Raw genomic sequence first — 57,135 nt, 5'->3', positions numbered from 1 at the left:
TGGCAAACGGAGTACGCGCGATGGCTCCAGGTGCGCGACGCGGTACTTCACTCTCTGTTGCAACCGTTTCCACCCGTGCGCGGTGGTCTTTCCCTGCTGCTTTCGGCGGGAGTCGGCGACGCCCTGCGGCTGGCGCGTCTGTTGACGTTGCCGGTGCGCCGGCTGGGCGAGGAGCTCTTCGAGGGCGAGGGCGCCCGTGTGTTGCTGGCGGGCAACACGATGCACACGGACCTCGGCCCGGACCAGGCCGGCGGCGCGGGATTCGGCTGGTTGCTGGCGATGCTCGCGCAGGAGGTCGGCAACCCGGTCCCCCGCGGCGGGGCGGGTGAGCTGACGGCCTCGCTGGTGCGCCGGTTCGGCGGCCGCATCGAAACGAACGCCCAGGTGACGGGGGTGCTGCACGCGCGCGGTGTCGCCGTTGGGGTGCGTCTGGCCGATGGCTCGGTCGTGCGCGCACGCCGCGCGGTGCTGGCGGACGTGCCCGCGCCGTCGCTGTACCTGGACCTGATCGGCGCCGACGCGTTGCCGTCGAAGCTCGCCGACGACCTGAAGCGGTTCCAGTGGGACACCGACACGATCAAGGTCGACTGGGCGCTGTCCGGCCCGATCCCGTGGACCAACCCGGAGGCGGCGCGGGCGGGCACGATCCACCTCGGCGGCGACGTCAACGGCATGGCCACCGTGGCCCACGAACTGGCCTGCGGCAAGGTGCCGCGCAACCCGTTCATGCTCATCGGCCAGATGACGACGACCGACCCGACCCGCTCCCCCGCGGGCACCGAGGCCGCCTGGGCGTACACGCACGTGCCGCTGGGCGGGAACTGGACGCCGGAACGGCTGAAGCGCCGGGCCGACCGCCTGGAACTGATGATCGAGGAACGCGCGCCCGGCTTCCGGTCCCGCGTCCTCGGGCGCTCGGTGCTCGGACCGGCCGAGATCGGCTCGGTCAACGGCGGCACCGGGGGCATCCACCAGCAACTGGTCTTCCGGCCGGTGCCGGGACTCGGCCGCGCGGACACCCCGTTCGACCGGCTCTACCTGGCGGGTTCGTCGGCGTGGCCGGGCGGAGGCGTGCACGGCGCGGCGGGGGCGAACGCGGCACGGGCGGCACTGGCCCGGTGGGGTGCGGCGGGCGGTCTCTACAAAACGCTGATCCAGGGCGTGAACAAAGCCCTCTACTGAGCCTTCTACCGAGTGCGGGCGAGTTTGCGGGTGCGCGATGCCCGCAGATAGCCCATGACCAGCGCTTCCAGGTCGGGGTGCGTGGTCTCGAAGCCCTCGGGCACAACACCGCCACGCACCAGCGCCGTCGTCTGGCGGGGCGTGTGCGAGGTGTCGACCACGACGCCGTCCGTCTCCAGGTCGAGCCCGGCGGGCCCGACGACGACCCGGTGCTCGTCCAGGATCCCGTCGATGTCACCCGTCACCTGCACGCGGCCCTCGTCCAGCAACAGCAGGTGGTCGCAGACGTCGCCGATGTCGGTGAGCAGGTGCGACGACAGCAGGACCGTCGTGCCCCGTTCCGCGACCTCGGTCATGACGATCCGCAACGTCTCGTCGCGCGCCAACGGGTCGAGGTCGGACAGCGGTTCGTCCAGCAACAGCACCTTCGGCAGCCGGCCGACCGCCAGTGCGATCGCGACCTGTGTGCGCGCACCGGCGGACAACGTGCGCACCTTCGCGTCCTTGTCCACGCCCGCAAGGAGATCCAGCACCTCGGCCGCCCTGGCGGACGACCAGCGTTCGTTCATCGCCGCGCCCGCCCGCATCATCTCGCTGACGGTGAACTGGTCGTAGAGCGGCCTTTTCTGGGTCAGCAGCGACACGTCGGGGTGCATCCGGCCGTGCACCGCGGTGCCGTGCACGGAGATCTCACCGCTGGTGGGCTTCGCGAGCCCGGCGATCAGCGACAGCAACGTGCTCTTGCCCGCGCCGTTCGGTCCCACCAGCCCGGTCACGCTGCCTTCCGGCAGTGCGAACGAGCACCCGTCGAGCGCTCTGGTGCGCCCGAAGTGCTTCGCGACGTTCTCCGCCTGCACAGGACTGGCGTTCATCGTGCTCCCAAGTCCACAGTGGACATCAGTAGTGCGTGCCCCGCACGTCGGTGTAGATCGCGTCGACCTCGTCGGCCGACAGCCCGTCGTCCACGGCGCGGTCCATCCACTGCTCCAGGTCCTGCCGCAGCGGCGCGTCCGCCTTCGCCGCGTCGGTGGCGAGCGAGGCGGTGACGAACGTGCCCATGCCCCGGCGGCCTTCGACGAGCCCCTCGTGTTCGAGCTCGCGGTACGCCTTGAGCACGGTGTTGGGGTTGACCCTGGTGGACTCGACCACCTCGCGTGCCGTCGGCAGCTTGTCGCCGGGGCCGAGCAGCCCCATCCTCATGGCCTGCTTGACCTGCGCGGCGATCTGGAGATAGGTGGACACCCCGGAGTGCCGATCGATGCGGAACTCGATCACGCCGCCCAGCATAGGTGTCCACCCGTCCCGCGACCGCCGTCCGTCACACCTGCCTGCGCACGGCCCACACCGAGCCGAGCACGAACAGCACCGCGAGCCCCGTGAAGATCGACGCTTCGACCAGGTGCAGCGTGGTCGCCTGGTCGACGGGGATGACGTCCCAGAACCGCTTCGCGAGCCCGTTCTCCCGGTAGCAGACCTCGAAGTCGACGACCCCCTGCACGTTCCCCTTGGCGGCGCAGTTCATCATCGGCCCCGGATTGACGACCACCGCGCCCTGGGCGTCCAGGAAGCCGGACTCCACCACCAGCGGACCGCGCACGACCTCGGTGGTGTCCAGGTCGTCGGAGAGCATCCTGGTCGGGGTGACCAGGGACTCGCGCACCCCGATGAGCACCGCGCGCACCGCGATGAACAACCCGAGCGTCAGCGTCATCGCCACCAGCGTCCGCTTGAACACCGCGCCCGCGACCATGCCGAGCGTGTAGGCGAAGAGCGTGTACGCGACCGGCGAGACACCGTGGGCGTCGAAGGTCGTGAAGTAGAACGGCCCCATGCTCAGCGGCCCGAGCTTCCCGGCCGCGTCCAGCCAGCTGTGCACGACCAGCTGGTAGGCGACCACCACCACGAGCGCGGGCAGCGCGGCGACGACGAACTTGGTCACCATCCACCGCGTCCTGCTGACCGACTGCGTGAACGCCAGCGCGTGCGTGCCCTGCTCGAACTCCCGCGCGAACAACGGCGCCCCGACGAAAACGCCGATCAGCACGGGCGCCGCGAGCACCGTGACCTCAGCGAGGTGCAGCCTGTCGAACCACGTGGTCTGGAACTCGTTGGCCGCCGAACCCCGGCACGCCTCCACCCCTTTGCCCACGCAGTCGAGGAGGTCGCGCGCGGTGAGATCGGCGACCATTCCGGCCCGCAGCAACAGGATGGCCGCCACCGCCACGACCAGCCCCGCGACGAGCGTGATGACCACGGGCCGCTGCTGACGCCACACGATCCACGTCATGCCGCGACCTCCATCCGCATGTAGGCGAGCGCGAGCTGGCTGAGCGTCCGGTGCTCCGCGTGCGCCGCCAGCAGTTCGCTGACGTCACCCGCGAGCCGCACGCGCCCGTCGGCCAGCAGCACGAGGTGATCGCACACGTCTTCCAGCTCCGCCAGCACGTGCGACGACAACAGCACCGTGATCTTTTGCGTCCGGCACTCCTCCACCAGCGTCTGCAGGACGTTCTCGCGCGCCAGCGGGTCGAGGTCGGCGAGCGGCTCGTCCAGCATCAGGAGTTTCGGCCGCTTCCCGAGCGCCAGCGCGAGCGCGACCCGCGTCCGCTGCCCACCCGAGAGCGTGCCCACCTTGGCCGCGAACGGCACCTGCGCCTTCTCGACCAGCTCCTCGGCGTACGCCTGATCCCACCCGGGATTGGCGTTGCGGCCGTAGTGGAGCGTCTCGGTGACCGTGAACTGCGGGTACAACGGCTTGGCCTGCGTCAGGAACGCCACCGCCGGATGCATCCCACGCCCGTTCGGCGCGTCCCCGAACACCGAGATCCGGCCCGTAGTCGGCCGCAGCAGTCCGGTGATCATGCCCATCAGCGTGCTCTTGCCGGCCCCGTTCGGCCCGACGAGCGCGACGATCCGACCAGCCGGGATCTCGAGCGTGCAGTCGCGCAACGCCCAGCCCCGCGAGTACTTCTTCCCCAGCTCCTCCGCCAGGACCGGCGGGTGCTCCCTCTGTCCCATGCACACCACCGTAGCACCCTTTCACTAGTTACCTAGTGAAAGGGTGCTGAAGTGTGGTTTCAGCTGGTCAGGAAGCGATTCGGCGGGTGCGGCGGCTTTCCGCCTTGCGCTGCAGGTGGTCGGCGGTGAGTTCGAGCTCGTACGTGCGCAAGGCCTGGTAACGCGGCGAGACGCGGAGCGCGAACGTCCCGCTGAGGCGTTCGATCGCCGACGCCGAGCGATCGAGCCGCCTTCTCGCCGCGTCCAGGCCACCGGCTCGCAGCATGCGCAGGCAGTTCTCGGCCTCGCAGTTGTACGAGCGGAGCATCAGCGCTGACCAGTCCTCGACGAGCCTGCGGCCGGTCGCGTCCGATCCGTTGTAGGTGACCTGCCCGCCACCTTCGATCGCCGCGCCGGTCTTGATCAGGGTCTTCATCTCGTCGTGGATGAGGTCGAGCTGCGCCTGGTGGTCCGCGGCGGCGTCGGCGCGGAACACACCTGCCCGCTGGAAGGTCAGTTCTTCCTTCAGCGGCTGGAGTTCGGCGCGCGCGTTCTTGATCCGGTGCCGCAGCGCTACTAGTTCGGCACCGGCTCTGTCGACCTCGTCCAGCACGTCGGTCTGCGCTGACCGGGCGTCACCGATTCGGGCGAGGAGTTCCTGCAGGCTCTCCACGGCCCGCTGCAGCTCTGCGATCCGGCGGTTCTTGCGCCCGAGCATGCTTACCTCCCCGAACAGCGACGAAAGGCCCATGACCGTTCCATCGCACGGAGGTATCCGCCGTTATCTACGACGCTATGCGCTCACACCATCGAGTGATCCCACGAAACGAACGAACCCTTCGGGGTCCTCGCTCGTGGCGGACTGCTGCAAGATCACGCTGGTAGCGCCCGCTTCGGCCACCTGCGCGACCAGGTCCGTGACGAACGCGCGGTCACGTGAGTCCGTCTCGACGTAGACGACCAACGGGTGCTCGCGGGTCGCCCTGATGGCCCGGACCCGGTCGAGATCGGCCGACGCGTCGAGGATCGTGCCGTCGCCGACCTCGCCCGCCAGGTCCAGCGTCTTCAGGCCGAGCCCGCCCACGTAGATCGGCATCGGCGCGGCCGGCGGCCAGTCCAGCGCGACGCCGGTCAGCTTGACGTACCGGCCCTCCACGGTGACCCGTTCGCCTGCCAGCAGCGCCTTCAACGCGTCCGTGTACTCGCGCAGCAACGTCAACGGCGACGAGACCCGTGCGCCGACCTGGCCCATCCAGTCCTGCACGCCGTGCCCGACGCCGATCGTGACGCGGCCCGGGAACAACCGGTCCAGCGTCGCGGCCTCCATCGCGGCGATCGCGACGTTGCGCAACGGCACCGGCAGCAGCCCGACGCCGACCTTCAGCCGGGAAGTCCAGGCCAGGGCGGCGGAAGCGCAGGCGATGCCGCTCTCCAGGAAGCAGTCCTCCCACAGCCACAACGAGTCCACACCGGACTCCTCCGCGGCCAGGACGACGGATCGCAGGTTCTCGGGCGGAAGCTGAGGCCGGTAGACGGCGCCGAGTGTGGTCACCCGACCAACCTACTACCGGCCTCGGCGCTAAATCAGCAACCGCAGTTGTGGTACGTGACGTCCCAGTGGTTCGACTCGAGGTAGTAGATGTTGCCCGCGTTCGACTTCCACTTGTTGCCACCGATGGACGAGAAGCTGCCCTTGATGTAGTTCGTGACGCAGGTGGTCAGCCGGTAGTCCACCTTGTAGCCGTTCCAGTGCGAGTACGTGCCCGACGCGTGGCCGGTCTCCGTGCCGCCGGTGATGGTCAGCGCACAGCCCGACGCGCTCTTGAACGTCTTGGCACCCGCGATGGTCGTCTGGTTGATCTGCTCGAACGAGGTGCAGTTCGACTGGTTGCGGTTGCTGCAACCACCACTGGACGTCCAGCTGATGCCGGCGGCGCTGAGCTGCGCGGTCGCCTGCGAGTGGGTGTACTTGGCCGGGGCCGCCGACGCGACGGACGCGCCCATGATCAGAGCGGCGAACATCGCGATCACGGCTGCGATCGTGCGAACGAACATGTGCTCTCTCCTTATGCCCAAGGTGCCGCGAAAGCTAGGAAGCAGCGGTAAAGGAACGCCTAAATCGGCTTTAGGCCGTTCTTTGGCGCCACGGTGGACAGTTCCGGTCATCACCAACAGCAAGTCGATCGGAGCTACAACCATGCGCATTCGCCACGCCCTCGCGGCGACCGCGATCTCGCTGGGACTGCTGGGCGGCATGAGCGGCATCGCCCAGGCCGCACCGGAGGGTCCTGCCGAGCAGGAGACGTCCCTCTCGCAGGTGCAGGCGGCGGCCGGGTACGGCGGCTCGATCACCCGCACCGAGGTCATCAGCCGGGCCAAGAACTGGTGGGACCGCAAGGTTCCGTACAGCCAGACCGCCTACGCGTGGGACGTCAACCACGGCAAGCAGTACCGCACCGACTGCTCCGGCTTCGTCTCCATGGCGTGGAAGCTGACGACCAGCCGCAACACGTCCACTTTGGACGAGGTCGCCACGAAGATCTCCTGGGCGAACCTCAAGCCGGGCGACATGATCCTGCGCAACGGCCACGTGAAGCTGTTCGAGAAGTGGACGAGCTCCGCGAAGACGTCAGCGTGGATCTACGAAGAGGGCAGCACCGCCACCGACATGGACCACGAGACCGTCACGATCTCGTCGCTCAAGAGCGGTGGCTACCTGCCCTGGAAGTACAACAAGATCACCGGCTGAGTGCACGCGGGGCCCATTGAGCAGGCCACTGGTGCACCTCCCCCATCTCTCTGGTGCCCAGTCGCGTGAAGAGCTCTGCGGCCTCGGCCCAGGAGCGGTCCGCGCCTTCGACGTCCCCCAGACAGGCGTGGACCGCTCCCAGGTCCCGGAGCGTCCGAGCCCGCCACAGCGGCAGGCTCAGGTCGTTCCACACCGGCAGCAGGTCGGTCAGCGCCACCCGCGCGCCGGCGTGGTCGCCCGCCGCGAGCCGCCACTCCCCCACCGTGCGGCGGACGAGTGCCTCGCCGAACCGGTCGCCGACGTCACGGCAGCCGTCCAGCGCCTGCCGCAGCAGTTCTTCGGCGGGATCGAGCAAACCCCTGCGCAGCAACACCTTTCCCCACGCCTGGGCGGTGTAGCAGCCGAGCAGTTCGTCGCCGGTGCCCGCGACCATCTCGTGGGCGCGCCGGATGTGGTCCTCCGCGAGGTCCAGTTCGCCGCGGGCGCGGTGGACGAGCCCGATCCCGCGGGCCGCCAGCGCCTCACCCCTGCGGCTGCGCGCCTTCTGGTAGATGGACTCGGCGAGGCGGAGAGTCTCGAACGAACCGTCGTCGTCGCCGAGTTCCCGTTTGATGGAGCCGATTCCGTACAGCGCGTGCGCTTCGCCCTCGAGGTCCTGGGACTCCATCAGTTCACGTGCCCGGCCGAGCGCCTCCAGTGCGCACGGGTACTGGCCGAGATCGCGGCACACCATGCCGATGCCGTTCATCGCCACGGCCTCGCCGCGCCGGTCGCCCATGTCCACGAACAACGTCTGCGCGGTGTCGAACCACGACCGCGCCTCGACCAGGTTGTCGCGCTTGTAGTGCATCTGCCCGAGGCTGCACCGCAGCACCGCCTCCAGGCGCAGATCTCCCGTCCTCCACACGGCCTCCAGCGCCGCCGTGTGTGTTCGTTCCCAGGCCTCGTACCGGTTTCTGAGCCCGAACCAGGCGAACACCAGCACCTCGGCCAGCTGGGACGCGATCTCCGCGAGACCGAGTTCCGCCGCGCGTTCCACGAGCTTGGTCAGCAACGACTCCTCGCGCGCGAACCAGGCGTCCTTGTCGGTCGGGCGGACCGCCGTCGCGACGATGCCCAGCGAGTCCTGCATGCGCGGCACGGCGAGGAAGAGCTGCTCGGTCAGTCCATCCACGGTGGACAGAGCGGCGACCACGGCCCTTCTGACGACGTCTTCTCGTTCCTGCTGACGGTCTTCCGCCTCGGCGAGCTCGCGGGCGTGCAGCCGCACCAGCTCGTGCATCCGGTACCGCGCGCTGCCGATGACGTCGAGCAGCCGCGCGTCCACGAGCTGGTCGAGCACGTCCTCGTCCAGCAGGTGCACCCACAGGAAGCTCGGCACCTCGGGCAGCCCGAGGAACCCGAAGATCCGGTACGCGCGGCGGACGTTCTCGTCGAGCGCCCGGTAGGTCAGCTCCAGGCTCGACCGCACCGCGAGGTCGTCCGCGACGAGCTCGTCGAGCCTGCTGCGTTCGTCGGAGAGCCTCCTGACCAGCTTCGACACCGGCCAGTGCCCGCGACCGGCCAGCCGCGCGCCGGTGATCCGCACCGCGAGCGGCAGGTACCCGCACAGCCGCGCGACCTCCTGGGCCTGGTCGGGTTCGGCGGAGACCCGGTCGTCACCGAGGATGCGCTGGAGCAGGGTGACGGCCTCGTCGCTGCTCAGCACGTCCAACGGGATGCGCCGCACGCCTTCGAGCCCGCACAGCCTGCTGCGGCTGGTGATCAGCGTCAGGCAGCCGGGGCTGCCCGGTAACAGCGGCCGGACCTGCGAGACGCTCGTGACGCCGTCCAGCACGATCACCACGCGCCGCCCGCCGACCGTGGCCCGCCACAGCGCCGCGCGTTCCTCGGCGGACTCCGGAATCCGTTCGCTCGGCACGTCCATCGCGCGCAGCAACGCGTCCAGCGCCCCGGACGGCGAGTGCAGGTCCACGAACAGCTGCCCGTCCGGATACCGGTCGGCGAGCCGATGCGCCGCGTGCACCGCGAGCGCCGACTTGCCGACGCCGGCCGGTCCCTCGATCCACCACACACCGCCGTCGCTGTCGAGGAGCCTGCTCAGCTCCCGGTCGCGCCCGGTGAAGTCGCCCGCGTCGCGCGGCAGGTAGTTGCGGCGGCTGTCCCGCGAGCCCTCCAGCACGTCCCGGTAGAGCTGCTGGAGCTGCTCGCCGGGCTCGACCCCGAGCTCGTCGACGAGCACCTTGCGCGTCTCGCGGAACACCCGCATGGCGTCCGCGCGCCGCCCGGCCCGCGCGAGTGCCGTCATGAGCTGCCCGCGCAGCCGTTCGGCCAGCGGGTACTCGGCGACGAACGCGCCGAGCCGGTCGATCAGCTCGGCGTGCCGTCCCAGCGCCAGTTCGGCGTCGACCCACGCCTCGGCGGCCGCGAGCCGTTGCACGTCGAGCGTCTGCGCGAACACCACCGGCGTGCCGCGCCAGAGCTGCAGAGCCTCGTTGAGGACCTCGGCCTTGACCTTGAGGTCGGCCTCGTCGCCCGCCCTGGCCACGAGCCTGCGGAACGCGTGCAGGTCAACGCTCTCGGGATCGGCGTTGAGCACGTAGCCCGCCGCCCGGTGCTCGACCGGCAGCCCGGAGCGGCGCAGGCTGGAGATGTGCACCTGCAGCGACTTGCGCGCCTGCGGCGGCGGCTCCTCGCCCCAGATGAGATCGATGAGCCGTTCGACGGGCACGATCCTGCCGCACTCGACCGCCAGGACGGCTAAGATCTGCGCGGGCTTCGGCGGCACAGACGGCTCGACCGGCCCGAGAATCCTGACCTCCACTGCGCCCCCACCAGTGTTGAACATTCACCAAGTTCTGCACGGCATTGCCAAATTTTGACGCATTCCGATGCGCGGGGGTTCCACTTCAGAGTGAATGCACTCGAACGGACGCAGATCTGGATGCAACCAGACCAGAGCACACTACGTCCAGCCCACTTTCAGTGGGCATGAATGTGAACTTTTGTTCTGTTTCTAGAGACTGGCTTTGAGTCGCCCGAACTCTTCCGCCAACGCCGGCAACTGCCAGTGCGCGTTCAGCCCGCTCGGATTCGGCAGCACCCACACCCGAGCACCGCCCACGGTGTCCTGCTGCGCCCCGACCTGCGCCTTCTTGCGGTCGAAGGCGGCACGATAGACGGTCACACCGAGTACCGCGAGAACCTTCGGTGAATACTGCTCGACCTTTTCAGCGAGCGCGATCCCACCTTGACGCATTTCGTCAATTGTTAATTCGTCGGCTTTGGCACTGGGCCGCGCGACGACGTTCGTGATGCCCAACCCGAGGTCGAGCAGCTTCTCCTGCTCGCCGGGCGCGAACTGAGACGGCGTGAAACCGGACAAATGAAGGGCGGGCCAGAACCGGTTTCCCGGCCGCGCGAAGTGGTGCCCGGTCGCCTCCGACACGAGGCCGGGGTTGATGCCGCAGAAGAGCACGTCGAGCCCGGGCTTGATCACGTCGGCAATCACGTGGCGAGCTTACGAGGTGCCGCCTACCCTGCCCGCCATGGCCGCGCTCCCGATCCTGTTCCTCGACGTCGACGGCCCGCTGCTCCCCTTCGGCGACGGCGTCCCGGGCACTCCAGGCCTCGCACGGCTCGACGCCGCACACGGCCCGTGGCTCGCCGCCCTGCCGTGCGACCTGATGTGGGCCACGACCTGGATGGACGACGCCAACGCGCACATCGCGCCCCTGCTCGGCCTGCCGACGCTGCCGGTCGCGACCTGGCCGGACGACCCGGCCGCCGAAGCCACCGACGCGCGCCAGGGCCTGCACTGGAAGACCCGCGGCCTGGTCGCGCTGGCGGGCACCAGGCCGTTCGTCTGGGTGGACGACGAGATCGGCGAGAAGGACCGCGCCTGGGTCGCCCAGCACCACGGCAAAGCACTGCTGCACAAGGTGAACCCGCGGCACGGCCTGACCGACGCCGACTACCTCGAACTCGACGCCTGGCTGCGCGCGAACTAAGCGCTGACGGCCGGCACGCGCGGGCGGGGCGTCCACATCGTGTAGCCGGCGCGGCGGGCGTCCTCCGGCGAGTGGAAGAACGCGTCGCCCTTCATGCGCTTGTAGTAGGGCGATTCGGGGGTGTGGAACATCATCGTGCGCGAGTTCGCCTTGATCGCGGGCGCGACGGCGGCGGGCTCCTCCATGATCGACAGAGGTGCGGCCTCCACCACCGCGGAGGAGTCGCGGGCGCGCATGGTGAGCCAGGTCAGCAGAACGCCGGCGAGGAAGGCGCCCGCGCACAGCAGGAACATCTGGAAGAAGAACCCGAACACCGAACAGCTCCTAGCCCGTAGTCGTGAAGTCCTCGTCGACGCGCAGTCCGGGAGCGGCCGAGCGCAGGGCGTCGCTCAGCGCGCCCGCGTGCTCCGGGGTCGCGACGCGTGCCGACGCGGTCAGGTGTCCGGCGCGCACGACGCCGGTGAAGTCGGTGACGTCCCGGTCCAGCACGGCGCCCAGCAGCGCGGCGGCCTGCGCCGCGGAGACGGGCAGGCGTTCGCCGGCGTCCGGGGTGATCACGTCGGTGACCCGGAACGTGGTCAGCGCGCGCACGGCGTCCACGACCTCCTGACGTTCCTGTGCGGACGCGGCGGTGCCCGCCAGCACGATCTCCGACGACCGCACCGCGAGCACCAGGTGGCCAGGGGACACGCGTGGAGCGGGGTGCGCGGCGAGGCCCACCGCGGCGAGCAACGCCGGCACGACCAGAGCGCCGACGAAGACGCGGAGCGGCAACTGCACGGGGCTGGCCTATCTCATTCGGCCGACCGGGTGCCACCACCTGGACCGGAACACCCAGGACACCGCGCCCGAATTCACTCGTTCGTGGAGACCACGACAGGCTCGCCGCCCGCCACCAGACGCCAGTCGGAGCCCGCGAAGCCGGCGGGATCGAGCACGCCCGCGGCCTTCACCCAGTCGATCAGCAGCTGCCGGATCTCCTGCTGCTGGTTGTGCAGCACGGGCGCCGAGGCGATGTGCGGGAAGTCGCCGCCGCCCGCCTGCCGGTAGTTGTTCACGGCCACGGCGAACTCGAACGAGTCCGAGACCGGCTCACCACCGAACCGAAGATCCACGATCCGCGACCCGACCGGCTGCGAGATGTCGACGTCGTAGGTCAGCGGCGCGGTCAGCCCGTAGGCGATGTCGAAGTTGTAGTCCGGCACGTCGGCGGACAGCTCGGCCGCCGAGAACGGGCCGGGACCGGACACCTGCAGGAAGTACCGCGCCGACTCCTCCAGGAAGTCGCGCAGCTGCCCACCGGTCATCCGCACGCCCACCAGCGTGTTGTCGAAGATGTAGAGCCCGGCGACGTCCCGCAGCGACACCTCCCCCGCCGGAATCGCGGCGGCCCGGTTGAACGGCGCGCACAACGACACCACCGGCAGCGAGGTGGACTTCGCGACCTCCAGCGCCTGCACGTGGTTGATGAACCGCAACGCGGGCGTGTCCTCGAACCGCGACCGCGCGGCCGACATCGCCGACGCACAGGTGCCGACCCGCCCGTTGACGTACGACACGACCCGCTCGTGGTCGTGCCGCAGCAGCCGCACGATCCGCGGGTCCTCCGCCACCGTGGCCGAGGACAGCACGGACGACCGCGAGTCCGCCAGCTCCCAGCGCCCGTCGTAGCGCAGGTCGAACTCCATCACCGACAACCGCTTGCCCGAGTACAACGGCTCGGTCAGCAGCACCGGCCGCCCCGTCACCTTGTTCGTCACGAACCGCGACGGGATCTCCACGTGCGCGTGCCCGACCAGCACCGCGTCGATCCCCGGCACCGTCTCCGCCAGCAGCTCGGAACAGTTCTCCGGGAACGGCACCTGGTCGCCCAGCGACGACGACAGGTCGGCACCGGAGTGCGCCACCACGATCATCAGGTCGGACTTGTGCCGGACCTCCGGCACCCAGTGCAGCGCCTGCTCCACCAGACCGGGGAACGTCAGCACGCCGTCGACGTGGGCGCGGTCCCACACCGCGATCCCGGGGTTCGTCAGCCCGAGGATCCCGACCCGCAGCGGCGCCCCGCCCGTCAGCCACACCGTCTTCACCACGTACGGCTGGAACGCGGGCAGGCCCGTGGCCACGTCCAGCGCGTTGGCCGCCAGCAGCGGGAACTCCAGCTGGCGCTCGAAGGTCCGCAGCACCGGCAGCCCGTAGTTGAACTCGTGGTTGCCCAGCGCGGCGGCCGTGTAGCCGATGGCGTTCATCGCGGCGGCCATCGGATGGACGTGCGCACCGCGCGTGATCGGCTCGACCTTCGCGTAGTAGTACGCGAGCGGTGTGCCCTGGATGGTGTCACCGGCGTCGAGCAGCAACGTCCGTTGGCGTCCCACGGCGGCACGCACGTCGTTCACGAGTGTCGAGATCTTCGCGAGCCCGACGTCGTTGTGCGCGAAGTCGTCGAACTCGCGGTTGAGGTAGTAGTCCCAGTTGAAGAGATTGCCGTGCAGGTCTGTCGACCCCATCACAGTCAGTGTGAACGTGCGCACGCCGCTCACCTCCGGTTGTGGTCGGGCTGATCACCCGACCATAACCGCTCACACTTGACCCCAAATCACCTCGTGGGAGGGGCCTGCCCGTCCCGCTGACCGCGCTGACCAGGTTCGACCACGCTGGACGCGACGGACTTGCCGTCCTCTGTGGTGGCGATCACGGTCACCGTGTCCCCCTTCTCGACACCTTCGGCCACGGTCTCGGCGTCGATCACGTACGTCTTCGTGTAGCCGTCGGTGGACTTCACCTCGATGGACGAGTCGCTGAGCGCGGTGACCTCGCCGGACTGGAACTCGCCGTGCGTCGCCGTGCCGAACCCGAGACCGCCGCGCATGCCGCCGCCACCGTCCGGCGGCGCTCCGCCCATGCCGCCGGGGCCCATGCCGCCGGCTCCGGTCTGCTGGTTCGTGCCGCTGGCGGCGTAGATCGCGACGCCACCGGCACCGGCGATCGCGACGGCGATGGCCACGGCCGCCACCGTCTTCTTCGCGGTCCACGCCGGGCGCGCCGCAGGTTCGGCGGACTGCTGGGGTGCGCCCCACTCCGGGGGCTGTTGTTCGGTCATGACAGCCACCGTGGTGGTCCCGGCTGTGCCGAACCTGTGCCTGACGTAGGCACGACCTGTGCGCATCGCTCACAGCTGGTACACAGGATCGGCATTCACGATGGGAGCCATGCGCGCGATGAAGACCGAACTCCGCAGGCCGGACGGACAGCCCGTCCGGGTGCTCGTGGTCGACGACGAGTCCACTCTGGCCGAGCTGATGTCGATGGCGCTGCGCATGGAGAAGTGGGACGTGCGCACGGCGCTCGACGGGACTTCGGCGGTGCGGACCGCCCGCGAGTTCCGCCCGGACGTGGTGGTGCTCGACGTGATGCTGCCGGACTTCGACGGCTTCGAGGTGCTGCGCCGGATGCGCGCCGAGGCGCCGATCCTGCCGGTGTTGTTCCTGACCGCGAAGGACGCCGTGGAGGACCGCATCGCCGGGCTCACCGCGGGCGGCGACGACTACGTCACCAAGCCGTTCTCGTTGGAGGAGGTCGTGCTGCGGCTGCGCGCACTGCTGCGGCGCACCGGCGTGACCGACGCGGACGCGGGCACCCGGCTGATCGTCGGCGACCTGTCGCTGAACGAGGAGACGCGCGAGGTCGAACGCGCCGGCGCCTCGATCGACCTGACGGCGACGGAGTTCGAGCTGTTGCGTTATCTGATGCGAAACCCGAAACGCGTGCTGAGCAAGGCCCAGATCCTGGATCGCGTGTGGAGCTACGACTTCGGCGGCCAGGCGAACATCGTCGAGCTCTACATCTCCTACCTGCGCAAGAAGATCGACGCCGGGCGCACCCCGATGATCCACACGATGCGAGGCGCCGGTTATGTCCTCAAGCCTGCGTCCTAGAACGCTGCGAGCCCAGCTCGTCTCCGGCCAGATCGTCCTGCTCACCGCGCTGTGCCTGGTGATCGGCGGCGTCTCGGTGCTCGCGCTGCACGCGTTCCTGATGAGCAACCTCGACCACGAGGTCACGACCATGCGGCCGCCGCCGCCCGGTTCGCCGTACAGCCCTCCCGGTATCAACGCGATCATCAGAGGGGACGGCAAGATCCTCGGCACGATCGAGCTGCCGGGCTGGCAGTCAGCGCGCATGCTCACCGACGACGAGATCCAGGTTCTGGCGACCGCCCCGTCGGGCCTGCACACGGTCGACCTCGGTGAGGCCGGCGAGTTCCGCGTGGTCACCGACCAGCGCGGAATCCGGGGGATGTCCCTGGAGAACGTCACGGACATCGTGTGGCAGATGGTCTGGATCCTCGCCGGGCTCATCGTCGCGGGAGCGGCGGCGGTCGCCTTGGCGGGCCGGGTGATCGTGCGGCGCGCCCTCGTGCCGCTCGACCGGGTCGCCGACACCGCGACCCGCGTCTCCGAACTCCCGTTGCACGAGGGCGAGGTCGCGCTCGCCGAACGCGTGCCGGAGGAGGACACCGACCCTGCCACCGAGGTCGGCAAGGTCGGCCTCGCGCTGAACAAGCTGCTCGGCCACGTCGGCGAGGCGCTGAAAGCCAGGCACGACAGCGAGACCAGGGTCCGGCAGTTCGTCGCCGACGCCTCGCACGAGCTGCGAACGCCGCTGGCCGCCATCAGGGGTTACGCCGAACTGACCCTCCGCACCGACGCCGACCTGCCGCCCGAGGTCACCCACGCGATGGGCCGGGTCGAGTCCGAGGCGGTGCGGATGACGTCGCTGGTCGAGGACCTGCTGCTGCTCGCGCGCCTGGACGCCGGAAGGCCGTTGGAGAGCAAGGACGTCGACCTCTCCAGGCTGGTGCTGGACGTGGTCGGCGACGCCAGGATCGCGGGCCCCGAGCACAGCTGGAGACTCGCGCTGCCGGACGAGCCCGTCACGGTTCCCGGTGACGTGCAACGACTGCACCAGGTCATCGGCAACCTGCTGTCCAACGCCCGCGCGCACACCCCGCCGGGCACCACCGTCACGACCGGCCTGTCCGTCCACAACGGACAGGTGGACCTGACAGTCACCGACGACGGCCCCGGCATCCCCGAGGGCCTGGAGGTCTTCGAACGGTTCGCGCGCGGCGACTCCTCGCGCTCGCGGGCGGCGGGCAGCACCGGACTGGGGCTGTCGATCGTGTCGGCCGTGGTCGGCGCGCACGACGGCGACGTGTCCGTGACCAGCGAGCCCGGCCACACCACGTTCACCGTCTCGCTGAAAACATTTCTGGACACAGGTCGTTCACAGCGGAAGCACACGACCGACCCAGGCTAGGCCGCGACTCTCGTCCCCATGAGACGAGAACGCCTGGCGCTGGCGGTCCTGCTGATCGCGACCGGCGCGCTGTACCTGTGGCGGCTGGGGGACTCGGGCTGGGCCAACGCCTACTACTCGGCCGCCGCGCAGGCCGGTGCGACGAGCTGGAAGGCGTGGTTCTTCGGCTCGTCGGACGCCTCCAACGCGATCACCGTCGACAAGACGCCCGCCTCGCTGTGGGTGATGGGCCTGTCCGCGCGGCTGTTCGGCGTCAACGCGTGGAGCATCCTGGTACCGCAGGCGTTGATGGGCGTGGGCAGCGTCTGGCTGCTGTACGCGACGGTGCGGCGCTGGTTCTCCCCCGCGGCCGCGCTGATCTCGGGCGCGGTGCTCGCGCTGACCCCGGTCGCGGTGCTGATGTTCCGCTTCAACAACCCGGACGCGTTGCTGGTCCTGCTGATGGTCGCGGGCGCCTACTGCGTGACCCGCGCGGTCGAGAACGCCAGTCCGTTCTGGCTCGCGCTCGCCGGGGTGGCGGTCGGGTTCGGCTTCCTCACCAAGATGCTCCAGGCGTTCCTGGTGCTACCCGCGTTCGCGCTGGTCTACCTGCTCGCCGCACCCGTTTCGACCGGCAGGAAGATCCTGCACCTGGCAGGCGCTCTCGGCGCCATGATCGTCGCGGGCGGCTGGTGGATCGTCGCCGTCGAGCTGACGCCGGACCGGCCCTACATCGGCGGGTCGCAGACGAACAGCGTGCTCGAACTGACGCTGGGCTACAACGGTTTCGGCCGCCTGACCGGTGACGAGGTCGGCAGCGTCGGCGGCGGCCGCGGCTGGGGATCCGCGGGGTGGAGCCGCCTGCTGGGCGCGGAGATGGGCAGCCAGATCGCGTGGCTGCTGCCGGCCGCGGTGGTGCTGCTGGTCGCCGGGCTGTGGCTGACGAAGGGCCGTGCCCGCACCGCACTGGCGTTGTGGGGTGGCTGGCTGGTCGTCACCGCCGGGGTGTTCAGCTTCATGAACGGGATCATCCACTCCTACTACACCGTGGCCCTGGCGCCCGCGATCGCCGCCGTCGTCGGCATCGCGGCCACCGAGCTCTGGGATCGCCGGAGCGAACCCGTTGCGGCAGCGGTGCTTTCGGGCTCCGTCGCGCTGAGCGCGCTCCAGTGCTACGTGCTGATCAACGAGTTCTCCACACCCGTCGCGGTGCTGGTGCTGATGACGGGACTGATCGCGGCGGTCGGCCTGGTGCTGTCGATGCGCTGGGCCATCCCGGTCGCGCTCATCGCCGCGCTGCTCGGCCCCACCACGTACTCCTTCGCCACCGTCACCACCCCGCACACCGGCGCGCTGCCCGTCGCGGGCCCGTCGAACGGCCGGATGGGCGGCATGGGTGGCGGCCTGCTCGACGCCACGACGCCGGACGCCGAGGTCGTGACCCTGTTGCAGGACAACGCCGGCAGCTACAAGTGGGCCGCCGCGACCATCGGCTCCAACAACGCGGCCGGACTCCAGCTCGCGAGCGGGCAGCCGGTCATGGCGCTCGGCGGCTTCAACGGCACCGATCCCGCGCCGACCCTGGAGCAGTTCCAGGAGATGGTCCGAAGTGGACAGATCCACTACTACGTCGCGGCCGGCCGGATGATGCAGGGCGAGAGCGGCAGCGACGCCGCCCACGACATCGCCGCGTGGGTCGCCGAGAACTACACCGCGACCACCGTCGCCGGTGCCACCCTCTACCAACTGGACGCGTCATGACGACTCTCGACGTGGTGATCCCGGTCTACAACGAGGAACGCGACCTGCCGAGGTGCGTCGACCGGCTGCTCACCGAACTGCCGAAGCTCTTCCCGCACGACTTCCGCATCACCATCGCCGACAACGCGAGCACCGACCACACGCTCCAAATCGCCGAGAACCTGACGCGCGCCCACGACCAGGTGCGCAGCGTCCACCTCCCGCGCAAGGGCCGCGGCGGCGCGCTCAAAGAGGTCTGGTCGGTCTCGGACGCGGAAGTGCTGGCGTACATGGACGTCGACCTCTCGACCGACCTGCGCGCGCTGGCGCCGCTGGTCGCACCGCTGCTGTCCGGGCACTCCGACCTCGCGATCGGCAGCAGGCTCGCCCACGGCGCACGGGTCGTCCGCAGCGCCAAGCGCGAGGTGATCTCCCGCTGTTACAACGTGTTGCTGCGCGCCAGCCTCGGCACGCACATCACCGACGCGCAGTGCGGGTTCAAGGCGATCCACGCCCGCGCCGCGCACCGGCTGCTCCCCCACGTCGAGGACACCGGCTGGTTCTTCGACACCGAACTGCTCGTGCTCGCGCAACGCGCCGGACTGCGCGTCCACGAGGTCCCCGTCGACTGGGTGGAGGACCCGGACTCCAGCGTCGACATCCTCGCCACCGCACTGGCCGACCTGCGCGGCATCGCGCGGTTGCGCCGCTCCACGCCGGCCCTGCCGGTCACCGCACCGGAAAGGGTCACGGCATGACCGCCACACTCGCCCCCGCGCCCGTCGCACCACCGCAGCCGCAGCAACGCCGGGACCCGAAACTGGCGCACCGCATCGCCTTTCTCGGGCTGCTCGCCGGTGCCGCCGTGCTGTACCTGTGGAACCTCACCGCGTCCGGTTACGGCAACGAGTTCTACGCGGCGGCAACCCAGGCGGCGTCGCAGAGCTGGAAGGCGTTGCTGTTCGGCTCGCTCGATCCCGGCAACACGATCACCGTCGACAAGCCGCCCGCGTTCCTGTGGGTGAGCGGGCTGTTCGCGAAGGCGTTCGGCTTCTCCAGTTGGACCGTGCTCGCCCCGCAGGCGCTGGAAGGCGTTGCGGCGGTGGGATTGTTGTACGCGACGGTCAAGCGCACGTCCGGCCCGACCGCGGCGTTGTTCGCCGGCGCGGCCTTCGCGCTCACGCCGGTGGCCACGCTGATGTTCCGGTTCAACCTGCCGGACGCGTTGCTGGTGCTGCTGATGATCGCCGCCGCGTACTGCACGGTGCGGGCGCTGGAGAAGGCGAGCCCACTGTGGCTGGCACTCGCGGGCTCGGCGATCGGGTTCGCGTTCCTCACCAAGATGCTGCAGGCGTTCCTGGTGCTGCCCGCACTCGCGCTGGCCTACCTGATCGCGGCTCCCACCTCACCGCTCAAGCGGCTGCTGCACCTGCTGGGCGCCGGTGTCGCGATCGTCGTGTCGGCCGGGTGGTTCATCGCGCTGGTCGAGCTGTGGCCGGCGGACAGCCGCCCGTACATCGGCGGGTCGACCAACAACTCGTTGTGGGAACTGGCCATCGGTTACAACGGCCTCGGCCGCATCTTCGGCAGTTCAGGCGGTCCCGGTGGCGGCGGAATGGGCGGCAACGGGAACATCGGCTTCGGCGGCGAAACGGGCATCGGGCGGTTGTTCGGCGCCAGCATGGGCCCGGAGATCTCCTGGCTGCTGCCCGCCGCGTTGATCGGACTGGGCGCCGGGCTGTGGTTCCTGCGCCGTGCGCCGCGCACCGACCGCACGCGTGCGGCGCTGGTGGTGTGGGGTGGCTGGGTGCTCGTGAGCGGCGCGGTGTTCAGCTTCATGAGCGGCATCACGCACCCGTACTACACGGTCGCACTGGCGCCCGCGATCGCCGCCGTGGTCGGCATCGCCGGACGTGAACTCTGGCGCGGCCGTGGCCACTTCCCGGTGCGGATGGCGTTGACGGCGATGGTCGCGGCGACCGGCGTGTGGGGCTTCATCCTGCTCGACCGCACGCCGGACTGGACACCGTGGCTGCGCTGGGTCCTGCTCGCCGTCACCGCGCTCGTCGTGTTCGCGCTGGTGTTCGGCCTGAACGGACGCCGCTGGAGCGCGGCCGCACTGGTGGTCGCGGCGTTGCTCGGCACGTCCGGCTACGCGTTCGCGACGGCCGCGACGACGCACAGCGGGTCGATCCCGTTGTCCGGCCCGCGTTCGCAGCAGGGCGGCGGCATGGGCATGCGGGAAGGCGGCTCGTCGACGGAGGTCGTGCAGCTGCTGAAGGCCACGGACACCGAGTGGGCGGCCGCGACGACCGGCGCCCAGAGCGCGGCGGCACTGCAACTGGCGTCCGGCCGGTCGGTGATCGCGATCGGCGGCTGGAACGGCAGCGATCCCGCGCCCACGCTCGACGAGTTCAAGGCGCTCGTCGCGGAAGGCAAGGTCCGGTACTACGTCGAAGGTGGCGGCGGCGGACGTGGTGGCGACAGCGCGATCGCCGAGTGGGTCGCGGCGACCTTCCAGTCCACGACGGCGGGCGGCCAGACCCTCTACGACCTGACCACGGGCTGATCGTCAGAGACGGCCGGTGTCGGCGGGGAGCACTTCCCCCGGCATCGGCCCGATCGTCTCGGCCGCCTCGTCGGCCCACAGCAGCGGAAGCAGGTCGGCGCCGCGCTTCCACAGCCACGGAATCCCCTTGAGCATCAGCCACGCCATGTGGTGCCACACCGTCAACTCGCGTCCGCCGGAACACTCCAGACTGACCTCGCCGAACTGGAGCCCGGCCGCGCGCAGTTCGGCCGCGAACGCCCGCGCCAGCATGCGATGCCCCCGCTCCGACGGGTGCAGCCGGTCGACGGCCCACGTGTCCAGCTCGTAGGCGCCGGGCATCGTGTGCAGGTCGACGCACCGCACACCGTGCCGTGCGACCACGACGTCGACCACGCGGTTGTACTCGTCGATGCGGTCCTTGAGCACCCGCCGCAACCGGCCCGGCAGCTTGAACACCCGGCCCTGGTCGTGGAACCGCACGGTGACGACGGCGACCCCGGCCGCGGTCAGCTCGCGGCAGACGTGGTCGAGGTCCTCGTGCATGCGCCGCACGGAGAAGTCGGACCGCAGCGTGTCGTTCACCCCGGCGATGACGACGGCCGCGCTGGGCTTGTCGCGCAACGCCTGCGGCAGCTGGGTGCGTCTGACGTCGGCCAGCCTGGCACCGGAGGCCGCGTGGTTGCGATAGCCGTTGTCCGAGTAGGCGGACGAGAGGATCGGGCCGAAGCCACGCCATCCGCCGGGCACGAGGTCGCCGATCCCGACCGCTGTCGAGTCACCTAGTAACACCAGCACGCGGTTCAGGATCAGCTGGCCCGGTGATCCGGGAATGACCGTGCGGGAACGGTTCAGCGAAATGCTGGGTAAAGCGGGAGTTCGAGCACCTCAGGGCCGTAGCGGTCGGCCAGTGCCCCGATCACCGCGTCGGCGTGCGACGCGACCGTCTTCTCGCCCAGCAGCAACGCGTCGGACCTCAGCCGGATCCACCGGCCGGTCAGCACGACGCTGCGCGGCGGCGCGTTGACCACGTTGGGCATGGGCTTGGAGAGCGCTCGCCACGTCGCGAGCCACACCCACAGCAGCTGGGCTTCCAGCAGCCGCGGTAAGAACACCGCGTCGTCGTCCATCTCGGGCCACACCGACCCGACCTCGGCGCGCCAGGCGGCGACCATGGCCTCGGACATCCCCGGCGGCAGACCCCAGCCGCACCAGCAGGACGGGAACGGCACGCGCAACGCGGCGGCGTCGAACACGATGTCGCGGACGCAGCCGCCCTCGAAGTCGACGAACCGGACACCACGCGAGGTGACCAGGTGGTTGTCCGGACAGGAAGTGGACGGGCTGAAGGCACGGCGCCGCGAGGTGCTGAACGCCCGCGCGGACTCGGCGGCGAACTCGATGGCCTGCGGGGACGTGCCGACGCCCAGGGTGGACTCGAGCAACGCCGGTAAGCCCGCGATCGCCGCGTGCACGTCGACCGCGATCGGGTCCTGGCAGCACTGCGCGCCGGCCCTGCGCATCAACGCGTCGAAGTCCGCGTCACGGCCCGCCGTCGTGGCGTGCAGGCGGCCCATGGCGTGTGCCCACGAGAGCAGGCCACGTTCTGCGGCGCGCGCGTCTGGCGCGTGCAGCTTCTCGGACAGCCGCGGCGCACGGCCCAGGTCTTCCAGCACGACCAGACGCGTCGCCGCGTCGTGGGCGAAGAGTTCCGGGGTGGCGCGCTCTTCGGCCGGAAGAGCGGTGAGCAGCTGGTGGCTGACGGCCTCGTGCGCCCACGGGTCGCGATCGCCGGTCCCCGCGGGATAGCGCTTCACGACCAGCGTGCGCGGCATGGAGAACGGCGAGGAGGCGACTCTCACGCGAATGACGACGGAACGACCGGTACCCCCGAGAGTCTCGGGGTCCGCGAGGCGCACCTGTGCGCCCAGTCTTCTGGTCAGTACGCGTTCAGCCGCCCCGACAGCGTCTGCGATCTCAGGTGAAGTCGTGTCGGGAGGGCCCGCGGTGATCTCCACGCTCATCCCCTCCGACCCTACTCCCCAAGTCCGTGAGCCGGACCGACGCTAATCCGGCCAGACTGCGACCACCACTACTCGTTGATAACGGCTCGCGCTGTTTCCGGATCCCCTCCGACGTGTGGACGTGTGGAAACACCTTCCGTTGCCCACTACGTGCCGATCAACCCGAACGATCGCCGCCCTTGGGTCAATACCGATCAAGTAGCTGCCCGATCGGGCGAACGGGTCTCATGTTCTGGGACGCGCGGAGGCACCCAGCAGGTTGCCTCCGCGCGCGAAAAGATCGTTAAGCCTTCTGCTCGGCCTTCTCGGCGGTCTTCTCGGCCGCCTTCTCCTGCGGCTTCGCGTCGACGCCGGCCTCCTTGCGCTGCAGCGCCGTGATGGGAGCCGGAGCGGCCGTCAGCGGGTCGTAGCCGCCACCCGACTTCGGGAACGCGATGACCTCGCGGATCGAGTCGGCACCGGCGAGCAGCATGCAGAGGCGGTCCCAGCCCAGGGCGATGCCGCCGTGGGGCGGCGCGCCGAACTTGAACGCGTCGAGCAGGAAGCCGAACTTCTCCTGCGCCTCCTCGGCACCGATGCCCATGACGTTGAACGCGCGCTGCTGCACGTCCGCGCGGTGGATACGAATCGAGCCACCGCCGAGCTCGTTGCCGTTGAGGATCACGTCGTAGGCGTAGGCCAGCGCGTTGCCCGGGTCGGACTCGAAGTTGTCGATCCACTCCGGGGTCGGCGAGGTGAACGCGTGGTGCAGCGCCGTCCAGTTGCCGCCACCGACCGCGACGTCGCCCGCGTCGAGCTTGTCGACCGACTCGAACATCGGGAAGTCGACGACCCACGCGAACGCCCAGGCGTTCTCGTCGATCAGGCCGACGCGGTGCGCGATCTCGACGCGAGCGGCACCCAGCAGGGCGCGGGCGTCCCGCGGGTCGCCCGCGCCGAAGAAGATGCAGTCGCCCGCGTTGGCGCCGACGGCCTTCGCGAGACCCTCGCGCTCGGTGTCGGTGAGGTTCTTCGCGACCGGGCCGCCCAGCGTGCCGTCCTCCTGGACCAGCACGTACGCGAGGCCCTTGTGGCCGCGCTGCTTGGCGAACTCCTGCCACGCGTCGAGCGTGCGGCGCGGCTGCGAGGCACCACCCGGCATGACGACGGCACCGACGTACGGCGCCTGGAACACGCGGAACGTCGTGTCCTTGAAGTACTCGGTCAGGTCGGTGAGCTCGAGCTCGAAGCGCAGGTCCGGCTTGTCCGAGCCGTACTTCGCCATCGCGTCGGCGTAGGAGATCCGGCGGAACGGCAGCGGCAGCTCGACGTCCTTGGTCTCCTTCCAGATCGCGGCGAGCAGCTTCTCGGTCAGCGCGATGACGTCGTCCTGCTCGACGAAGCTCATCTCGATGTCGAGCTGGGTGAACTCCGGCTGGCGGTCGGCGCGGAAGTCCTCGTCCCGGTAGCAGCGCGCGATCTGGTAGTAGCGCTCCAGGCCACCGACCATGAGCAGCTGCTTGAACAGCTGCGGCGACTGCGGCAGCGCGTACCAGGAACCCGGACGCAGTCGCGCCGGCACCAGGAAGTCACGCGCGCCCTCGGGGGTGGAACGGGTCAGCGTCGGCGTCTCGATCTCGGAGAACTTCTCGCCGTGCAGCACCTCGCGGGCGATGCGGCTGACCTCGCTGCGCAGCCGGATGGCCTTGGCCGGGCCGGAGCGGCGCAGGTCGAGGTAGCGGTGCTTGAGGCGGGCCTCCTCGCCGGGCTCCACGTCGCTCTCGACCTGGAACGGCAGCGGCGCGGCCTCGTTGAGGACCTCGAGGTCGGTCACGTAGACCTCGATGGCGCCGGTGGAGAGGTCGGGGTTCTCGCTGCCCTCGGGACGCTTGCTCACGTCGCCGGTGACCTTGATGACGTACTCGCTGCGCAGCCGGTGCGCGCGCTCGGCCATCTCGCCCTCGCGGAACACGACCTGGGCCACCCCGGAGGCGTCGCGAAGGTCGATGAAGATGACACCGCCGTGATCCCGCCGGCGAGCGACCCACCCGGTGAGGGTGACGGACTGCCCGGCGTGCTCGGCCCGGAGTGATCCGGCCTCGTGCGTGCGCAACACGGTGGTGGCTCCTTGTAGACGAAGTCAGCTTTGCCGTCAAGGCTAGCCGGAGCCACCGACAGATTTTCACGCAGGGCTTTCTCGCTGCGGAGATGATCTCTCCAGCACCGGTTTCGCCTTCGCCCACGCCGCGTGCCACCCGGCGTCGACCTGCTCGGCGTCCCCCCACTCCGCGATCCGGTGGATCAGGTCGAGCAGCCGCGCTCTCGGTTCCGGCGCGAGCGACGGCAACACTTCGACGAGGAACGGCAGCACCGCCGTGGCGGCCCCGCACACGAACCCGCCTTCCTCGTGGACGGTCCGGTCGAGATCCGTGATGGCCCGCGCGACCACCTCGGGATCGTCGGACAGCAACGCCCGCACATGACCAGGCGTGTCCAGCGCGGGACCGTAGGCGTGGTCGACCGAGTGCCACGCGACGTCGTCCAGTCCCTCCAGCGTCATCCCAGCTCCAGCAGCACCGACGTGGCCAGCGTCGAGACCTTCTGCCCCAGCGACGTCACACCGTGGTCGTGCACCCTCTCCGCGACGAGGTCCCGGTACTCCCGAGCCCCCGCGACGCCGGTCAGCCACACCGCGAACGCCCGGAGCCGCACGTCCGGATCGGCGATCCACACCGGCACGAACGGCACGACCAGACCCACGTCGGTGGTGTCGCGTTCGAACAGCCGGCGCAGGTAGTCGAGCGCTTCGGTCCGCCACGGCAGCACGTCCACCAGCGCCAGCACGAGGTCGATGCCGTCGAAGTCCTTGGGACCCACCAGCCAGAGCACGTGCTCCAGCACCTCGTCGTAGCCCATCTCGAACGACCCGGTCGCGAGGAACAGCTCCAGGTCCCCGGTCAGCCCGCGCAGGATCACGTCGGCGTCCGGCCTGGTCGCCGCCGACACGAGCAGCCGCGCCAGCGGTTCGTCACCGGAGACCGTCAGGTCCCGCAACCACCGCGCCGCCGCCTCGTCGCCGCGCCCGGCGAACTCCGTGGCGACGATCACCAGGCACAGCCGCGTGGCCGGATCGAGCTCCTCCTCCCACCGCTGGGACAAGGCGGGCAGCACGAGCGCGCTGTCCCCGCGCCCTTTCCCCAGCACGAACAACACGCCCCGGCGCACGCCCGCCGAGCCGTGGTCGAGCAGAGCCAGCAACGCCGGTTTCGAGGCCTCCCAGGCGGCCGGCCAACTCGGGTGCACTCCGTCGGAGCCGCTGCCCCCGGCGACCGCGATCGCCCCGCACAGGTTCTCCAGCAGCCACTCGCGGCTGGGTGTGTTGTCGTGCGCGACCAACTCCAGCAGGAACGGCCACGCCGCCGCCGTCGCCTCGCTGACCTCGGACTCGTCCCCGGTCAGGTGCCGCACCAGTTCCTCGTGCGGCTCGACGGAGGTCCTGGCCTGCCTGAGCAACCTGGGAAGGTCGTCGGCGTACCCGTCGTGACTGCGCAACCGGTACCAGTCGATGCCCTTCAGACCCTCCACCATGGACCCAACAATAGGAAAAGGGCCGCGACCGGGGTCGCGGCCCTTCTCTCAACGCTCAGCTCACGCGGTCGGCGCGAGGTACAGCAGGCGGTTCGGCGAACCGGAGCCCGGGTTAGTCACCTTCGACGGCGTCGACTGCGCGACCAGGTACGAGGCGACCTGGGCCGGCGTCGCCGCGCGGTTCGTCGAGAGGTAGCGAGCGGCCGCACCCGCGACGTGCGGGGTGGCCATCGACGTACCGGAGATGGAGTTGGTGGCGCTGTCGGAGGTGTTCCACGCCGACGTGATGGCCGAGCCCGGCGCGAAGATGTCCAGCACCGCGCCGTAGTTCGAGTACGACGCGCGGGCGTCGGTGCGCTCGGTGGCGCCCACGGTGATCGCCTCGGCCACACGGGCCGGGGAGAACGTGTTGGCGTTGGCGTTGGAGTTGCCCGCCGCCACGGCGAACGTGACGCCCTTGGCGATGGCGTTGCGCACGGCCGTGTCGAGCGTGGCGTTGGCGCCACCGCCCAGCGACAGGTTGGCGACAGCCGGCTTGACGGCGTTGGCGCCCACCCAGTCGATGCCGGCCGCGACGCCCGCGAGGGTGCCGGAGCCCGCGTTGTCGAGCACGCGGACGGCGACGATCTTCGCGGCCTTCGCGACGCCGTACTGCGAGCCCGCGATGGTGCCGGCGACGTGCGTGCCGTGGCCGTTGCCGTCCTGCGCGACGTTGTCGTTGTCCACGAAGTCACGGCCGTTCGAGGCGCGGCCCCCGAACGTCGAGTGGCTGATGCGGACACCGGTGTCGATGACGTACGCCGTCACGCCGGAACCGGTCGAGGTGTAGCTGTACTTGGCGTCCAGCGGCAGGTTGCGCTGGTCGATGCGGTCGAGACCCCAGGACGGCGGGTTCGTCTGCGTGGCCTGCGTGTGGACGACCTGGTCGGCCTCCACGAACTCGACCGACGGGTCGGCCGCGAGGCGCTTGGCCTGCTTCTCCGTGAGCTTCACGTTGAAGCCGCCGAAGGTCTTGTACTCGCGCTCGACCGTGCCGCCGAAACGGGAAGCGAGGGCGTGCCCGTTCGCCTTGCCTTCCTTCAGCTTCACGATGAAGCTGCCGGCGATCTTCTCGGGTGCGTTGAGGGACAGCACCTCGCCCTCCGCGGCGGAGGCGTTGGGAACCATCAGAACCGACATGGCGAGAGTGGCCACGCCGGCGCCGGCCAGGAACCGGATCTTTCGCGTCATGATTCGCTTTCCGTTCTTTGCAGGGGAACGAAGCGCTTTCGACGTTATGGAGAGATCCGGTTCCTGCCAAGGGTGTCTTAAGGTTTAAGACGGCCTTGCATTGCCGGACAATTCACCTTTCACAGGGATGGCGGCCAGTAAAGGATACGAGTGACGGGTGGCGTCCCCGGAGTGCCCGTGGTAACCAGCGCGCGCTCGACCTGCGCGGGCGTGGCGGCACGGTTGCGTTCCAGGAACCTGGCCGCGACACCGGCCGCGTGCGGTGCGGCCATGGACGAACCGCTCAGCACGTTGGTCGCGGTGTCGGAGGTGTTCCAGGCAGAGGGAATGCTCACGCCGGCCGCCCAGATGTCCACCAGGGGCCCGTAGTTCGACGACGAGGACTTGGTGTCGTTCTGCGTCAACGCACCCACGCAGATCGCCTGCGAAACCCGTTGCGGCGACGAGTTCCCCGGGTCGGTGTTGCTGCCGCCGGCCGCGACCGTGTACGAGACGCCGGAGTCGATCGACTTCTTCACCGCCGTGTCCAGCGCCGCGGAAGCGCTGCCGCCCAACGACATGTTGGCCACGGCGGGCTTCACGGCGTTGGTCGTCACCCAGTCGACGCCCGCGATGACACCGGAGATCGTGCCGGAACCGGATCCGTTCAGCACCCGCACGCCCCACACCGTCGCGTGCTTCGCGACGCCGTACTTGGTGCCCGCCGCGATGCCGGCCACGTGCGTGCCGTGACCGTTGTCGTCCTGGGCGATCGCGTCGTTGTCGACGGTGTCCCAGCCGTTGCGCGCCCGGCCACCGAAGTCCGTGTGCGTCACACGAAGACCGGTGTCGATCACGTAGATGTTCACGCCACGACCGGTGGTCGTGTACTCGTAACGCTGGTCGAGCGGCAACGCGCGCTGGTCGATCCGGTCCAGCCCCCAGGGCGGGTCGAGCTGGACGCTGTTGGCGTGCACGATCCCGTCACGCTCCACTGAGGACACGTTCGGGTCTGCCTTCAACGCGCGAAGCTGCGCCGATGTCAGCCGGGCGCTGAAACCGTTCAGCACACTGGTGTACCGGTGCTCGACGGCACCGCTGAACGACGACACGGCGCCGTCCTTCAGCACCACGATGTACGACGACGTGGCCGCGGACGCCGGGGCGACCACGACCGTTGCCGCGAGGGCGACGACTGCCAGCAGGGCTCTCACAGGCAGACTTCCTTTCATTTGCAGGGAAAACGGCCCCGGCTCGCAGGGAGCCGGGGCCGCACATCTCAGGGTCGCGCTCAGCTGGTCGGGGCCCAGTACAGGAGCCTCGTGGTCGTGTTCGCTCCGGGGTTGGTCACCTTGCCGTTGGTGGCGTTGGAGGTGATCGCGGTCGCCACCTGGGCGGGCGTCACGGTCGCGTTGCCCTGCAGGTACCGGGCCACCACGCCGGCGACGTGCGGCGACGCCATCGAGGTGCCGGAGATGGTGTTCGTGGCCGTGTCACTGGTGTTCCACGCGGACGTGATGCCACCACCGGGTGCGAAGACGTCCACCACGGGACCGTAGTTGGAGAACGAGGAGCGGGCGTCCGTGCGCTCGGTGGAGCCCACGGTCAGCGCCGCCGCCACACGCGCGGGCGAGGTGTTCGCCGCGTTCGTGTTGGAGTTGCCCGCCGCGACGGCGAACGTCACGCCGCGCGTGATCGCACCCGACACGGCGTTGTCGAGGGAGGTGTTGGCGCCGCCGCCGAGCGACATGTTGGCGACAGCGGGCTTGACGTGGTTGGACGCCACCCAGTTGACGCCCGCGACGACACCGGCGATGGTGCCGGAGCCCGAGTTGTTCAGCACGCGGACGCCGATGATGTTCGCCTGCTTCGCGACACCGTGCAGCGTGCCCGCGACGGTGCCGGCGACGTGCGTGCCGTGGCCGTTGCCGTCCTGCGCGACGGCGTCGTTGTCCACGAAGTCGTAGCCGTTGCGCGCCCGGCCGCCGAAGTCGCGGTGCGTGATGCGGACACCGGTGTCGATGATGTAGGCGTTCACGCCGGCGCCGGTGCTGTTGTAGGTGTAGCGCTGGTCGAGCGGCAGGTTGCGCTGGTCGATCCGGTCGAGACCCCACGACGGCGGGTTGACCTGCGTGGCCTGGGTGCTGACGACCTGGTCGCGTTCCACGTACTCGACCGAGGGGTCAGCGGCGAGTCTGCGCGCCTGCGCGTCGCTCATCTTGACCGAGAAGCCCTGGAAGACGGTGTCGTAGACGTACCCGATCTGGCCGCCGAACCGGGAACCGAGAGTCTGCGCGCTCGCGGTGACCCCGTTGTCCTTCAACTTGACGATGAAGCTGCCCGCGATGTTCTCACCTGGTGACACCCGGATCTCGCCCACCGCGGCGGTAGCGGGTGCCGCGAACGCGGCGATCATGACCGCCGAGCCCAGCAGAGTTGCGGTCTTGCGCATTGTGTAGTCCTGTTCGTCGCAGGGATGCTCCGGAACCGAACGAGGGCTATTGGCGGCGTAATAGTCCCGAGATCTGAACCTGCCGAGTTTCGAACCCGGACAAAACCGCCGATCGGCTGTACCGCGTTCTCTTTGCTGCCGATAGCCTTCCGACCTTGACTCCGTGAAACCGGAGGAGCGATGCTCACGATTTACCCACCGCGCGAGGAGCTCGCCGACCTTCTCGTGACGGGTCCCTTCGCGGACGCGTTGCGGGTCGCGATCCAGGTGCGGGGCCTCAGCCTGGAACGGTTGCAGCACCGCCTGAAAGTGCGGGGCGCGCCGATCAGCGTGACGGCGCTGAGCTACTGGCAGTCGGGCCGGCGCAGACCCGAGCGGCCGGAGTCGCTAACGGCGCTCGCGCACCTGGAGAACGTGCTCGGGCTGCAGGACACCGCCCTGAGCCGCCTGCTGGGCCCACCTCGGCCGCGGGGCCGTTCCCGCAGGCGGGAGCTGTCGTCACGGGCGCCGTGGGACGGTTCCGGCCTGCTGCTGACCGCCCAGCACGACCGGGTCGACGTCGCGCCCTGCGGTGGCGTGCGCGGCATCCGCTCACGGCAGGTCCTGCAGGCCAGTTCCGCCAATGTGGACCGCTGGATCCTGTGCCAGGAAACGGGTTCCGCGCAGCCCGCGCTCACCGCCGTCCGTTCCTGCCGGGTCGGCCGGATCGCGCGGGAACGCACGAACGGCGTGCTCGTCGCGGAGCTGTTGTTCGACGAACCGATCTCCGCCGGAGAGTCGATCGCGATCGAGTACGAATTGATCTATCCACATCCAACCGTCGAGCACACGCATTTCCGGCGGTTCGGCGAACGCGTGCACGACTACGTCCTGGAGATCAAATTCCCGGCGGAGTCCCCGCCCGCGTCCTGCGAACAATTCTCGTCCGGCCCGGCCGGTGCGGAAATGTCCGGCGGCGTCCGCCCGGCCCCCGTGGACGAAGGGGGCTACGCGCACGCCGCCGCGCTCGACTTCGGCCCTGGCCTTTACGGAATGCGCTGGACCGCCGCCGCGAACGCCTCGGGGTCGTCCACCCAGGGGAAGTGACCGGCGCCGGACTGCACGGCCAGCGTCGCGCGCGGGAACAGCTTCGCGTACTCCTGCGCGCGGTTCGGCGGCAACGCCACGTCGAACTCGCCCGCGACCAGAAGTGTTGGCACGTCGAGGTTCCCGAGCCGCTCGCAGACCTGCCCCGGATCGAACGCGCCCTCGGCGTAGTACTCCTGGGCGGCCTCGGGGTTGCGGGGGTGGTCGTCCAGCGCCCGCGCCGCGTCGTCCCAGCGGCCGTGCCAGAACGGGCTGATCTTCGCGAACGCCTCCGGCGTGAAGTTGCCCGCCCAGATCTCCTCGAACCCCTTGATCGCCTCGGCGTACCAGGGCTCACCGCTGCGCTGGAGCGCGACCTCGCGGCGGTCGTCGTCGGTCACCTCGATGCCGACCACGCGCGGACTGGGCGCGACGAGCACGAGTTCCTTGACGTGCCGCGGAAACCGCGTCGCGTACAGGATCGCGAGAGTGCCGCCGGCGGAGTGGCCGAGCAGCCGGATCTGGTCGAGGCCGAGGTGCTGTCGCAACGCCTCGACGTCGTCGACCTGGTGATCGACGCGGTAGGCCTGAGCCGGTTCGGAGTCGCCGGTGCCGCGCAGGTCCAGCCGGATCACGTCGTCCAGCGGCAGACCGGCCAGGTACGACGACGCCTGCATCGGACCGCCGGGCAGCACGACCAACGGGTCGTCGGCCTCGCCGTGGTAGGCGAGGCCGACACCGTCTGAAGTTGTGAAAGTCCCCATGTCCCGCAGTGTGTCAGTAGGAACGCGGAAGCTTGAGCGAGTTTTGCGCGACGAAGTTGAGCACCATCTCGCGCGACACCGGCGCGATGCGGGACAACCGGGACATGCCGAGCATCGACGCCAGCCCGAACTCGGAGCTCAGCCCGTTGCCGCCGTGCGTCTGAATGGCCTGGTCGACGGCCGCCGCGATCGCCTCGCCCGCCGCGTACTTGGCCATGTTCGCGGCCTCGCCTGCCTCCTTGTCACGCCCGGAGTCGTAGAGCGCGGCGGCTTTCTGCGTCATCAGCCTGGCCAGCTCGATCTCGATGTGGATCTTCGCCAGGGGGTGCGAGAGGCCCTGGTGCGCGCCGATCGGGCGGTCCCAGACCTGGCGTTGCCGGGCGTACGCCACGGCCTTGCTGATCGCGAGCCGTGCCGACCCGGTCGCCATGCTCGCGCCCATGATCCGTTCGGGGTTGAGACCGGCGAAGACCTGCAGGAGCCCCTGGTCCGGCGAACCCACCACGGCGTCGGACGGCAGCCTGACGTCGTCGAAGAACAGCGTGAACTGCTTCTCCGGCGCCACCAGGTCCATCTCGATCTGGTGGTGGGTGAAGCCCTCGGAGTTCGTCGGCACGACCACGAGCACCGGCCCGGTCGCCTGGATCGCGACCACGAGCACGGCGTCGACCTCGTCGATGCCGGAGATGTAGGTCTTGGTGCCCTTGAGGATCCAGTCGTCACCGTCGCGCCGGACGTGCGTCTTCAGCTTGTGCGAGTTGGACCCCGCGTCCGGCTCGGTGATCGCGAACGCCATCTTCAGCGTGCCGTCCGCGAAACCGGGCAGCCACTTCGACTTCTGCTCGTCCGTGCCGAACCGGGCGATCACCGTCGCGCAGATCGCCGGCGACACCACCATGAGCAGCAACGGACATCCCGCCGCCGCCAGCTCCTCGCACACCGCCGCGAGGTCACCAATGCCACCGCCACCGCCGCCGTACTCCTCGGGCACCGCCACCCCGAGGTAGCCGAGCTTGCCCGCCTCTTCCCACAGCTCGGTGGTCTTCTCCCCCGCCCTCGACTTGGCGATGAAGTAGTCATGGCCGTACTTCGCACCGAACTCGGAGACGGCCTTGCGCAGCGCGATCCGCTCTTCGGACTCGACGAAACTCACGATTCCTCCACTACGGCCAAAACGTCGCCTGCGTTGACCTGTTGTGCCTGCTCGACAAGGAGTTCGGTGACGGTGCCCGCGTTGTTCGCGAGCACGCGGTGTTCCATCTTCATGGCCTCCAGCACCAGGAGTTCGGCACCGGCTTCGACCACATCGCCCTGCCGCACGCTGACCCTGACCACGGTTCCCGGCATCGGCGCGACGGTCGCGCCAGGGACGAGCCTCGTCTCCGGTTCGGGGAACCGCGGGACGACCTTCAACGACAGCGACCCGCGCGGCGAGTCCACCTCGACCAGATCCCCGTACCGGGCGACCTGGAACGGGGTCCGCACGCCGTCCAGCTCCAGCGCGACCACGCCGGGAGTCGCCTGCGCGGGGTCGTACTCGACCTCGACGAGCTCCTCGCCGAACAGGAACCTCGCCTTCGGCTGCTGCGACCGCACGTTGCGCCAGCCCAGCGGCAGGTGCCCGATCCGGCGACTCGCCGCGAGCGCCAGTGCCGCCGCGCGCGCAAACGGTTGCGGGTCAACGGTTCGAGTGAAGTCGTGCTCGGTCAGGAACCCGGTGTGCGTGTCACCGTTGAGGAAAGCCTCGTGCCCGAGGATGTCCACGAGCAGTGCGCGGTTCGTGACCAGGCCGTGGATCTGCGCGCTTTCCAACGCCGTCGCGAGCTTGCGCGCGGCGGCCCTGCGCGTCGGCGCGTAGGCGATCACCTTGGCCAGCATCGGGTCGTAGTGCACGGAGACCACGGAGCCGTCCTCGACACCGCTGTCGAGCCGCACGTCACCGTGCACGTGGAACCGGTGCAGCGTGCCGCTCGCCGGGCGCCAGTCGTTCGCCGGATCCTCGGCGTAGAGCCGGACCTCGATCGCATGCCCGCGCGGTTCTGGCACCTCCAGCGGCAGCCGAGCACCCTCGGCGATCCGGAGCTGCCACTCGACCAGGTCCACGCCGTGCACGAGTTCGGTGACCGGGTGCTCGACCTGCAGGCGGGTGTTGACCTCCAGGAAGTGGAAGTCCTCGCCCTTCAGCATGAACTCGACGGTGCCCGCGCCGACGTACCCGATCGACTCGGCCGCCGCCGTCGCAGCGGCGAACAAACGCTTGCGGACATCGTCGCTGACCGCCGGACTGGGCGACTCCTCGACGATCTTCTGGTGCCGGCGCTGGATCGAGCACTCGCGTTCCCCGAGCGCCCAGACCGTGCCGTGCGTGTCGGCCAGGATCTGCACCTCGACGTGCCGCGCGTGCTCCAGCAACGGCTCGCAGAACACCGTCGGGTCGCCGAACGCCGACTCGGCCTCGCGCCGCGCACTCGCCAGGGCGTCCGCGAACTCGGCCTTCTCCCGCACGATCCGCATGCCCCGGCCACCACCGCCGGCCGACGCCTTGATGAGCACCGGAAATTCGCTGACGGTCTCCGGGTCGAGCTCCGGCAACGTCGGCACGCCCGCGGCGGCCATCCGCTTCTTCGCGGCGACCTTGGAGCCCATCGCCTCGATCGAGTCCGGTTCCGGCCCGACCCAGGTCAGTCCCGCGGCCTGGACCTTGCGCGCGAAGTCGGCGTTCTCACTCAAGAATCCATAGCCGGGGTGAACGGCGTCCGCACCGGCCCTGGTCGCCGCCTCGACGAGCAGATCGGCACGCAGGTAGGTCTCGGTCGGCGACGCTCCCGGCAACCGCACCGCGAAGTCGGCCTCCCGCACGTGCGGCGAATCGACGTCCGGGTCGGAGAACACCGCGACCGTGCGGATCCCGTTGTCCTGACAGGTGCGGATGATCCGGCGGGCGATCTCACCGCGGTTGGCGATCAGCAGAGTCTTGATCACGGGGCTCACATCCGGAAGACGCCGAAGCCGTCGGCGCCCTTGATCGGTCCGCTGTGGACAGCGGAGAGGCAGAGGGCGAGCACGGTCCTGGTGTCGCGCGGGTCGATCACGCCGTCGTCGTAGAGCTTCCCGGACAGGAACGGCGCGAGCGACTGCTCCTCGATCTGCGCCTCCACCATCTTGCGCATGGCGGCGTCGTGCTCCTCGTTGTACTCCTGCCCCTTCGCCATCGCGGCCTGCCGCCCGACGATCGACAGCACGCCGGCGAGCTGCGCTGGCCCCATCACGGCCGACTTGGCGTTGGGCCAGGTGAACAGGAAGCGAGGGTCGTACGCCCGGCCGCACATGCCGTAGTTGCCGGCACCGTACGAGGCGCCCATCGTGATCGTCAGGTGCGGGACCCGGCTGTTGGACACGGCGTTGATCATCATCGAGCCGTGCTTGACGATGCCGCCCTGCTCGTACTGGGCGCCGACCATGTAGCCGGTGGTGTTCTGCAGGAAGACCAGAGGCGTGTCGCTCTGGTTGGCGAGCTGGATGAACTGCGTGGCCTTCTGCGACTCCTCGCTGAACAACACGCCGCGCGCGTTGGCGAGGATGCCGACCGGGTAGCCGTGGACGCGGGCCCACCCGGTGACGAGGCTGTTGCCGTAAAACGGCTTGAACTCGTCGAACTGCGACCCGTCGACCAGCCGCGCGATGACGTCCCGCGGGTCGAACGGCACGCGCTGGTCCTCGGAGACGACGTCCAGGATGCTGTCGGCGTCGAACTTCGGCTCCTCGATCGCGGCCGGTTGCGGCCCGAGCTTGCGCCAGTTCAGCCGCGCGACGACCCGGCGGGCGAGCCTGATCGCGTCGGTCTCGTCCTCGGCCACGAAGTCCGCGAGCCCGGACGTGGCGCCGTGCATGGTCGCGCCGCCCAGCGACTCGTCGTCGGAGTCCTCCCCGGTCGCCATCTTGACCAGCGGCGGACCGCCCAGGAACACCTTCGAGCGGTCCTTGATCATGATCACGTAGTCGGACATGCCCGGCACGTACGCGCCGCCGGCCGTCGCGTTGCCGAACACCGCCGTGATCGTCGGAATGCCCGCTGCGGAAAGCCTCGTCAGGTCGCGGAACGCCCGCCCGCCGGGGATGAAGATCTCGCTCTGCGTCGGCAGGTCCGCGCCGCCCGACTCGACCAGACTGACCAGCGGCAACCGGTTCTGCAACGCGATGTCGTTGGCCCGCAACGACTTGCGCAGCGTGTACGGGTTGGACGAGCCGCCGCGCACCGTCGGGTCGTTCGCGACGATCACGCACTCGACGCCTTCGATCCGCCCGATGCCGGTGACAACCGAAGCGCCGACCGGGAAGTCGGTGCCCCACGCGGCGAGCGGCGACAGCTCCAGGAACGGGCTGTCCTCGTCGATGAGCAGTTCGACCCGTTCACGGGCCAGGAGCTTGCCGCGCTTGTGGTGCCGTTCGACGTACTTCGGCCCACCTCCCGCGAGCGCTTTGGCGTGCTCGGCGTCCAGTCCCGCGATCTTCGCGAGCAGCGCCTCCCTGTTGCCCATCAGGCGAACCCCAATCGTCGTGCCGCGAGCTCGGTCATCACTTCACTCGCCCCGCCCCCGATGCCGAGGATGCGGGCGTCCCGGTAGTGACGCTCCACTTCGGACTCCCGCATGTATCCCATGCCTCCGTGCAACTGCACCGCTTCGTCGACCACCTCGGAGCAGGCGTCCACGGCGGCGTTCTTCGCGAAGCAGACCTCGGTCACGCAGTCCTCACTGCGGTCGATCCGCGCCGCGACCTCGCGCGTGTACGTCCGCGCCAGGTCGATCTTCTGCGCCATCGCGGCGAGCTTGTGCCGCACCACCTGGTTCTTGATCAGCGGCTTGCCGAACGTCTCGCGGTTGCGCGTCCACTCGACGGTCAGGTCCAGCGCCCGTTGCGCCGTCGCGTAGGCCTCGACCGCCATCGTCACGCGTTCGACCTGGAACTGCTGCATGATCAGCGCGAACCCCTGGTTCTCCTCGCCGACCAGGTTCGCCACCGGCACCCGCACGTCGTCGAAGTGCAGTTCTGCGGTGTCGCTGCAGTGCCAGCCCATCTTGTCGAGCTTGCGGCGGGTGAACCCGTCCTCGATCACCAGCAGCGAGATGCCCTGGTAGCCCTCGCCGCCGGTCCGCACCGCGGTCGTCACGAAGTCCGCCCGGCACCCCGAGGTGATGAACGTCTTCTCGCCGGTGACGACGTAGTGGTCGCCGTCCCTGACCGCCTTGGTCCTGATCGCCGCGACGTCGGACCCGGCACCGGGCTCGGTGACCGCGAGGCTGCCGATCTTCTCGCCCCGGATCGCGGGCTTCGCGAACCGCTCGATGAGGTCCTCGTTGCGCGACTGCCAGATGTGCGGAATCGCGATGCCGAGCGTGAACAACGCGGCCATCACACCCGACGACCCGCCGTTCTGGATGATCTCCTCGGTCAGCGCCACCGAGTCGAGCAGGTCGCCGTGCTCGAACCCGATGCCGAGCAGGTCGAGCTCGGCCGCCTTCTTGTGCAGCTCCCGCGGAACCTCGCCGTCGCGTTCCCACTGGCCGAGGTGCGGCGCGATCTCCCTGCGGGTGAAGTCGCGGACGAGCGCCCTGAGCTCTTTCCGCTCGTACAGGTCCTTCGTGATCACAGGAGCTCCTCGGGGATCTCTACTTCCCTGCCGCGCAACCACTCACCCAGCGCCTTGGCCTGCGGATCGAACCTCGTGCTGCTCGCGACCCCGTCGCCGAGCAGGCCGTGCAGCACGAAGTTGAGCGCCTTGAGGTTCGGCAACTCGTACCTGCTTACCTCGGTCGCCTCCGGCAGCAGTTCCTTCAGCTTCTCGGTGGTGAGAAACCCGTTGAGCCACTCGAAAGCCTCTTCACTGCGCACCCACACGCCGAGGTTCGCGTCGCCGCCCTTGTCGCCGCTGCGCGCGCCGACGATCGTTCCCAGAGGCTTCTTCACAGCAACACCGCCTTGGCACTGACCTCGTCGCGGCGCACGTACGCGGCCTTGTAGACCCCGAACGGCGTCCCGTCACCGGGCGGTGCCGTCACGTGGAACCCGGGATAGCTCGCCAGCGCCAGCTCGATCGCCGCCCGGCTGAAACCCTTGGCCCGCTTCAGATCCGGCGTCTTGATCGTGACGTGCAGCAACGCGCTGGCCTGCTCTTCGGTGGCCGCGTCCTGCTGATCGGTCCGGGCCAGCGTCCAGGTCAGTCCCTCGGTTCCGATGGCGTCGTGCAACTGCCGCCGCACCAGGTCGGCCTTCTCCTGAACATCGAGTCCGGTGAGGACGAACGTCGTGGAGTTCCTGAACCCGCCCAACGTGTTCAGGCAGACCTTCAGCGTGTCCGGCGGCGGACTCCCCTTGACACCACTGATCCTGACCCCGCGCTCGTGCTCGTCGAGCCGAATCGTGTCGAAGTGCGTCGTGACGTCCGGCCCCAGGTACTCCGGCGCCCCGATCTCGTACAACAACTGCGCCGTGACGGTGTCCGTGGTGACCGCGCCCCCGGTGCCGTCGTGCTTGGTGATCAGGCACGACCCGTCCTCGTCGATCTCCGCGATCGGAAACCCGGGCCGGGTCACGTCGATCTCGGTGAAGAACGAGTAGTTCCCGCCGGTGGCCTGCGTCCCGCACTCCAGCACGTGCCCGGCGACCGTGGCTCCCGCGAGCCGATCCCAGTCGTCGCGCGCCCACCCGAAGTGCGCGGCAGCAGGCCCGACCACCAGACTCGCGTCCGTGACGCGCCCGGTGACCACGACCTGCGCACCCTGGTCGAGGCACTCCGCGATCTCCCACGCGCCCAGATAGGCGTTGGCGGTCAAGGCTTCCGGGAACCGCGCCTTGAGATCGTCACCCGTGACGTACCCGACCTTGGCGTCCAGCTTGCGCGCGAGCCCCTCGGGGTTCAGCCCGCCGGCGTTGACGACGATCTTGACGCCCTGGTCGAGCGCCAGTGCCAGGCAGTCCTCCATCTGCCGCAGGAACGTCTTCGCGTAGCCCAGCGACGAGTCCTTCATGCGGTCACGGCCGAGAATGAGCATGGTCAGCTCAGCCAGGTAGTCGCCGGTCAGAACGTCGAGGTGACCGCCCTCCAGCTGCTCGCGCATGGCGGAGAGCCGATCCCCGTAGAAGCCGGACGCGTTGCCGATCCTGATCACCGGCCACCTCCGGGCGGGCCCGCGAAGGCCTGCGCGATCGGCACCCACTCCTCCGCGACCGGGCCCGAAGCCTCGATCGCGAGCTCCTTGCGGTTGCGCCGTTGCGTCACCAGCCACGCGAAGTCCAGTGCCGGCCCGGACACCCGGTTCTCGGCGTCCTCCGGACCCCAGGTCCACGACTGTCCGCCCGGCCCGGTCAGTTCGACCCGCACCTCGGCGGCGGGCGCCGCCAACCCGTTGAGCAGGAACGCGAACCCCATGGTCCGCACCCCGATGTGACACACGTGCCTGATCCGCGCGGTCGGCTCCCGCACCACCCCGAGCGCGTCGGCGACGTCCTGCCCGTGCGCCCAGGTCTCCATGATCCGCGCGGTCGCCATCGAGGCGGGGCTCATCGGCGGCCCGAACCACAGGATCTTCCCGGACGCCTGCGCGAGGTGCTCCAGCAACGACTTCCGGCTGTCCCGCCACAGTTCCAGCAGGTCCGGCAGCGCCGCGCCCTCCGCCGCCGTGCGGTCGACGATGTCGGCGGTCAGCGGCTGCGCCTGGAACGCCTCGGGATCGGTGATGGCGAGGACCGACGCCCTGTCCGTCCACATGAGATGACCGATCTGGTGCGCGACCGTCCAGCCCTCAGCCGGAGTCGGCACCGTCCAGTCGTCCGCCGCCGACACGATCTCGTCGAGCGAACGGGACTCGGCGTCGAGATCGGCCAGCAGTTCGGTGATCACAGCTGTTCCTCCAGCATCCGCGCCCAGTAGCGCACCACGTGCGCCCGGCGCTTGGCGTCGTCGGCGAGCTGGTTGGCGAGCGCCAGCCCGCGCACGAGATCCAGGGTTGCCTGCACCGCGTCCTTCACACCCGGTTCGGTGTCGTCCACGTCGAGCAGTTCCAGCGCCAGCCCGTACACCTCGCGGCCCAGCCGCGCCTGCAGCTCCAGCACCTGCTCGCGCAGCTCCGGGTCGGTCCGCGCGGCCACCCACAGCTCCAGGGCCGCGGTGAACAGGTCGCTGGCGTGGAAGTCCGCGATCAGCTCCACCACGGCGTGCGTGGTCTTCTCAGCGATCTCCGCGCGCCGCTTGAGCACCTCGACGCTCTCCGCGCCCACGTGCTCCACGGCCGCCGCCACCAGCTCACCGCGCGTGCGGAAGTGGTGCAGCTGCGCACCGCGCGACACCCCCGCGCGTTCGGCCACCTCGGTCGTCGTCGTGCCGGACCAGCCTCGTTCCACCAGACACTCGACGGTCGCCTCCATCAGCTTCCGCTTGGTCTCGCGGCTGCGGTCGGCCTGGCGCTGCCTCGTCTCCACGCTCCCGAGTGTTCCGCCGAACAAACAAACAGTCAAGCCTGCTTGTAAATACCGCTGCTAGCGTCCGGCAGCGATGAGCATCGTGGAACGACTGCGGGCCGCCGGCTGCGTTTTCGCCGAAGAAGAGGCCGCACTGCTGCAAGAAGCCGCCCGCGACGACCAGCACCTGGAAGAGCTGGTCAGGCAACGGGTCGACGGGCTGCCGCTGGAGCACGCCGTGGGCTGGGCGATGTTCTGCGGGCAACGGATCGTGGTGACCAAGGGCGTCTTCGTCCCGCGCCACCGCACCGAACTGCTGGTCGACCTCGCCACCGACCTGAAGCCCGCCCTGATCGTCGACCTGTGCTGCGGATCAGGCGCGGTCGGCGCGGTGCTGCACCACCGGCTGCCCACCGCCACCGTCTACGCCGCCGACATCGACCCCGTGGCCGTGGCGTGCGCGCGCCAGAACCTCACGAACGTGTTCGAGGGAGACCTGTTCGACGCCCTCCCCGCGCATCTCAAGGGCCACATCGACGTCGTGGTCGCCAACGTGCCGTACGTGCCGACCGACGACATCCGGTTCATGCCCGCCGAAGCCCGCGACCACGAGGCACGGGTGGCGCTCGACGGCGGCGAGGACGGCCTCGAGGTGATGCGCCGCGTGGCAGCGCAGGCAGCGACCTGGCTCCGTCCCGGCGGGCACCTGCTGAGCGAGACCAGCGAGCGCCAGGCACCCGCCGCACTCCAGGCCTTCACCGCCGCAGGACTCGACGCCAAGCTCGTGACCAGCGAGGACACCACGGCAGTGGTCGGCAGCGCCTAACTTCCGTACAATGTACGGTATGGCGTACGACGAGGTCATGCAGTGGTTTGCGAAGTGGGACGAGCTCGCGGTCGAGGGCGACGTCGAGGCGATGGCCGACATGGCCCTGTTCCCGATCAACACGGTCACCGACGGTTCAGCCACGTCGTGGGACCGCGAGACGTTCCTGAAGGAGATGGGGGCCCAGCTGGGCGGCGAGGTGCAGATGGAGTCCACCAGGACGCCGCACTTCATCAACGACAACCTGGTCTTCGTCATCACGGACGGCACGATCAACGGGATGACGGTCCGCTACGGCGACCTGCTCACGAAGGTCGGCGGCGAGTGGAAGTTCCAGACGATGGCCCAGGGCGGTTGGGCCGAATAACCGCGAAGGACACCCTGGGGAAGAGGGTGCTCCACGCTCCGAAGGTCACAGCAGGGACGATCACAGCAGGGTGAGTTGTTCCTGATCCACGCGCGGCGCCGGTACACCCACCGGCAGGCTGCCGTCGGGCCACACGCCGTCGTCGTCACCGGGCACCCCGGTGACGGCCTCGGTGGGCCGCCCACGCGGCGTCAGTCCGTGCTTCTCGATCAACGGCACGACCCGAGCCGCGAGCCGGGCGCGATACCGCTTGTCCACATAGGACCCGCGCCCGTAGAGGTACCGGTACGTCTCGACGAGATCCGGGTGCTCGCGGCGAAGCCAGGCAGCGAACCACTCCTTGGCTCCCGGACGCAGGTGCAACGGCAGCACGGTGACACCGGTGGCACCGGCCGCCGCGATCTGCTCCAGCAGGAAGTCGAGCTGTTCGATGGAATCCGTCAGCTCGGGCAGCACCGGGGCCACGAACACCCCGCACGGTAAGCCGGCCTCGCGCACCTTCCGCACCAGATCCAGCCGGGCGGCGGGCGTCGGCGTGCCAGGCTCCAGCGACTTGTGCAGGTCCCGGTCCATCAACGCCAGCGACACCGCGATCCCGACCGGCACCACCTGCGCGGCGGCCGAGAGCAGCGGCAGGTCCCGTGCCAGCAGCGTGCCCTTCGTCAGGATCGAGAAGGGCGTGCGGGAGGCGGTCAGCGCCTCGATGATCCCTGGCATCAAGGCGTACCGCCCCTCCGCCCGCTGGTACGGATCGGTGTTCGTGCCGAGCGCCACGTGCTCCTGCTTCCACTTCGAGGAGCGCAGCTGGCGCGACAGCACCTCCCCCGCGTTGACCTTGACGATGAGCTGGTTGTCGAAGTCCTTGCCGGTGTCGAGGTCCAGATAGGAGTGCGTCTTGCGCGCGAAGCAGTTGTGGGACACCACTCCGTTGGCGATGAAGTCCGCGGTGCCGGTCGAGATGTCGTAGAGCGTCATCTCCCCCAACGGTTCCACGGACACGACGCCGAGCGGCTGCTGCGACTTGATCGCCACGCCGTCGATGTCGCGCTTGCGCGTGATCGCCGGGTCGACGGTGTGGAAGAAACGCAGGTTCTCCCGCAGTCCGCCGCGCAACCGCACGACCCGCACGCCACGACGGCGGCGCAGTTCCTCGATCGCGAAGTCGAAGTCGAAGTGCTTGAGAGCCAAGCAGATCGCTTCCAGAACGGTGGCGTTGCGCGTCGACATCCGCAGGATGCTGCGCGAGCAGGTCCCGAGGTAGTCGAACGCGCCGGCCAGGAATCCCTTGAGCCAGTCGGGGTTCGGGGCTATCTGCCAGTGCGCGAGCTCGCGCACTTGGGGCAGAAATCCCCTCCCTTCTCGCACACCGAAGTAGTCGAGATACTCCCGGGTGCGGTCCATGGCCTCGATGTCGGCCGCGGGGATGCGGATCTCGTGCTCGTCGTCCACCATGCCGCGCAGGTAGCCGCGGCGGTAGTCGTCGGTCACGGCGGGCTGCTCGACGAAAGCCCCCGTGCCCATCAGCTTGTTGCCGGTCGTGAGGTGCGGACGACGGCCAGTGCCCGCCGTTTCGCCCGTCACGTGCTTCCAGCCGCGGTCGGTCAGGAAGCGGTGGTCACCCGAGGCGACCACGGAGGTGCCGTCCTCCAGCGTCAGCCGGTACGCGGTCTTGCGCGTCTCCCAGTGCGCCAGCACGGTCGTGAGCTTGTAGCGCCGGTAGTTGCCGACCAGTTCGGTGCCGTAGATCTCATCGCCCTCCCGGATCTCGGACAACGGCTTGGTGCGGCCGTTGCCCATGAGGATCGGCGTGTCACCGGCCAGGCAGTAGGTGCAGGCGTGTGAGCAGCCGCGATACGGGTTGACCGTCCACGAGAAGGGCAGCGACGAACCCGGCACTCCGTTGAGCACGGATTTGGCGCGGACCTCGTGGAACACCACGTCCGCGAACTCAGGAGTTCGTACGCTGCGCACCAGTCCCGGTAGCCCCGGTAGCGCCTGCTGCGGCTCTGCCTCGAGTTTCTGTCCGTCCCATCGCACACCTCGATTCGAACACATGTTCGAACAGCGGTCAAGGAGCGCACGTGTCACCCGAAAAGGTTGTCGAGATCGCGGGCTTCATCACCGGAGCACTCTGCGTGTGGCTCGTGGCCAGGCAGAACTCCTGGAACTGGCCGATCGGCATCGCCAACAACATCGCGTTCTTCGTGCTGTTCTGGGGCAGCGGCCTGTACGCCGACTCCGGACTGCAGGTCGTCTACGTCGTGCTCGCGGTCTACGGCTGGTGGGCGTGGCTGCGCGGCGGCGACCAGCACAGCACGCTGCACGTCAGCCGCACGACGAACGTTCAGTGGATCTGGCTCGCGGTCGCCGGCGTGCTCGGCACCGGCCTGCTGCACTGGGTCCTGACCACCTTCACCGAGTCGACCGTGCCCTTCTGGGACGCCGTCACGACGGTGTTGTCGCTGCTCGCGACCTGGGGCCAGGCCCGCAAGAAGATCGAGTGCTGGTGGCTGTGGATCGCCGCGGACGTGATCTACGTGCCGCTCTACGCGTACAAGGAGCTGTATTTGACGGCAGTGTTGTACGTGGGGTTCATGGTGCTGTGCGTGATCGGCCTGCGCAACTGGATGAAGGACGAGGTGCGCGTGTGAAGGAGTTCGAACACGCCCTCGTGCTCGGCAAGTTCTACCCACCTCACAACGGGCACCACCACCTCATCGGGACGGCGGCCTCCCGCAGCGTTCGCACGACCGTCACGGTGCTGGCGGCCTCGAACGAGACCATCCCGCTCGAACACCGCGTGCGCTGGCTGACCGAGACGCACGCCACGACTCCAGGCGTTCGCATCATCGGCGACCTCGACGACCACCCGATGGACTTCGACTCCGACGAGATCTGGAACCTGCACGTCGCGCTGACGCGCGCGGTGCTCGCCAGACGGGCGATCGCGGACGGAGATCCGTCGAAAGCCCCGGTCGACGTCGTGTTCTCCAGCGAGAAGTACGGCGACGAACTGGCCGAACGGCTCGGTGCGCGGCACGTGCTCGTCGACCTCGACCGCCTCACGCACCCGGTCTCCGGCACGGCGATGCGCACCGATCCCGTCGCGAACTGGCACCACCTCGCGCCCGCGACCCAGCGCGGCCTGGGCTGGAAGGTCGTGGTCGTCGGCGCAGAGAGCACCGGCACGACGACACTGTCCACACAGCTCGCCGCGCATTTCGGAGCACCCTGGATCCCCGAGTACGGCCGCGAGCACACCGAACACAAGCTCGCCGCCGCACGATCGTTCGATCCGCACGCCACCGTGGACAGTCTGGTGTGGACGCTGGGCGACTTCGAAGATGTTGCCCACGAACAGGAACGCCGCATCCAGGCCGAGACCGCACCACTGGTCGTCGCGGACAACGACGCGTTCGCCGCGACCGTCTGGGGCGAGCGCTACCTCGGCTTCCGGCCGGACCTCTTCCTGGGCAGCGAACCGGACCTGTACCTGCTGACCGACCACGTCGGCGTTCCGTTCGAACAGGACGGCTGGCGCGACGGCGAGCACCTCCGCGAGTGGATGACAGGCCTGTTCGAACGCGAACTCACGCGGCGCGGTGTGCCGTGGCTGAAGCTCACCGAGGACAGGTTCGCAGCGGCCGTGACGGCCGTCGAACATCTCATGGGGCAGGATGTCGCGCGTGGGTCACGGTCACGGGCATAGCCATGCGCTGAGCGAGGAACCGGCGTCGCAGCGCGTGCGCACGTTGCTGATGTGGCTGTTGGTGCCGTTGGCACTGGCCACGATCGTCGGCGCCGCGCTGCTCTACCCGTTCGGGGTCGAGCAGAAGACCGGCGCGGAGATCGGCCTGCACCAGGTGCCGGTCGAGGCCGTCGTCACCGGCGTGGCCGAGAACTGCGGCGAGAAGTGCGTCGCGGTGACCGTGAAGATGACCGACGGCGCCGCGAGCGGGCAGAGCATCACGATCCCGAGCGTGAAGGGCCCTGGAGCGCCGAGCTTCCAACTCGGCGACGAGGTGGTGCTGTCCTACGCGGGCAGCCAGCCGCAGGCCGCCGAGTCGTACCAGATCGTCGACTTCCAGCGCGGCTGGTCGCTCGCCGTGCTGGCGCTGCTGTTCGCGGCCGCCGTGCTGCTGCTCGGACGATGGCAGGGACTCGCGGCACTCGGCGCGTTGCTGCTGAGCTTCGTGGTGCTGGTGCTGTTCGTCATGCCGTCGATCCTCGCGGGCAAGAACCCGCTGATGGTCGCGGTGGTCGGCGCCGGGCTGATCATGTTCGTGGTGCTGTACCTGACGCACGGCATATCGGCGCGCACGTCGACCGCGGTGCTCGGAACGCTCGTCAGCCTCGCGCTGATCGGGGTGCTGGGCGCGTTGTTCTCGGCCCTGTCGAAGCTGACCGGCCTGGACGAGGACACGACGAACCTGGTCACGCTGCTCGGCACCAGCATCGACACCCGCGGGCTGCTGCTCGCCGGAACCCTGATCGGCGCGCTGGGCGTGCTCGACGACGTGACGGTCACGCAGACCAGTGCGGTGTGGGAGCTTCGGCGGGCCAACGACAAGCTGACGTGGCGCGAGCTGTTCGCGGCGGGCTCGCGGATCGGGCGCGACCACATGTCGTCCGTCGTGAACACGCTGGTGATGGCCTACGCGGGCGCGGCACTGCCGTTGCTGCTGGCGATCTCGCTGGCCGGGCGGTCCATGGGCGAGATCCTGACCTCACAGCAGATCGCGCAGGAGATCGTGCGGACCCTGGTCGGCAGCATCGGCCTGGTGGCCGCGATCCCGGTGACGACGGCGCTGGCCGCCCTGGTCGCGGTACGCCAAGAGGTCGCCCCGATCGCGGTCTCCGAACCTGAGCCTGAGCCCAAGCCCGAACCGAAGACCGTGAAACGCGCCGCGAAGCCCGTGAAACCACGGCCCGCGCGGATCGAGGGCGACCTCTTCACCGGCTACGACCCCGACAAAGGGCCGTGGGAACGTCCTAGTGAGCCAAGAGCACGAAGAGCAGCGCCAGCACGCCAGGCACCACCTGCACGAAGAAGATCTTCCGGCTCGCCGTGAACGTGCCGTAGATGCCCGCGACGATCACGAACACCGTGAACAGCACGGACGCGCCGAAGTCCTGGCGGATCAGCGCGTAGATCAGGCCGGCCGCGAGGAAGCCGTTGTAAAGACCCTGGTTCGCCGCGAGGGCCTTGGTCGACTGCGCGTACTCGGGCGTGAGACCGAACGCCTTCTGGCCGCGCGGCGTCGTCCAGAGGAACATCTCCAGCACCACGATGTAGAGATGGATCACCGCCACGAGGGTGATCAGAACGTTCGCGACAACCTGCACTTGGGTCCTCCTCTGGACTGACACACCCGGTGAGACAATAGAGCAGTGGGAAGACAGCGGCCCGACACCGAGGCGATCACCGAGTCGATCGACTCCGGCGTCGCCGAACTGGTCCCCGACATCGGTGGACGACGCTCCTGGACCTTGCGGGTCAACGGAACCCCACAGTCGCATGTGGACCTGGACGACCCGACCTATCTGGAGTTCGAGTACGTCCGCCGGCTGGGTCACATCGTCGATCTCACCGCGCCTTCGCGTGTGCTCCACCTCGGTGGTGGCGCTCTCACGCTAGCGCGCTACGTGGCCGACCTACTGCCTCGGGCGTCTCAGCAGGTGGCCGAGATCGACGCGGGCCTGATCGCGTTCATCCGCCGCGAGCTCCCGCCGCCCCCACGAGTGAAGATCACCACAGGTGACGCCCGCGCCGTGCTGGTCAAGGCACGCCCCGGCTCGTTCGACCTGATCGTGAGCGACTGCTTCGCGGGAGCCCGCACCCCCGCGCACCTGACGTCGGTCGAGTTCGTGAAGCAGGCCTCCACGGCACTGGCCGACGACGGGATCTACACGGCGAACATCGGCGACGGCAACGGCCTGCAGTTCGCACGGTCCCAGTGCGCGACCGTGCGCTCGGTGTTCGAACACGTCTGCGTGCTCGCCGAACCGGGCGTGTTCCGGGGCAGGCGCTTCGGCAACTTCGTGATCATGGCCTCGCACAACGGCCTGCCGATGCAGCAACTGACCCGCGCGACCGCCGGAGACCCGTTCCCCGGCCGCGTCGAACACGGCACGGGGCTGACGAAGTTCATCGGCGGCGCGCCCGTCACGACCGACGCGACCGCGATCCTGTCCCCCGCACCGCCCTCGGGCCTCTGGGGCACCTGAAAGGGCGGCGCCGTCGGGGACTTCAGTCCAGTGACGTGACGAACTTCGACACGGCGTCGGGATGGAGCTTCTGCGCCATCCGGCCCGCCGGGGCCAGCGAGCCCAGCCGGTACAGCGGCCGTTCCGCCGCCGCCATCCCGCGCGCCTCGGCCCGCAACTGGGCCACGAGCAGCTCCGAGAACACCAGACCGGGCGTGTCACCCCGCGCGGCCAGCGCGTCGGCCAGGCGGCGGAGCTGGTAGACGCCCAGCTCGCGGCCGCCGGTGCCCGCGTACATCGACAGGGCGATGTTGATCGCCTTCTTGTTGCCGCGCACGAACAGGCCGACGGTCCGCGCGCCACGCAGGTCGGTGACCAGCAGGTCGAGCCCGTCCGCGACGGCCAGGTCGACCTTGCGGGTGCCGAACGCCCGCACGTAGACCGTCGTGCCCTCCAGCCACACCGTGCGGCGCGCCTCGGACATCGCCAGCAGGATCACCGGCACCGACACGATCAGCCCGGCGATGACACCGGACCAGCGGCCACCGATGAAGCCCACGATCGCGCCGAAGGCGAGGGCGACCATGAGGCCGCCGATCGCCACCATGCGCGCACGCTTGCGGACCGTCGCCTTGTCGAGCAGGTCGAGAACGAGCTTGTCGTCGCTCACGGTGTCTCTCGCACCGCCTCGGCCGCCACGGCTCCCGCGTCCGAAGCCAGTCCTTCGGCACCACCCGGCACAGCGGCCACGAGCGCGGACGGCTTGAGCGCGGCCTGCACCGCCTCGATCACGTCCGTCAGCGCCACGTCGACCTGCTCACCGGTCGCGAGGGTCTTCACGCCGATGTTGCCGGCCTCCAGGCCGCGGTCGCCGAGCACGAGCGCCAGCTTCGCGCCCGACTTGTCGGCGGCCTTGAAGCCCGCCTTCATCGACCGGCCGCCGTAGACCAGGTCGGTCCGCACACCGGCGGCACGCAGCTCGCCGGCGATCGCGACCAGACGGGCCCGCGCGGCCTCGCCCAGCGGCACGCCGATCACGTCGACGCGGCTGAACTCCGGCAGCACGCCCTCGGCCTGGGCCGCGAGCAGCGCGCGGTCGACGCCGAGACCGAAGCCGACGCCGGACAGGGACTGACCGCCGAGCTGTTCCATCAGGCCGTCGTAGCGACCGCCGCCGCCGATGCCCGACTGGGCGCCGAGACCGTCGTGGACGAACTCGAACGTCGTCTTCGTGTAGTAGTCGAGGCCGCGGACCATGCGCGGATTCTCGACGAACTTCACGCCCAGCTCGGTCAAGTACCCCTTGACGAGCTCGTAGTGCTCGCGGCAGCCGTCGCACAGGTGATCCACCATCAGCGGCGCCTCGGCGACCAGCGCGCGCACCTCGGGGCGCTTGTCGTCCAGCACGCGCAACGGGTTCAGCTCGGCACGCTGCCTCGTCGCCTCGTCCAGCGGCAGCTTCGCCAGGAACGCCTGCAGCAGCTCGCGGTAGGCCGGGCGGCAGTTCGCGTCGCCCAGCGACGTGAGCTCCAGGCGGTAACCGGTGAGGCCGATCGCGCGGAACCCGGCGTCACCGACGGCGATGACCTCGGCGTCGAGCGCCGGGTCATCGATGCCGATGGCCTCGATGCCGACCTGGTGGAACTGCCGGTACCGGCCGGCCTGCGGCGCCTCGGCGCGGAAGAACTGGCCCGCGTAGTAGAGCTTCGCCGGCAACGAGCCGCGGTCGAGGCTGTGCTCGATCACGGCCCGCATCACGCCCGCGGTGCCCTCGGGGCGCAGCGTGATGGAGCGCTCACCGCGGTCGAGGAAGGTGTACATCTCCTTCGTCACGACGTCGGTCGACTCGCCGACACCGCGCGAGAACAACGCCGTGTCCTCGAAGACCGGCAGCTCGATGTAGCCGTAGCCCGCGAGCTCGGCGGCACGGGTCAGCGTCGACCGGACGTGCGCGAACGCGGCGGACGTCGGCGGGATGTAGTCGGGAACGCCTTTGGGTGCGGAAAACACGTGTCTCAGAGTCCTCGGTGCGGGGCGGCCGGAGCGTCCTGCAGCTGGAGCAGGTAGGGGTTCGTCGCACGCTCGCGGCCTATGGTCGTCGTCGGGCCGTGGCCGGGCAGCACCACTGTGTCATCGGGCAAGGTCATGACCTTGCTCTGCAGAGACGACAACATGCGTGAGTGGTCACCGCCAGGCAGGTCGGTGCGTCCGATGGAACCGGCGAAGAGCGTGTCACCCGAGATCACCAGGCGACCGCCTTCCTGCGTGCCGGAGCGGAACATCACCGACCCGCCGGTATGGCCCGGCGTGTGGTCGACGGTGATCTGCAGCCCGGCGAGGTCGAGCGCGGCGCCGTCGGTGAGCTCGCGCACCTCCGAGGGCTCGCGCATCTCCAGCTTGCCGCCGAAGAACGCGGCCGTCTCGGCGCTGATGCCCTTCAACGGGTCGGCGAGCATCGCTACGTCATCCGGGTGGATGTACGCGGGGATGTCGTTGCCGTCGCAGACGGGCGCGACGGAGAAGGTGTGGTCGAAGTGCCCGTGCGTGAGCAGCACGGCGACAGGCGCGAGACGGTGCTGGCGCAGGGCCTGTTCGATCGGTTCGACCGCGTCCTGACCGGGGTCGATGATCACGCAGGGCTCGCCCTCACCGGCCGCCAGGACGAAGCAGTTCGCCTGGAGGGCACCAGTGGGGAACCCGATCACGAGCACGAAAATGACCTCCCTGTTCAACGACAGCCTAACCACCACACAAAGCTCATATGCCCAGGCCCTAGACTGCCGAGCCGACCGCCCTATTCGCATGAGTCCCTGGGGAGGGAGCACGTGCCCACCAACGAGCAGCGACGCGCGGCAGCCAAGCGCAAGCTTGAGCGTCAGATGGTCTACCGCCAGGAGCGGGCCAAGAAGCGTCGCATCATCGCCGTCGTCTCGACGGTCGTCGTTGTTGCTCTCGTCGGAGGTGGCGTGTGGTTCCTCGCGACTAACGACGTCTTCGGTAATGGTGACGCCGCCGCGTCGGAGACTCCCACCCAGGAGTCGGTGGACAAGGCGGAGAACATTCCCACCGCGCTGCACCAGATCCCGAAGCGCCCGGCCGCGCTTCCGGAAAAGGTGAACTGTGAATACACGAAGGGCCAGGAGCCGGCGGCCAAGGAGAACACGCCGCCCGCGAACGGCGAGCAGCCCGCCACCGGCACGGTCGGCGTCACGCTCGGCACCTCGATCGGTGACCTGAAGTTCAACCTGGACCGCGCGCTCGCGCCGTGCACGGTGAACAACTTCGTGAACCTCGCCAAGCAGAAGTACTTCGACGGCACCACGTGCCACCGCCTCGTCGTCACCGGCATCCAGGTCCTGCAGTGCGGCGACCCCGGCGGCAACGGCATGGGCGGCCCGGGCTACTCGTTCAAGGACGAGGTCTACCCGGAGCTCACCTACGGCCGCGGCGTGCTCGCCATGGCGAACTCGGGCCCGGACACCAACGGCTCGCAGTTCTTCATCGTCTACGGCGACGGCGCGAACCTGCAGGCGAAGTACACGATCTTCGGCACGGTCGACGAGGAATCGCTGAAGAAGATCGACGAGGTCGCGAAGACCGGCACGATCTCGCAGCAGCCCGGCCAGGGCGACGGCAAGCCCAAGACCCCGGTCGACATCAAGTCGGCACTGGTCGCGAGCTAGATCTCACGCAGAAACGGGCCCGGAGCTTTCGCTCCGGGCCCGTTTCGCATCCTGCCCCAGTTTTACGACGCCGACGTCACGCGGTACACGTCGTAGACGCCCTCAACGCTCCGCACAGCCTTCAGAACGTGGCCGAGGTGCTTCGGGTCGCCCATCTCGAACGAGAACCGGCTGACGGCCACCCTGTCGCGTGACGTCGTCACCGACGCCGACAGGATGTTGACGCGCTCGTCGGCCAGCACCTTCGTGACGTCCGAGAGCAGCCGGTGCCGGTCGAGCGCCTCCACCTGGATGGCGACCAGGAAGACGCTGGAGGCCGACGGCGCCCACTCGACGTCGAGGAGCCGTTCCGGCGACTTCAGCAGTTCGTCCGCGTTCGTGCAGTCGGTGCGGTGCACGGACACGCCACCGCCCCGCGTCACGAAGCCGAGGATGTCGTCGCCCGGCACCGGGGTGCAGCAGCGGGCGAGCTTGACCCACACGTCGCCCGCGTCCTTGACGATCACGCCCGCGTCGCCGGTGGGGCGGCGCCGGGTGACCGTGGACGGGGTGGCGCGGTCGGCCAGTTCCTCCTCGGCGTGATCGACACCGCCGAGCTGCGCGACGAGCCGTTGCACGACATGGCGGGCCGAGGTGTGCCCCTCGCCGACCGCCGCGTACAGCGCGCTCATGTCCGAGTGGTGCAGTTCCTTGGCGAGGGCCTGCATCGAGTCGACGCTGACCAGACGCTGGATCGGCAGCCCGACGCGCCGGACCTCCTTGGTGATCGCGTCCTTGCCCTGCTCGATCGCCTCTTCCTTGCGCTCCTTGGCGAACCACTGCTTGATCTTCGCCTTGGCGCGCGGGGACGCGACGAAGCTCAGCCAGTCGCGGGACGGACCCGCACCCTCCGCCTTGGAGGTGAAGATCTCGACGACCTCACCGTTCTCGAGCTTGCGCTCCAGAGCGACCAGGCGACCGTTCACGCGGGCGCCGATGCAGCGGTGACCCACCTCGGTGTGCACGGAGTAGGCGAAGTCGACGGGCGTGGACCCCGTCGGCAGCGTCTCCACGTCACCCTTGGGGGTGAACACGAAGATCTCGCGCGCGGCGAGGTCCCAGCGCAGGCCCTCCAGGAACTCACCGGGGTCCGCGGCTTCCCGCTGCCAGTCGAGGAGCTGACGCATCCACGCCATCTCGTCGATCTCGACGGACTTGCCGTTGTGCGTGCCCTTGGTCTCCTTGTAGCGCCAGTGCGCCGCGATGCCGTACTCGGCGCGCTGGTGCATCTCGGAGGTGCGGATCTGCACCTCGAGCGGCTTGCCGTCAGGACCGATCACGGTCGTGTGCAGCGACTGGTAGACGCCGAACCGCGGCTGCGCGATGTAGTCCTTGAACCGGCCCGGCATGGGCTGCCAGGCGGCGTGGACGACACCCATGGCGGCGTAGCAGTCCCGCACCTCGTCCACCAGGATCCGGACGCCCACGAGGTCGTGGATGTCGTCGAAGTCCCGGCCGCGGACGATCATCTTCTGGTTGATCGAGTAGTAGTGCTTCGGCCTGCCCTCGACCTTGGCGACGATCCGCGCGGTCTCGAGCTGCGAGTTCAGCTCCTGGACGACGGTGCGCAGGTACGTGTCGCGACTCGGCGCGCGCTTCGCGACCAGGCGGACGATCTCGTCGTACTTCTTGGGCTGCAGGATCGCGAACGCGAGGTCCTCCAGCTCCCACTTGACCGTCGCCATGCCCAGGCGGTGAGCGAGCGGCGCGAGCACTTCGAGCGTTTCGCGGGCCTTGCGAGCCTGCTTCTCCGGCGGCAGGAACCGCATGGTGCGCATGTTGTGCAGCCGGTCGGCGAGCTTGATGACCAGGACACGGGGGTCCTTCGCCATCGCGATGACCATCTTGCGGATGGTCTCGGCCTCGGCCGCTGCCCCCAGCTTGACCTTGTCGAGCTTCGTGACGCCGTCGACCAGCCGGGCGACTTCCTCGCCGAAGTCCTCCTTGAGCTGGTTGAGCGAGTAGTCGGTGTCTTCCACGGTGTCGTGCAGCAGCGCGGCCACCAGCGTCGTGGTGTCCATGCCCAGCTCGGCGAGGATCGTCGCCACGGCGAGCGGGTGGGTGATGTACGGGTCGCCGGACTTGCGGCGCTGCGGGCGGTGCTTCTCCTCGGCAACGTCATATGCGTGCTGCAGAAGCGCCAGATCGGCCTTGGGATGGAGGTCGTAGTGCGCGGCGGCGAGAGGTTCGAGGACCTGCTTCACCGGGGCCGCACGTTGGGCGGTGATGCGCCGCGCAAGGCGGGCGCGCACACGCCGGGTCGCCGACGGTTGAACAACCGTCGCAGCGGGTTCGGTGTCTTGACTCAACCCCACGCTCCTCGGGTCTCGCGAGTACCGAGGATAACGCGTTTACGATGCGGAAACTTCCGATGACTCGTTGAGCGGCACAGCTCACACGGTGAACGCACCCCGAACTTTTGCTGGGCCGATCAGGCGACACGCCCCCGACACGCCCTGCGACACACCCCTGGGTGGCCTCAGCCGTGAGGCCCGCCGCTCACGTAGAGCACCTGCCCGGTGACGTAGTCGGCGTCCTCGGCGGTGAAGAACAGGACGGCCCGCGCGATGTCGTGCGGCGTCCCGGTACGCCCCCGCGGAATTCCCTTCGCCTGGTGCCTGACGTGCTCCTCGAGCGTCCGCCCGGCCCGCGCCGCGCTGACCTCGGTCATCCGCGTGACGACGACCCCGGGCCCCACCGCGTTGACCGTGATCCCGACGGGCGCGAGATCGAGCGCCGCCGCCCTGGTCAGCCCTTCCAGCCCGGCCTTGGCCGCGACGTAGTTGACCCGCTCGTCGTCGACGATCGCCGAGATGCTCGAAATGTTGACCACGCGCCCCCACCCCGCCGCTCGCATGGCCGGCGCCGTGGCCTTGAGGAACAGGAACGCACCCCGCAAGTGCGTGTCGACGACCGCGTCCCAGTCCTCGAGCGGCATGTCGAGCACCAGGTTGTCCTTGGCGAACCCGGCGTTGTTGACCAGGATCTCCACGGCCCCGAACGCCTCACCGACCTCACCGACGGCCCGCTCGACCTGCACGGGATCGCTGACGTCCGCCCAGACCGCGACAGCCTGACCACCTTTGTCCCGAATCTCGCCGGCCACCGCCTGGGCGGCCTCCTCGACCCGGTCCAGCACGCCGACCCGATGCCCCTGGGCGGCCAGCGCGAGGGCGATCCCCTGCCCGATCCCCGAACCGCCACCCGTGACGAGCGCTACCCGCGACCGCACTTCACCACTCAGTTGCACAGCGGCCTAGACCCGCGCCTGCGCCACGAACGCCCGCCAGGCGGAAAGCGAGAAGGCGAGAACGGCGCCGCCTGACCCCTTGGAGTCACGGACGAGAGCGGCTTGGTCCAGCAACACCTCGATACAAGTACCGCTGTCCGTGCTGCCGCTGTAAGAGCTCTTCTGCCAGGACCGGTCGAGCGACACCTCAACGCACGAGCCGCTCGCCGTGTCCCCGCTGTAGGTGCTCTTACGCCAGGTCCGCTCGGCGGTCATGAGAGTCCTCTCGCAGTCCGCTGACGTAGTTCGCCAGCAGGCTCCTCGATTGTCCCTCATCCAAAGCGAGCGCTTCCAGCCACTTGAAGAACTCCCGGCTGTTCGCAATGGCTTTGCCGTCGTGCGCAAACACTTGTGCCACATCGGTCTCGCTGTACGCCAACGGCGTGTGCTTCTCGAAGCTGAACAACGTGCGGGCGGATCGAGTGGCGATGGCAGCACCCGCTGACATGGGAATGATGCGAAGGATGTGCGTGTGGAAAAGCAGCCTCAGGTACTGCTCCTCCATGACCGCGTCGTCGCCCACACGGATTCGCAGCGCGAGTTCGTGCACGTAGAAGAGACACTCCGGGCGGGCAGGCCGGTTCATGATCGCCTGGCGGTCAGTCCGCAGCTGAACGTACTTCTCGATGTCCTCCGGGGCGACGTTCCCGCCCTCTGTGAACAACGCCCGCGCATACTCCGGAGTCTGAATGAGGCCAGGCATGGTCAGACCGTCAAAGCTGGTGATCTTCTTGGCTGTCGCTTCCGCGAGGGCCACGGTGCGCAGGTTGTCCGACACCAGGACCACGTACGGGTCGAAGGCGTAGCGGTAGCGGGCTCGGAAGGCCTCGAAGTAGTTGCTGTCCCGGCCGCACGTCATCAGGTACTGGACGAGGTCGATCTCGCTCGCTCGGGCTTTGCCGTTTTCGATGTTGGAGACCTTGCTCGGGTCCCAGCCGAGCTGTTCGGCGAAGCCGAAGCCCGTCAGCCTGGTGTGCTTCTCGCGCAGGCGGCGCAGTTCGTCGCCCAGGTCGCGGCTGTAGGCGGTGGAGGTGATCGCGGTCATTCGTCCGACGGTAGGCATTGACCCTCCTCCACGAACCTGCTCATTCGGGTGAAAACGGTTGCTCGCGCGCTGGTGCCGCTAGGCGACTTGGCGGCGGTCTGGGTGGGTGTTTGTTCTGGGGGTGCGGGTGGGGTCGAGCCAGGCCGGCGGGGTGAACGTCGGGGTGCCATTGAGGAGCCTTACCTCCCATTCGCTTTGGTGGATCAGGGTGTGGTGGTGACGGCACAGCAGGGCCGCGTTCTCGACCGAGGTGCCGCCGCCCTCTGACCAGAATCTGATGTGGTGGGCGTCGCAGTGCTTGGGCGGGCGGTCGCAGCCCGGGAAGGAACAGCCCTGGTCTCTGGCGACCAGGAGGCGGCGGATCGAGGCGGGGAACGTGCGGGTCTTGCGGCCGATGTCAACGTGCTCAGACCGGCCGCCCAGCACCACCGGGATGACGCCGGCGTTGCAGGCCAGGCGGCGGACCAGCTTGGCCTGCATGCGCTCGCGGGTGTCCAGGGTGGCGAAGCCGGTCTGCTCGGCCAGGTCGCGGTAGGCCATCGTCAGGGTCAGCGTGACCGGCTCGCCGCCGTGTTCGGGGAGGCGGTCGGCACGCAACATGAGGTCGATCAGGTCGGCGAAGGCATCACCCTCGCGTTCGGCGCGCGTGCGGGGGTCCGGGCCTTCCTCCGGAGTGGTCGGGCGGGGCTTGGCCAGCGGGTCGATCATCGCTTCGAACTTGGCGCCGGCGATCTTGTCCAGCTTCGCCGACACCTCCAGCTGGTCGCCCTTCCACTCCATCCGCAGCCGGTTGACCGGCGGCGCCGGAGCAGCCTCACTCGGCTCGGCGTCCTGCTGGTAGAGCCGGTAGGCCAGCTCCCTGCCGAACGAACGCACAGCACTGGGTTCGTGGGCTTGGGCGAACTCGACCACGGGCTGCTCGGCCTCGGGCGGCAGGTCCTTCATCACCTCGGCCACAGCCGAGATGTGTTCACCAGAGAGCGCGCCCTCCACCACCGCAGCGGCGGTGACCGGCAACTCCGGCTCCAGCAGCGAGCCGGTCGGCGTGAGCTGACGGGTCAGCAGCTCGGCGCGGGCGACCCATTGACGCGCGGTCTTCAGGTCCCACCGAACGGCATGACGCAACACGTGCGCCACATTCCTGTACCCCAGCTCGGATGCCGCGCCACGCTGCTCCAACTCGGCGATCTTCTGCATCATCACATTCTCAAGAACGCGAATTTCCACCACGTCTCCGACGACTGCGGCAAGCAGCTCGTCGGTGGACAGGAGGCGGAAGTCTCGTTCGCTCATGCGTTCGACACTACCGCAAGATCACGACATAAAAGCACGTCAGCAGCCACACGTTCGGGTGAACGACCTTTCCAAACGGCCATAGGTTCCGTTAGTGCACATCTCTCTAGACGCAACGCAACCACTAGCAACCACGCGCGCACAGAAACGCGAAATACGCACAACGACCACGCCCCGCAACCACCAACGAAAACAGACCACCGAAATGCAGTCCGGCACACGCCCGACGAAGGAGGGCATGTGCCGGTTCGGCGCAGCCGTGCCCTCCTGGAACACTCGGCACGGTGAGGACTCTGATCTGGTGCGCCGCGATGACGTTCGTGT

54 protein-coding genes and 2 pseudogenes (2 of these 56 running past the window's edge) are annotated in these 57,135 nt (G+C 69.1%); 17 read left to right on the top strand and 39 right to left on the bottom strand.

The features are described 5' to 3' along the window. Nucleotides 1-1,182, top strand: the 3' portion of a protein-coding gene (locus ACIQF0_RS25635) for a phytoene desaturase family protein (RefSeq protein WP_401033152.1). It extends 357 nt beyond the left edge of the window; only the last 1,182 of its 1,539 coding nucleotides appear in the window; the start codon falls outside the window, past its left edge; the stop codon is at nt 1,180-1,182. A gap of 5 nt (nt 1,183-1,187) precedes the next feature. Here ACIQF0_RS25635 and ACIQF0_RS25630 read toward each other — a convergent pair whose 3' ends face one another. The 7 genes from ACIQF0_RS25630 to ACIQF0_RS25600 all read right to left on the bottom strand — a co-directional run bounded on the left by ACIQF0_RS25630 (nt 1,188) and on the right by ACIQF0_RS25600 (nt 6,234). Beyond that, entirely contained in the window at nt 1,188-2,054 is an 867-nt protein-coding gene (locus tag ACIQF0_RS25630) for an ABC transporter ATP-binding protein (protein ID WP_401033150.1), read from the bottom strand. 25 nt (nt 2,055-2,079) lie between these two features. Continuing rightward, nucleotides 2,080-2,457 (bottom strand): GntR family transcriptional regulator, encoded by a 378-nt coding sequence (locus tag ACIQF0_RS25625; protein WP_360031937.1) that lies wholly within the window; start codon nt 2,455-2,457, stop codon nt 2,080-2,082. 43 nt (nt 2,458-2,500) lie between these two features. After that, nucleotides 2,501-3,469, bottom strand: a complete 969-nt coding sequence (locus tag ACIQF0_RS25620) for a hypothetical protein (protein WP_401033148.1) — start codon at nt 3,467-3,469, stop codon at nt 2,501-2,503. Continuing rightward, nucleotides 3,466-4,200: an ABC transporter ATP-binding protein gene (locus tag ACIQF0_RS25615; protein ID WP_401033146.1), complete on the bottom strand. Its 735-nt coding sequence runs from the start codon at nt 4,198-4,200 to the stop codon at nt 3,466-3,468. Before ACIQF0_RS25615 ends, ACIQF0_RS25620 begins: the two co-directional genes overlap by 4 nt. A gap of 67 nt (nt 4,201-4,267) precedes the next feature. After that, nucleotides 4,268-4,897 (bottom strand): DUF4041 domain-containing protein, encoded by a 630-nt coding sequence (locus tag ACIQF0_RS25610; protein ID WP_401033144.1) that lies wholly within the window; start codon nt 4,895-4,897, stop codon nt 4,268-4,270. Nucleotides 4,898-4,972: 75 nt separating this feature from the next. Then, nucleotides 4,973-5,731, bottom strand: a complete 759-nt coding sequence (locus ACIQF0_RS25605) for an LLM class flavin-dependent oxidoreductase (RefSeq protein WP_360031945.1) — start codon at nt 5,729-5,731, stop codon at nt 4,973-4,975. Nucleotides 5,732-5,763: 32 nt separating this feature from the next. Further along, nucleotides 5,764-6,234, bottom strand: coding sequence for a hypothetical protein (locus ACIQF0_RS25600; protein ID WP_360031947.1), 471 nt, complete (start codon nt 6,232-6,234; stop codon nt 5,764-5,766). Nucleotides 6,235-6,376: 142 nt separating this feature from the next. On the opposite strand from ACIQF0_RS25600, the gene ACIQF0_RS25595 reads away from it, so the two are divergent. Beyond that, nucleotides 6,377-6,928, top strand: a complete 552-nt coding sequence (locus ACIQF0_RS25595) for an NlpC/P60 family protein (RefSeq protein WP_401033141.1) — start codon at nt 6,377-6,379, stop codon at nt 6,926-6,928. Here ACIQF0_RS25595 and ACIQF0_RS25590 read toward each other — a convergent pair. After that, nucleotides 6,918-9,752, bottom strand: coding sequence for a BTAD domain-containing putative transcriptional regulator (locus ACIQF0_RS25590; protein WP_401033139.1), 2,835 nt, complete (start codon nt 9,750-9,752; stop codon nt 6,918-6,920). The two genes, ACIQF0_RS25595 and ACIQF0_RS25590, sit on opposite strands and share 11 nt — an antisense overlap. A gap of 192 nt (nt 9,753-9,944) precedes the next feature. Further along, on the bottom strand, nt 9,945-10,439 hold the full coding sequence (mug, locus tag ACIQF0_RS25585; protein ID WP_401033137.1) for a G/U mismatch-specific DNA glycosylase: 495 nt from the start codon (nt 10,437-10,439) through the stop codon (nt 9,945-9,947). 37 nt (nt 10,440-10,476) lie between these two features. On the opposite strand from mug, the gene ACIQF0_RS25580 reads away from it, so the two are divergent. Continuing rightward, nucleotides 10,477-10,938, top strand: a complete 462-nt coding sequence (locus tag ACIQF0_RS25580; protein WP_401033135.1) for an HAD domain-containing protein — start codon at nt 10,477-10,479, stop codon at nt 10,936-10,938. Here ACIQF0_RS25580 and ACIQF0_RS25575 read toward each other — a convergent pair. The 4 genes from ACIQF0_RS25575 to ACIQF0_RS25560 all read right to left on the bottom strand — a co-directional run bounded on the left by ACIQF0_RS25575 (nt 10,935) and on the right by ACIQF0_RS25560 (nt 14,038). After that, complete coding sequence (locus ACIQF0_RS25575) at nt 10,935-11,252, bottom strand: hypothetical protein (protein ID WP_360031957.1); 318 nt, start codon at nt 11,250-11,252, stop codon at nt 10,935-10,937. The two genes, ACIQF0_RS25580 and ACIQF0_RS25575, sit on opposite strands and share 4 nt — an antisense overlap. Before the next feature lie 10 nt (nt 11,253-11,262). Next, entirely contained in the window at nt 11,263-11,718 is a 456-nt protein-coding gene (locus ACIQF0_RS25570; RefSeq protein ID WP_401033133.1) for a hypothetical protein, read from the bottom strand. Nucleotides 11,719-11,792: 74 nt separating this feature from the next. After that, entirely contained in the window at nt 11,793-13,445 is a 1,653-nt protein-coding gene (locus ACIQF0_RS25565; RefSeq protein ID WP_401033132.1) for a bifunctional metallophosphatase/5'-nucleotidase, read from the bottom strand. A gap of 89 nt (nt 13,446-13,534) precedes the next feature. After that, nucleotides 13,535-14,038 (bottom strand): hypothetical protein, encoded by a 504-nt coding sequence (locus tag ACIQF0_RS25560; protein WP_360031962.1) that lies wholly within the window; start codon nt 14,036-14,038, stop codon nt 13,535-13,537. A gap of 109 nt (nt 14,039-14,147) precedes the next feature. Here ACIQF0_RS25560 and ACIQF0_RS25555 point away from each other — a divergent pair, with 109 nt between their 5' ends. The 5 genes from ACIQF0_RS25555 to ACIQF0_RS25535 are packed head-to-tail and all read left to right on the top strand — an operon-like array spanning nt 14,148 to nt 20,545. Continuing rightward, the gene (locus ACIQF0_RS25555; protein WP_360031964.1) at nt 14,148-14,873 is read left to right on the top strand and encodes a response regulator transcription factor; all 726 of its coding nucleotides are present in this window, start codon (nt 14,148-14,150) and stop codon (nt 14,871-14,873) included. Further along, on the top strand, nt 14,851-16,257 hold the full coding sequence (locus ACIQF0_RS25550) for a sensor histidine kinase (protein WP_401033130.1): 1,407 nt from the start codon (nt 14,851-14,853) through the stop codon (nt 16,255-16,257). Before ACIQF0_RS25555 ends, ACIQF0_RS25550 begins: the two co-directional genes overlap by 23 nt. A gap of 18 nt (nt 16,258-16,275) precedes the next feature. Next, nucleotides 16,276-17,997, top strand: coding sequence for an ArnT family glycosyltransferase (locus tag ACIQF0_RS25545; protein ID WP_401033128.1), 1,722 nt, complete (start codon nt 16,276-16,278; stop codon nt 17,995-17,997). Further along, nucleotides 17,994-18,734 carry a dolichyl-phosphate beta-glucosyltransferase gene (locus tag ACIQF0_RS25540; protein ID WP_401033126.1) on the top strand — a complete coding sequence of 247 codons (741 nt, stop codon included), beginning with the start codon at nt 17,994-17,996 and terminating at the stop codon, nt 18,732-18,734. The genes ACIQF0_RS25545 and ACIQF0_RS25540 overlap by 4 nt, the downstream gene beginning before the upstream one ends. Continuing rightward, complete coding sequence (locus tag ACIQF0_RS25535; protein WP_401033125.1) at nt 18,731-20,545, top strand: ArnT family glycosyltransferase; 1,815 nt, start codon at nt 18,731-18,733, stop codon at nt 20,543-20,545. The genes ACIQF0_RS25540 and ACIQF0_RS25535 overlap by 4 nt, the downstream gene beginning before the upstream one ends. 3 nt (nt 20,546-20,548) lie before the next feature. Here the strand turns inward: ACIQF0_RS25535 and ACIQF0_RS25530 are convergent, their stop codons facing one another. The 8 genes from ACIQF0_RS25530 to ACIQF0_RS25495 all read right to left on the bottom strand — a co-directional run bounded on the left by ACIQF0_RS25530 (nt 20,549) and on the right by ACIQF0_RS25495 (nt 29,776). Next, complete coding sequence (locus ACIQF0_RS25530; RefSeq protein ID WP_401033123.1) at nt 20,549-21,322, bottom strand: SGNH/GDSL hydrolase family protein; 774 nt, start codon at nt 21,320-21,322, stop codon at nt 20,549-20,551. A 53-nt stretch (nt 21,323-21,375) separates the two neighbouring features. Then, the gene (locus tag ACIQF0_RS25525) at nt 21,376-22,386 is read right to left on the bottom strand and encodes a hypothetical protein (protein ID WP_360031973.1); all 1,011 of its coding nucleotides are present in this window, start codon (nt 22,384-22,386) and stop codon (nt 21,376-21,378) included. 445 nt (nt 22,387-22,831) lie between these two features. Next, complete coding sequence (aspS, locus tag ACIQF0_RS25520) at nt 22,832-24,643, bottom strand: aspartate--tRNA ligase (RefSeq protein ID WP_360031975.1); 1,812 nt, start codon at nt 24,641-24,643, stop codon at nt 22,832-22,834. A gap of 66 nt (nt 24,644-24,709) precedes the next feature. Then, nucleotides 24,710-25,087: a hypothetical protein gene (locus ACIQF0_RS25515; protein WP_401033121.1), complete on the bottom strand. Its 378-nt coding sequence runs from the start codon at nt 25,085-25,087 to the stop codon at nt 24,710-24,712. Then, nucleotides 25,084-26,115 (bottom strand): hypothetical protein, encoded by a 1,032-nt coding sequence (locus tag ACIQF0_RS25510; RefSeq protein ID WP_401033119.1) that lies wholly within the window; start codon nt 26,113-26,115, stop codon nt 25,084-25,086. Before ACIQF0_RS25510 ends, ACIQF0_RS25515 begins: the two co-directional genes overlap by 4 nt. Before the next feature lie 60 nt (nt 26,116-26,175). Then, nucleotides 26,176-27,345 (bottom strand): S8 family peptidase, encoded by a 1,170-nt coding sequence (locus ACIQF0_RS25505; RefSeq protein WP_360031980.1) that lies wholly within the window; start codon nt 27,343-27,345, stop codon nt 26,176-26,178. Between the two features lie 119 nt (nt 27,346-27,464). Next, nucleotides 27,465-28,538 (bottom strand): S8 family peptidase, encoded by a 1,074-nt coding sequence (locus ACIQF0_RS25500; protein WP_401033117.1) that lies wholly within the window; start codon nt 28,536-28,538, stop codon nt 27,465-27,467. Between the two features lie 77 nt (nt 28,539-28,615). Next, a complete protein-coding gene (locus ACIQF0_RS25495; RefSeq protein WP_401033115.1) occupies nt 28,616-29,776 on the bottom strand; it encodes a S8 family peptidase in 1,161 nt (386 codons plus the stop codon). A 180-nt stretch (nt 29,777-29,956) separates the two neighbouring features. Between ACIQF0_RS25495 and ACIQF0_RS25490 the strand changes: the two genes are divergently transcribed. Next, entirely contained in the window at nt 29,957-30,862 is a 906-nt protein-coding gene (locus ACIQF0_RS25490; RefSeq protein WP_401033113.1) for a hypothetical protein, read from the top strand. Here ACIQF0_RS25490 and ACIQF0_RS25485 read toward each other — a convergent pair. The 8 genes and pseudogenes from ACIQF0_RS25485 to ACIQF0_RS25450 form a co-directional block, all read right to left on the bottom strand. After that, entirely contained in the window at nt 30,802-31,605 is an 804-nt protein-coding gene (locus ACIQF0_RS25485) for an alpha/beta fold hydrolase (protein ID WP_401033111.1), read from the bottom strand. The two genes, ACIQF0_RS25490 and ACIQF0_RS25485, sit on opposite strands and share 61 nt — an antisense overlap. A 13-nt stretch (nt 31,606-31,618) precedes the next feature. Next, nucleotides 31,619-32,758, bottom strand: a complete 1,140-nt coding sequence (locus ACIQF0_RS25480; RefSeq protein WP_401033109.1) for an acyl-CoA dehydrogenase family protein — start codon at nt 32,756-32,758, stop codon at nt 31,619-31,621. Continuing rightward, nucleotides 32,755-34,587 (bottom strand): biotin carboxylase N-terminal domain-containing protein, encoded by a 1,833-nt coding sequence (locus ACIQF0_RS25475; RefSeq protein ID WP_401033107.1) that lies wholly within the window; start codon nt 34,585-34,587, stop codon nt 32,755-32,757. Before ACIQF0_RS25475 ends, ACIQF0_RS25480 begins: the two co-directional genes overlap by 4 nt. 5 nt (nt 34,588-34,592) lie before the next feature. Then, nucleotides 34,593-36,143, bottom strand: a complete 1,551-nt coding sequence (locus tag ACIQF0_RS25470) for an acyl-CoA carboxylase subunit beta (protein ID WP_401033105.1) — start codon at nt 36,141-36,143, stop codon at nt 34,593-34,595. Beyond that, nucleotides 36,143-37,255, bottom strand: a complete 1,113-nt coding sequence (locus ACIQF0_RS25465; RefSeq protein ID WP_401033103.1) for an acyl-CoA dehydrogenase family protein — start codon at nt 37,253-37,255, stop codon at nt 36,143-36,145. The genes ACIQF0_RS25470 and ACIQF0_RS25465 overlap by 1 nt, the downstream gene beginning before the upstream one ends. Beyond that, nucleotides 37,252-38,723: pseudogene (locus ACIQF0_RS25460) on the bottom strand (acyclic terpene utilization AtuA family protein). The gene ACIQF0_RS25465 and the pseudogene ACIQF0_RS25460 overlap by 4 nt, the downstream one beginning before the upstream one ends. A gap of 47 nt (nt 38,724-38,770) precedes the next feature. Further along, nucleotides 38,771-39,505: a TIGR03084 family metal-binding protein gene (locus ACIQF0_RS25455; protein WP_401033102.1), complete on the bottom strand. Its 735-nt coding sequence runs from the start codon at nt 39,503-39,505 to the stop codon at nt 38,771-38,773. Continuing rightward, nucleotides 39,502-40,029, bottom strand: a complete 528-nt coding sequence (locus ACIQF0_RS25450) for a TetR/AcrR family transcriptional regulator (protein WP_401033893.1) — start codon at nt 40,027-40,029, stop codon at nt 39,502-39,504. Before ACIQF0_RS25450 ends, ACIQF0_RS25455 begins: the two co-directional genes overlap by 4 nt. A 127-nt stretch (nt 40,030-40,156) precedes the next feature. Between ACIQF0_RS25450 and ACIQF0_RS25445 the strand changes: the two genes are divergently transcribed. Beyond that, a complete protein-coding gene (locus tag ACIQF0_RS25445; RefSeq protein WP_401033101.1) occupies nt 40,157-40,888 on the top strand; it encodes a putative protein N(5)-glutamine methyltransferase in 732 nt (243 codons plus the stop codon). A gap of 19 nt (nt 40,889-40,907) precedes the next feature. Next, nucleotides 40,908-41,255: a nuclear transport factor 2 family protein gene (locus ACIQF0_RS25440; protein WP_401033099.1), complete on the top strand. Its 348-nt coding sequence runs from the start codon at nt 40,908-40,910 to the stop codon at nt 41,253-41,255. 60 nt (nt 41,256-41,315) lie between these two features. Here ACIQF0_RS25440 and ACIQF0_RS25435 read toward each other — a convergent pair whose 3' ends face one another. Continuing rightward, nucleotides 41,316-43,292, bottom strand: a complete 1,977-nt coding sequence (locus ACIQF0_RS25435) for an intein-containing Rv2578c family radical SAM protein (RefSeq protein WP_401033098.1) — start codon at nt 43,290-43,292, stop codon at nt 41,316-41,318. A gap of 44 nt (nt 43,293-43,336) precedes the next feature. Between ACIQF0_RS25435 and pnuC the strand changes: the two genes are divergently transcribed. Genes pnuC through ACIQF0_RS25420 form a run of 3 tightly spaced genes read left to right on the top strand, consistent with a single transcriptional unit; the run spans nt 43,337 to nt 46,327 of the window. Next, on the top strand, nt 43,337-43,906 hold the full coding sequence (pnuC, locus tag ACIQF0_RS25430; protein WP_401033097.1) for a nicotinamide riboside transporter PnuC: 570 nt from the start codon (nt 43,337-43,339) through the stop codon (nt 43,904-43,906). Beyond that, on the top strand, nt 43,903-44,964 hold the full coding sequence (locus ACIQF0_RS25425; RefSeq protein ID WP_401033095.1) for an AAA family ATPase: 1,062 nt from the start codon (nt 43,903-43,905) through the stop codon (nt 44,962-44,964). The genes pnuC and ACIQF0_RS25425 overlap by 4 nt, the downstream gene beginning before the upstream one ends. Then, entirely contained in the window at nt 44,942-46,327 is a 1,386-nt protein-coding gene (locus ACIQF0_RS25420) for a YibE/F family protein (RefSeq protein ID WP_401033094.1), read from the top strand. Before ACIQF0_RS25425 ends, ACIQF0_RS25420 begins: the two co-directional genes overlap by 23 nt. Here ACIQF0_RS25420 and ACIQF0_RS25415 read toward each other — a convergent pair. Then, nucleotides 46,248-46,601, bottom strand: coding sequence for a DUF1304 domain-containing protein (locus tag ACIQF0_RS25415; RefSeq protein ID WP_401033092.1), 354 nt, complete (start codon nt 46,599-46,601; stop codon nt 46,248-46,250). The two genes, ACIQF0_RS25420 and ACIQF0_RS25415, sit on opposite strands and share 80 nt — an antisense overlap. 45 nt (nt 46,602-46,646) lie before the next feature. Here ACIQF0_RS25415 and ACIQF0_RS25410 point away from each other — a divergent pair, with 45 nt between their 5' ends. Then, nucleotides 46,647-47,483 (top strand): fused MFS/spermidine synthase, encoded by an 837-nt coding sequence (locus ACIQF0_RS25410; RefSeq protein WP_360032026.1) that lies wholly within the window; start codon nt 46,647-46,649, stop codon nt 47,481-47,483. A gap of 22 nt (nt 47,484-47,505) precedes the next feature. Here ACIQF0_RS25410 and ACIQF0_RS25405 read toward each other — a convergent pair whose 3' ends face one another. From ACIQF0_RS25405 to ACIQF0_RS25395, 3 genes and pseudogenes are all read right to left on the bottom strand, one after another. Continuing rightward, the gene (locus tag ACIQF0_RS25405) at nt 47,506-48,132 is read right to left on the bottom strand and encodes a hypothetical protein (protein ID WP_319978863.1); all 627 of its coding nucleotides are present in this window, start codon (nt 48,130-48,132) and stop codon (nt 47,506-47,508) included. Between the two features lie 89 nt (nt 48,133-48,221). Beyond that, nucleotides 48,222-49,472 (bottom strand): annotated as a pseudogene (gene hisS / locus ACIQF0_RS25400) (histidine--tRNA ligase); the annotation flags it as partial. A gap of 5 nt (nt 49,473-49,477) precedes the next feature. Further along, nucleotides 49,478-50,173 (bottom strand): MBL fold metallo-hydrolase, encoded by a 696-nt coding sequence (locus ACIQF0_RS25395; RefSeq protein ID WP_401033090.1) that lies wholly within the window; start codon nt 50,171-50,173, stop codon nt 49,478-49,480. A 114-nt stretch (nt 50,174-50,287) separates the two neighbouring features. Here ACIQF0_RS25395 and ACIQF0_RS25390 point away from each other — a divergent pair, with 114 nt between their 5' ends. Then, nucleotides 50,288-51,145, top strand: a complete 858-nt coding sequence (locus ACIQF0_RS25390) for a peptidylprolyl isomerase (RefSeq protein WP_360032034.1) — start codon at nt 50,288-50,290, stop codon at nt 51,143-51,145. A 62-nt stretch (nt 51,146-51,207) separates the two neighbouring features. Here the strand turns inward: ACIQF0_RS25390 and ACIQF0_RS25385 are convergent, their stop codons facing one another. From ACIQF0_RS25385 to ACIQF0_RS25365, 5 genes are all read right to left on the bottom strand, one after another. Beyond that, a complete protein-coding gene (locus ACIQF0_RS25385) occupies nt 51,208-53,493 on the bottom strand; it encodes a RelA/SpoT family protein (RefSeq protein WP_396425201.1) in 2,286 nt (761 codons plus the stop codon). A gap of 170 nt (nt 53,494-53,663) precedes the next feature. Continuing rightward, the gene (locus ACIQF0_RS25380) at nt 53,664-54,416 is read right to left on the bottom strand and encodes an SDR family oxidoreductase (RefSeq protein ID WP_401033088.1); all 753 of its coding nucleotides are present in this window, start codon (nt 54,414-54,416) and stop codon (nt 53,664-53,666) included. 24 nt (nt 54,417-54,440) lie between these two features. Further along, entirely contained in the window at nt 54,441-54,689 is a 249-nt protein-coding gene (locus tag ACIQF0_RS25375) for a DUF397 domain-containing protein (RefSeq protein ID WP_401033086.1), read from the bottom strand. Beyond that, entirely contained in the window at nt 54,664-55,518 is an 855-nt protein-coding gene (locus ACIQF0_RS25370) for a helix-turn-helix domain-containing protein (RefSeq protein ID WP_401033084.1), read from the bottom strand. The genes ACIQF0_RS25375 and ACIQF0_RS25370 overlap by 26 nt, the downstream gene beginning before the upstream one ends. A gap of 78 nt (nt 55,519-55,596) precedes the next feature. Further along, entirely contained in the window at nt 55,597-56,811 is a 1,215-nt protein-coding gene (locus ACIQF0_RS25365; RefSeq protein ID WP_401033082.1) for a DUF222 domain-containing protein, read from the bottom strand. Between the two features lie 284 nt (nt 56,812-57,095). Between ACIQF0_RS25365 and ACIQF0_RS25360 the strand changes: the two genes are divergently transcribed. Further along, nucleotides 57,096-57,135, top strand: the 5' portion of a protein-coding gene (locus ACIQF0_RS25360; protein ID WP_401033080.1) for a hypothetical protein. The gene runs 236 nt beyond the window's last position; the window shows 40 of its 276 coding nt (coding positions 1-40); the start codon lies at nt 57,096-57,098; its stop codon lies beyond the right edge, outside the window.

Source organism: Lentzea sp. NPDC092896 (genome assembly GCF_044754905.1).
Lineage (GTDB): Bacteria > Actinomycetota > Actinomycetes > Mycobacteriales > Pseudonocardiaceae > Lentzea.
The sequence above is the reverse complement of the archived record's forward strand: the minus strand, read 5'-3'. Positions and strand labels throughout refer to the sequence as shown.

Coding starts and splice junctions, on each gene's coding strand:
- ACIQF0_RS25630 (WP_401033150.1), bottom strand. CDS start 2,054: ATGAACGCCAGTCCTGTGCAGGCGGAGAACGTCGCGAAGCACTTCGGG.
- ACIQF0_RS25620 (WP_401033148.1), bottom strand. CDS start 3,469: ATGACGTGGATCGTGTGGCGTCAGCAGCGGCCCGTGGTCATCACGCTC.
- ACIQF0_RS25615 (WP_401033146.1), bottom strand. CDS start 4,200: ATGGGACAGAGGGAGCACCCGCCGGTCCTGGCGGAGGAGCTGGGGAAG.
- ACIQF0_RS25610 (WP_401033144.1), bottom strand. CDS start 4,897: ATGCTCGGGCGCAAGAACCGCCGGATCGCAGAGCTGCAGCGGGCCGTG.
- ACIQF0_RS25600 (WP_360031947.1), bottom strand. CDS start 6,234: ATGTTCGTTCGCACGATCGCAGCCGTGATCGCGATGTTCGCCGCTCTG.
- ACIQF0_RS25595 (WP_401033141.1), top strand. CDS start 6,377: ATGCGCATTCGCCACGCCCTCGCGGCGACCGCGATCTCGCTGGGACTG.
- ACIQF0_RS25580 (WP_401033135.1), top strand. CDS start 10,477: ATGGCCGCGCTCCCGATCCTGTTCCTCGACGTCGACGGCCCGCTGCTC.
- ACIQF0_RS25565 (WP_401033132.1), bottom strand. CDS start 13,445: ATGGGGTCGACAGACCTGCACGGCAATCTCTTCAACTGGGACTACTAC.
- ACIQF0_RS25560 (WP_360031962.1), bottom strand. CDS start 14,038: ATGACCGAACAACAGCCCCCGGAGTGGGGCGCACCCCAGCAGTCCGCC.
- ACIQF0_RS25555 (WP_360031964.1), top strand. CDS start 14,148: ATGCGCGCGATGAAGACCGAACTCCGCAGGCCGGACGGACAGCCCGTC.
- ACIQF0_RS25550 (WP_401033130.1), top strand. CDS start 14,851: ATGTCCTCAAGCCTGCGTCCTAGAACGCTGCGAGCCCAGCTCGTCTCC.
- ACIQF0_RS25545 (WP_401033128.1), top strand. CDS start 16,276: ATGAGACGAGAACGCCTGGCGCTGGCGGTCCTGCTGATCGCGACCGGC.
- ACIQF0_RS25540 (WP_401033126.1), top strand. CDS start 17,994: ATGACGACTCTCGACGTGGTGATCCCGGTCTACAACGAGGAACGCGAC.
- ACIQF0_RS25535 (WP_401033125.1), top strand. CDS start 18,731: ATGACCGCCACACTCGCCCCCGCGCCCGTCGCACCACCGCAGCCGCAG.
- ACIQF0_RS25515 (WP_401033121.1), bottom strand. CDS start 25,087: ATGACGCTGGAGGGACTGGACGACGTCGCGTGGCACTCGGTCGACCAC.
- ACIQF0_RS25510 (WP_401033119.1), bottom strand. CDS start 26,115: ATGGTGGAGGGTCTGAAGGGCATCGACTGGTACCGGTTGCGCAGTCAC.
- ACIQF0_RS25505 (WP_360031980.1), bottom strand. CDS start 27,345: ATGACGCGAAAGATCCGGTTCCTGGCCGGCGCCGGCGTGGCCACTCTC.
- ACIQF0_RS25495 (WP_401033115.1), bottom strand. CDS start 29,776: ATGCGCAAGACCGCAACTCTGCTGGGCTCGGCGGTCATGATCGCCGCG.
- ACIQF0_RS25490 (WP_401033113.1), top strand. CDS start 29,957: ATGCTCACGATTTACCCACCGCGCGAGGAGCTCGCCGACCTTCTCGTG.
- ACIQF0_RS25485 (WP_401033111.1), bottom strand. CDS start 31,605: ATGGGGACTTTCACAACTTCAGACGGTGTCGGCCTCGCCTACCACGGC.
- ACIQF0_RS25470 (WP_401033105.1), bottom strand. CDS start 36,143: ATGGGCAACAGGGAGGCGCTGCTCGCGAAGATCGCGGGACTGGACGCC.
- ACIQF0_RS25450 (WP_401033893.1), bottom strand. CDS start 40,029: ATGGAGGCGACCGTCGAGTGTCTGGTGGAACGAGGCTGGTCCGGCACG.
- ACIQF0_RS25445 (WP_401033101.1), top strand. CDS start 40,157: ATGAGCATCGTGGAACGACTGCGGGCCGCCGGCTGCGTTTTCGCCGAA.
- ACIQF0_RS25440 (WP_401033099.1), top strand. CDS start 40,908: ATGGCGTACGACGAGGTCATGCAGTGGTTTGCGAAGTGGGACGAGCTC.
- ACIQF0_RS25375 (WP_401033086.1), bottom strand. CDS start 54,689: ATGACCGCCGAGCGGACCTGGCGTAAGAGCACCTACAGCGGGGACACG.
- ACIQF0_RS25370 (WP_401033084.1), bottom strand. CDS start 55,518: ATGACCGCGATCACCTCCACCGCCTACAGCCGCGACCTGGGCGACGAA.
- ACIQF0_RS25365 (WP_401033082.1), bottom strand. CDS start 56,811: ATGAGCGAACGAGACTTCCGCCTCCTGTCCACCGACGAGCTGCTTGCC.